Annotated in this window: 42 protein-coding genes; 26 read left to right on the forward strand and 16 right to left on the reverse strand. The window is 66.5% G+C overall.

Features of this window, described 5'->3' with window-relative positions; genetic code table 11:
• Positions 1-284 precede the first annotated feature (284 nt).
• The 4 genes from ACH0AE_RS16720 to ACH0AE_RS16735 all read left to right on the forward strand — a co-directional run bounded on the left by ACH0AE_RS16720 (position 285) and on the right by ACH0AE_RS16735 (position 5,518).
• Positions 285-1,226, forward strand: coding sequence for a cation diffusion facilitator family transporter (locus tag ACH0AE_RS16720; protein ID WP_294443525.1), 942 nt, complete (start codon positions 285-287; stop codon positions 1,224-1,226).
• A gap of 77 nt (positions 1,227-1,303) precedes the next feature.
• On the forward strand, positions 1,304-3,466 hold the full coding sequence (locus ACH0AE_RS16725) for a TonB-dependent siderophore receptor (RefSeq protein ID WP_406876024.1): 2,163 nt from the start codon (positions 1,304-1,306) through the stop codon (positions 3,464-3,466).
• 1 nt (position 3,467) lies between these two features.
• On the forward strand, positions 3,468-4,010 hold the full coding sequence (locus tag ACH0AE_RS16730; RefSeq protein WP_294443527.1) for a hypothetical protein: 543 nt from the start codon (positions 3,468-3,470) through the stop codon (positions 4,008-4,010).
• The gene (locus ACH0AE_RS16735; RefSeq protein ID WP_294443528.1) at positions 4,007-5,518 is read left to right on the forward strand and encodes a PepSY domain-containing protein; all 1,512 of its coding nucleotides are present in this window, start codon (positions 4,007-4,009) and stop codon (positions 5,516-5,518) included. Before ACH0AE_RS16730 ends, ACH0AE_RS16735 begins: the two co-directional genes overlap by 4 nt.
• 7 nt (positions 5,519-5,525) lie before the next feature.
• Here ACH0AE_RS16735 and ACH0AE_RS16740 read toward each other — a convergent pair whose 3' ends face one another.
• Entirely contained in the window at positions 5,526-6,173 is a 648-nt protein-coding gene (locus ACH0AE_RS16740) for a Crp/Fnr family transcriptional regulator (RefSeq protein ID WP_294443529.1), read from the reverse strand.
• An 80-nt stretch (positions 6,174-6,253) separates the two neighbouring features.
• Here ACH0AE_RS16740 and ACH0AE_RS16745 point away from each other — a divergent pair, with 80 nt between their 5' ends.
• Positions 6,254-7,087, forward strand: coding sequence for a TauD/TfdA family dioxygenase (locus ACH0AE_RS16745; protein WP_294443530.1), 834 nt, complete (start codon positions 6,254-6,256; stop codon positions 7,085-7,087).
• A 104-nt stretch (positions 7,088-7,191) separates the two neighbouring features.
• Complete coding sequence (locus ACH0AE_RS16750) at positions 7,192-9,294, forward strand: amidohydrolase family protein (protein WP_294443531.1); 2,103 nt, start codon at positions 7,192-7,194, stop codon at positions 9,292-9,294.
• A 44-nt stretch (positions 9,295-9,338) separates the two neighbouring features.
• Here ACH0AE_RS16750 and ACH0AE_RS16755 read toward each other — a convergent pair whose 3' ends face one another.
• The 4 genes from ACH0AE_RS16755 to ACH0AE_RS16770 form a co-directional block, all read right to left on the reverse strand.
• On the reverse strand, positions 9,339-10,385 hold the full coding sequence (locus tag ACH0AE_RS16755; protein ID WP_294443532.1) for an amidohydrolase: 1,047 nt from the start codon (positions 10,383-10,385) through the stop codon (positions 9,339-9,341).
• 96 nt (positions 10,386-10,481) lie between these two features.
• Positions 10,482-13,175 carry an EAL domain-containing protein gene (locus ACH0AE_RS16760; protein ID WP_294443534.1) on the reverse strand — a complete coding sequence of 898 codons (2,694 nt, stop codon included), beginning with the start codon at positions 13,173-13,175 and terminating at the stop codon, positions 10,482-10,484.
• Positions 13,176-13,397: 222 nt separating this feature from the next.
• Entirely contained in the window at positions 13,398-14,834 is a 1,437-nt protein-coding gene (locus ACH0AE_RS16765) for an aldehyde dehydrogenase family protein (protein WP_294443535.1), read from the reverse strand.
• Positions 14,835-14,876: 42 nt separating this feature from the next.
• A complete protein-coding gene (locus ACH0AE_RS16770; RefSeq protein WP_294443536.1) occupies positions 14,877-15,980 on the reverse strand; it encodes an NAD(P)-dependent alcohol dehydrogenase in 1,104 nt (367 codons plus the stop codon).
• A gap of 181 nt (positions 15,981-16,161) precedes the next feature.
• Between ACH0AE_RS16770 and ACH0AE_RS16775 the strand changes: the two genes are divergently transcribed.
• Positions 16,162-17,502, forward strand: a complete 1,341-nt coding sequence (locus tag ACH0AE_RS16775; protein ID WP_294443537.1) for a M24 family metallopeptidase — start codon at positions 16,162-16,164, stop codon at positions 17,500-17,502.
• A 98-nt stretch (positions 17,503-17,600) separates the two neighbouring features.
• Here ACH0AE_RS16775 and ACH0AE_RS16780 read toward each other — a convergent pair whose 3' ends face one another.
• The 5 genes from ACH0AE_RS16780 to ACH0AE_RS16800 form a co-directional block, all read right to left on the reverse strand.
• Complete coding sequence (locus tag ACH0AE_RS16780; RefSeq protein WP_294443538.1) at positions 17,601-18,953, reverse strand: M24 family metallopeptidase; 1,353 nt, start codon at positions 18,951-18,953, stop codon at positions 17,601-17,603.
• Positions 18,954-18,970: 17 nt separating this feature from the next.
• Positions 18,971-20,224 (reverse strand): Xaa-Pro peptidase family protein, encoded by a 1,254-nt coding sequence (locus ACH0AE_RS16785; protein ID WP_227772711.1) that lies wholly within the window; start codon positions 20,222-20,224, stop codon positions 18,971-18,973.
• The gene (locus ACH0AE_RS16790; RefSeq protein WP_294443539.1) at positions 20,221-21,633 is read right to left on the reverse strand and encodes a M20/M25/M40 family metallo-hydrolase; all 1,413 of its coding nucleotides are present in this window, start codon (positions 21,631-21,633) and stop codon (positions 20,221-20,223) included. The genes ACH0AE_RS16785 and ACH0AE_RS16790 overlap by 4 nt, the downstream gene beginning before the upstream one ends.
• 66 nt (positions 21,634-21,699) lie before the next feature.
• Positions 21,700-24,702, reverse strand: a complete 3,003-nt coding sequence (locus tag ACH0AE_RS16795) for a TonB-dependent receptor domain-containing protein (protein ID WP_406876025.1) — start codon at positions 24,700-24,702, stop codon at positions 21,700-21,702.
• 122 nt (positions 24,703-24,824) lie between these two features.
• Positions 24,825-26,552: a hypothetical protein gene (locus ACH0AE_RS16800; RefSeq protein ID WP_294444994.1), complete on the reverse strand. Its 1,728-nt coding sequence runs from the start codon at positions 26,550-26,552 to the stop codon at positions 24,825-24,827.
• Between the two features lie 229 nt (positions 26,553-26,781).
• On the opposite strand from ACH0AE_RS16800, the gene ACH0AE_RS16805 reads away from it, so the two are divergent.
• Positions 26,782-27,633, forward strand: a complete 852-nt coding sequence (locus ACH0AE_RS16805) for an IclR family transcriptional regulator C-terminal domain-containing protein (RefSeq protein WP_294444995.1) — start codon at positions 26,782-26,784, stop codon at positions 27,631-27,633.
• A gap of 38 nt (positions 27,634-27,671) precedes the next feature.
• Here the strand turns inward: ACH0AE_RS16805 and ACH0AE_RS16810 are convergent, their stop codons facing one another.
• Positions 27,672-28,772, reverse strand: a complete 1,101-nt coding sequence (locus tag ACH0AE_RS16810) for an NADH:flavin oxidoreductase (protein ID WP_406876026.1) — start codon at positions 28,770-28,772, stop codon at positions 27,672-27,674.
• Positions 28,773-29,009: 237 nt separating this feature from the next.
• Here ACH0AE_RS16810 and ACH0AE_RS16815 point away from each other — a divergent pair, with 237 nt between their 5' ends.
• The 3 genes from ACH0AE_RS16815 (at position 29,010) to ACH0AE_RS16825 (ending at position 32,734) form a co-directional block, all read left to right on the forward strand.
• Positions 29,010-29,996, forward strand: a complete 987-nt coding sequence (locus ACH0AE_RS16815; RefSeq protein WP_294444997.1) for a bile acid:sodium symporter family protein — start codon at positions 29,010-29,012, stop codon at positions 29,994-29,996.
• A gap of 217 nt (positions 29,997-30,213) precedes the next feature.
• Complete coding sequence (locus ACH0AE_RS16820; protein ID WP_294444998.1) at positions 30,214-31,455, forward strand: LLM class flavin-dependent oxidoreductase; 1,242 nt, start codon at positions 30,214-30,216, stop codon at positions 31,453-31,455.
• A 43-nt stretch (positions 31,456-31,498) separates the two neighbouring features.
• Positions 31,499-32,734 (forward strand): acyl-CoA dehydrogenase family protein, encoded by a 1,236-nt coding sequence (locus tag ACH0AE_RS16825; protein WP_406876027.1) that lies wholly within the window; start codon positions 31,499-31,501, stop codon positions 32,732-32,734.
• 69 nt (positions 32,735-32,803) lie between these two features.
• Here ACH0AE_RS16825 and ACH0AE_RS16830 read toward each other — a convergent pair whose 3' ends face one another.
• Both ACH0AE_RS16830 and ACH0AE_RS16835 read right to left on the reverse strand, forming a co-directional pair.
• Positions 32,804-34,243 carry an NAD-dependent succinate-semialdehyde dehydrogenase gene (locus ACH0AE_RS16830; protein WP_294444079.1) on the reverse strand — a complete coding sequence of 480 codons (1,440 nt, stop codon included), beginning with the start codon at positions 34,241-34,243 and terminating at the stop codon, positions 32,804-32,806.
• Positions 34,244-34,338: 95 nt separating this feature from the next.
• The gene (locus tag ACH0AE_RS16835) at positions 34,339-35,511 is read right to left on the reverse strand and encodes a CaiB/BaiF CoA-transferase family protein (RefSeq protein ID WP_294444080.1); all 1,173 of its coding nucleotides are present in this window, start codon (positions 35,509-35,511) and stop codon (positions 34,339-34,341) included.
• A gap of 265 nt (positions 35,512-35,776) precedes the next feature.
• Between ACH0AE_RS16835 and ACH0AE_RS16840 the strand changes: the two genes are divergently transcribed.
• Positions 35,777-38,149: a TonB-dependent receptor gene (locus tag ACH0AE_RS16840; RefSeq protein ID WP_294444081.1), complete on the forward strand. Its 2,373-nt coding sequence runs from the start codon at positions 35,777-35,779 to the stop codon at positions 38,147-38,149.
• Positions 38,150-38,218: 69 nt separating this feature from the next.
• Here ACH0AE_RS16840 and ACH0AE_RS16845 read toward each other — a convergent pair whose 3' ends face one another.
• Entirely contained in the window at positions 38,219-38,710 is a 492-nt protein-coding gene (locus ACH0AE_RS16845) for a MarR family winged helix-turn-helix transcriptional regulator (RefSeq protein WP_406876029.1), read from the reverse strand.
• 165 nt (positions 38,711-38,875) lie between these two features.
• Between ACH0AE_RS16845 and ACH0AE_RS16850 the strand changes: the two genes are divergently transcribed.
• The 10 genes from ACH0AE_RS16850 to ACH0AE_RS16895 all read left to right on the forward strand — a co-directional run bounded on the left by ACH0AE_RS16850 (position 38,876) and on the right by ACH0AE_RS16895 (position 50,834).
• Entirely contained in the window at positions 38,876-40,879 is a 2,004-nt protein-coding gene (locus tag ACH0AE_RS16850; protein WP_294444082.1) for a S9 family peptidase, read from the forward strand.
• A 285-nt stretch (positions 40,880-41,164) separates the two neighbouring features.
• Entirely contained in the window at positions 41,165-44,062 is a 2,898-nt protein-coding gene (locus ACH0AE_RS16855; RefSeq protein WP_294444083.1) for a monovalent cation/H+ antiporter subunit A, read from the forward strand.
• The gene (locus tag ACH0AE_RS16860) at positions 44,062-44,400 is read left to right on the forward strand and encodes a Na+/H+ antiporter subunit C (protein WP_294444084.1); all 339 of its coding nucleotides are present in this window, start codon (positions 44,062-44,064) and stop codon (positions 44,398-44,400) included. The genes ACH0AE_RS16855 and ACH0AE_RS16860 overlap by 1 nt, the downstream gene beginning before the upstream one ends.
• A complete protein-coding gene (locus tag ACH0AE_RS16865) occupies positions 44,397-46,010 on the forward strand; it encodes a monovalent cation/H+ antiporter subunit D (protein WP_294444085.1) in 1,614 nt (537 codons plus the stop codon). The genes ACH0AE_RS16860 and ACH0AE_RS16865 overlap by 4 nt, the downstream gene beginning before the upstream one ends.
• Positions 46,007-46,495, forward strand: coding sequence for a Na+/H+ antiporter subunit E (locus ACH0AE_RS16870; protein ID WP_294444086.1), 489 nt, complete (start codon positions 46,007-46,009; stop codon positions 46,493-46,495). The genes ACH0AE_RS16865 and ACH0AE_RS16870 overlap by 4 nt, the downstream gene beginning before the upstream one ends.
• Positions 46,492-46,773 (forward strand): K+/H+ antiporter subunit F, encoded by a 282-nt coding sequence (locus tag ACH0AE_RS16875; RefSeq protein ID WP_294444087.1) that lies wholly within the window; start codon positions 46,492-46,494, stop codon positions 46,771-46,773. Before ACH0AE_RS16870 ends, ACH0AE_RS16875 begins: the two co-directional genes overlap by 4 nt.
• Positions 46,770-47,162 carry a monovalent cation/H(+) antiporter subunit G gene (gene mnhG, locus ACH0AE_RS16880; protein WP_294444089.1) on the forward strand — a complete coding sequence of 131 codons (393 nt, stop codon included), beginning with the start codon at positions 46,770-46,772 and terminating at the stop codon, positions 47,160-47,162. Before ACH0AE_RS16875 ends, mnhG begins: the two co-directional genes overlap by 4 nt.
• A gap of 106 nt (positions 47,163-47,268) precedes the next feature.
• Entirely contained in the window at positions 47,269-48,030 is a 762-nt protein-coding gene (locus ACH0AE_RS16885; RefSeq protein WP_406876028.1) for an alpha/beta fold hydrolase, read from the forward strand.
• A gap of 72 nt (positions 48,031-48,102) precedes the next feature.
• Positions 48,103-49,311 carry an NAD(P)/FAD-dependent oxidoreductase gene (locus ACH0AE_RS16890; protein ID WP_294444092.1) on the forward strand — a complete coding sequence of 403 codons (1,209 nt, stop codon included), beginning with the start codon at positions 48,103-48,105 and terminating at the stop codon, positions 49,309-49,311.
• Positions 49,308-50,834 carry a sodium:proton antiporter gene (locus ACH0AE_RS16895; RefSeq protein WP_294444093.1) on the forward strand — a complete coding sequence of 509 codons (1,527 nt, stop codon included), beginning with the start codon at positions 49,308-49,310 and terminating at the stop codon, positions 50,832-50,834. Before ACH0AE_RS16890 ends, ACH0AE_RS16895 begins: the two co-directional genes overlap by 4 nt.
• A gap of 58 nt (positions 50,835-50,892) precedes the next feature.
• On the opposite strand, the gene ACH0AE_RS16900 is transcribed toward ACH0AE_RS16895, so the two are convergent.
• A complete protein-coding gene (locus tag ACH0AE_RS16900) occupies positions 50,893-52,482 on the reverse strand; it encodes a peptidase dimerization domain-containing protein (RefSeq protein WP_294444094.1) in 1,590 nt (529 codons plus the stop codon).
• 232 nt (positions 52,483-52,714) lie between these two features.
• On the opposite strand from ACH0AE_RS16900, the gene cls reads away from it, so the two are divergent.
• Positions 52,715-54,145, forward strand: a complete 1,431-nt coding sequence (gene cls, locus ACH0AE_RS16905; protein WP_294444095.1) for a cardiolipin synthase — start codon at positions 52,715-52,717, stop codon at positions 54,143-54,145.
• A 270-nt stretch (positions 54,146-54,415) separates the two neighbouring features.
• On the opposite strand, the gene ACH0AE_RS16910 is transcribed toward cls, so the two are convergent.
• Positions 54,416-55,453, reverse strand: coding sequence for a zinc-dependent alcohol dehydrogenase family protein (locus ACH0AE_RS16910; protein ID WP_294444096.1), 1,038 nt, complete (start codon positions 55,451-55,453; stop codon positions 54,416-54,418).
• Between the two features lie 210 nt (positions 55,454-55,663).
• Here ACH0AE_RS16910 and ACH0AE_RS16915 point away from each other — a divergent pair, with 210 nt between their 5' ends.
• The 3 genes from ACH0AE_RS16915 to ACH0AE_RS16925 all read left to right on the forward strand — a co-directional run bounded on the left by ACH0AE_RS16915 (position 55,664) and on the right by ACH0AE_RS16925 (position 57,605).
• On the forward strand, positions 55,664-56,311 hold the full coding sequence (locus ACH0AE_RS16915) for an NAD(P)H-binding protein (RefSeq protein ID WP_294444097.1): 648 nt from the start codon (positions 55,664-55,666) through the stop codon (positions 56,309-56,311).
• Between the two features lie 68 nt (positions 56,312-56,379).
• Positions 56,380-56,682, forward strand: a complete 303-nt coding sequence (locus ACH0AE_RS16920) for an alkylphosphonate utilization protein (RefSeq protein ID WP_294444098.1) — start codon at positions 56,380-56,382, stop codon at positions 56,680-56,682.
• Positions 56,683-56,813: 131 nt separating this feature from the next.
• The gene (locus ACH0AE_RS16925; protein ID WP_294444099.1) at positions 56,814-57,605 is read left to right on the forward strand and encodes a DUF1206 domain-containing protein; all 792 of its coding nucleotides are present in this window, start codon (positions 56,814-56,816) and stop codon (positions 57,603-57,605) included.
• Positions 57,606-57,671: the final 66 nt, after the last annotated feature.

A 57,671-nucleotide genomic window follows, 5' to 3' on the forward strand; every position in this document is an offset into this window, starting at 1 on the left:
GCCGTCAACGCCATGATTTATATGCGAAATATCACGATTACGACAGCGAAATCAGCGACTTACTTGGAGAATGTGGGGTCAAATGGGATAGGGCGCGGCGGAACGCTTGGCGAAAACTGACACGAACGGGCCAAACCGACAGCACCGCGATCATGCTATCATCGCGGCGGCCCGGAGTCCCGCCGCCCCGGCGAGACTAATGCTCCCTCGATGCGCGACGCGGCGGAACCGCAACCCGGCCGGCGCGTCCCTCCCGCTTGGGCGGCCCGCCCCGGGGACAATCAATGAGCAACGCGCAGGCGAAGGGAGACGGCGGCTGGCGCGAGAACATCGTCCTGTTCGGCGCGCTGGCGGCGAACCTCGGCATCGCAGTGGCGAAATTCGTCGCCGCCGCGATCACCGGTTCCTCCTCCATGTTGACCGAGGGCGTCCATTCACTGGTCGACAGCGGCAACCAGTTGCTGCTGCTTTACGGCCAGAAGCGCGCCAAGCGCCCGCCGGATGCAAAGCGCCCGTTCGGCTACGGGCGGGAGCTGTATTTCTGGGCGTTCGTCGTTGCGATCCTGATCTTCGCCGGCGGATCGGGCGTGTCGATCTACGAAGGCTATCTCCACTTCCGATCGCCGGAGCCGCTGCGCGATCCGCTGATCAACTACATCGTCCTTGGCGTTGCGGCGCTGCTCGAGGGTACGTCCTGGGCGATCGCCGTGCGCGAGTTCAACAAGGCGCGCGGCGACATGGGCTGGTGGGAGGCCGTACACGAGTCGAAGGACCCCGCCGCGTTCATCGTCCTGTTCGAGGATTCGGCGGCACTGATCGGCCTGGGGATCGCGGCTGCTGGCGTGTGGGCCAGCCACTGGTTCGGGAATCCGCGGATCGACGGTATCGCCTCGATCGCGATCGGCCTTCTCCTCGGCCTCGTCGCGGTGGTGCTGGCCCGCGAGTCGATGGGCCTCCTGATCGGCGAGCGCGCCGACCCCCGCGTGATTGCCCGCGTACGCACGATCGTCGGTGCACGCCCGGAGATCACCGCCGTCAACCATGTGCGCACCATCCACACCGGACCGCACGCCGTCTTCGTCGCGATCAGCGCCGACTTCGACGACGCGCTCACCATGGGTGAGGGCGAGACGCTGATCGAATCGATCGAGGAAGAGCTGAAGGCGGAATTGCCGGACATCAGCTCGGTCTACATCCGTCCGGAAAAGCGCGAGCAGGCGGTCTGAACGTGCCTCCTAACATTGATAACGACTTGCAATAGCGCACTACATGATTACAGCGGTCGTCATCAGGGAGATTGACGTTGACGACCATTTTCTCGCTGCTGGCATCTGCCGCGGCGATCACGACCGCACCCGCCAGCGCACCGGCCGATGCAGCCGACACGCAGCAGACCGGCGACATCGTCGTCACCGGCCAGCGTACGGAAGGTAGCGACGATTATACGATCAGCGGCCAGAGCACCGCGACTCGCCTGAACCTCACGCAGCGCGAAACGCCGCAGTCGATCAGCGTCGTCACCCGCGCTCAGATCGAGGATTTCCAGCTCAACGACGTCAATTCCCTGCTCACCACCGTGCCGGGCGTTAACGTGCAGGCGAACGAGACCGACCGGGTCTATTTCTCGGCGCGCGGCTTCGACATCCAGACCTTCCAGGTGGACGGCATCGGCGTTCCCTTCGCCTTCGGCATCCAGACGGGCTCGATCGACACCGCCTTCTACGATCATATCGAAGTGCTGCGCGGCGCCCCTGGGCTGCTGTCCTCCACCGGCAACCCTTCCGCGGTGGTCAACTTCATCCGCAAGCGCCCGACGCGGGATTTGCGCGCCAGCGCCAGCGCGCAATATGGCTCGTACGATAATCTGCGGCTGGAAGGCGACATCAGCGTCCCCCTCACCAGCGACGGCAGCGTGCGGGCGAGGGCCGTCGGCGCCTTCACCGATACCGACAGCCATCTCGATCGCTACGGCCTGCGCCGCTGGGTCGGCTATGGCATCATCGAGGCGGATCTTGGGCCCAACACCGTCATCAGCGGCGGCTACGGCCACCAGGATCACCACAGCCGCGGCGCCATGTGGGGCGCCCTGCCGCTCAGCTACACCGACGGCACGCGGATCGACTATGATCGCTCCGCCAACGTCGCGCCCGACTGGTCCAACTGGCACATCATCGACCGCCAGATCTTCGGCGACGTGACTCACCAGCTGGGCAACGATTGGGTCGCCCGGTTCAGCGCGATCCGCCGCGCGACCAGCGAGGCGGACGAATTGTTCTACGTCTTCGGCTCGCCGGTGCGCGGCGATCCCGACGGCATTGCGCCCAGCCCGACGGACCCGAACGTGCTGCTCGGCATCCAGAGCTATCCCGGCGCCTTTCGCGCGGAAACCCGCAACCTGACGATGGAAGCCTATGTCACCGGCCCCGTCACGCTGTTCGGCCGCGAGCATGACGTGAACATCGGCGTCAATCGCAGCGCACAGGATTACAAGCAGCGCTCGAGCTACGACGTTCCGACGATCAACGTCTATCTGCCCTTCCCGGATCTTCTCGCCGGCAACTTCCCGCGGCCGAACTTCCCGACCGATTTCTCGACCGCCTATGCCTCCAGCCAGAACACGCAGACGCGGCGCGAGACGCTTTACGGCCTCGTCCGGCTCAACCTCGCCGATCCGCTGAAGGTGATGGTCGGCGGCAACGTCACCCATGCCGTCAGCCGCGGCTTTTCCTACGGCGTCGACACCAACTTCGACAACACCCGCTTCCTGCCGTTCGCTGGCGCGACGCTGGACGTGACGCCCAGCCTCAGCTTCTACGCGAGCTACGCGACGATCTTCAATCCGCAGACCGCGATCGGCGCGGACTTCCGCGTGCTTGATCCGATCCGCGGCAATAATCTGGAAGCGGGCGTGAAGGGCGAATGGTTCGGCGGGCGGCTCAACGCCACCGTCGCGCTGTTCCGCACCCGGCAGCAGAATACGGCCGAAGCAGTCGACTTCGTCGACGGCCGCACCATTTCGCGCGGCGTCGACGCCCGCTCCGAAGGGATCGAGATCGAGGTCGGCGGGCGCATTGCCGAGGGGCTGCAAGCGACCGGCGGCTACACGCTGATGCGCATCGAGGACGAAACCGGTGCTGCCGCGCGCCTGTTCGTGCCGCGCAACACCGCCCGCCTCAACCTCAGCTACTCGCCGCCCGCCTTGCCGCAGCTGAAGCTCGGGGCGTCGGGCCAGTATCAAAGCCGCATTTTCACGCCGGCTCGCACAGTAAAGCAGGGCGGCTATGCCCTGCTCGATCTGCTCGCCCGCTACGAGTTGACGCCCAACGTCGCGGCCAGCGTGAACGTGCGCAACGTGACGGACGCCAAGTATCTGACCGCGCTCAACTTCGACGGCGGCTATTATGGCGCGCCGCGCACGGTGCTGGGCACGATCAGCGTTCGCTTCGGGCCGGGCGCGGGGCTCTGACGTGAACGCCGCCGCCCTCCTCGCAATCGTCCTGGCGATGATCCTGGTGCGGATCGGCTGGGACGGGCGGCGCAGCATCTCGGTGGCTGGCTGGATGCTGGGAATCGCCGCGCTCTGGGTGCTAACCGCCAAAGACGGCGCGTGGGGCCTCGCCATGGGCGGGGTGGTCGGCATGGTCGCCGCCCTTCTTGCGGTGCTCTACGCCGGCTGGACCGAACCCGCGCGCGCCGGGCGTCCGCCGCGCGAGCCGCCTTCGATCAGCCTGCCGCGCCGCTCGGGAGACCTTGCCCGCCGCATCGCCGTGTTCGTCCTCGTCGTGCCGGTCGCCTTCGCCGCCGCGCAGTGGCTGGCCTTCGGCGCCCAAGCGCTCGCCCGCCGCAACGGCAGCGGCGATACCGACGCGGTCGTCCTCACCTTCCTTCTTCAACCCCTGCTGTGGAGCGCCCTCATGACGTGGCAGATGACACGTAGCGGACCGGCGCAGATGATCGCGCCGCCAGCGATCGCCGCTCTCCTCGGCACCTTGTTGTGGGGTCTTGCATGAACGCGCCCGTCGAAACGACTGCCCGGACCAGCAAGCAGCAGACGCTCGTCCAGCGCGCGCTCGGCGGCCATGCGGCGCTTGGCCTCCTAGCCGGCGCGCTGATCTATATCATCGCGCTAACCGGCGCGATCGTCGTGATCCACGATCGCTGGCAGCGCTGGGAGCAGCCTGGCGTCGCGGAAACCGCCACCCTCTCGCCCGCCGCCGCCCAGGCCGCAATGGAGGCGGTCGTCGCCAGCGAGGCGGGAAAGCCGCGCACCACGCACCTCTATATCCGCATGCCAACGGAGGATCTGCCACGTGCCGTCGTCACCACCGACAATGGCGCTTGGTATGTCGACGGCACGGGCAAGGTCGTCGCGCCCGAGGCGCATAGCTGGACCGAATTCGTCATCGGGATGCACGAGTATCTGAATCTGCCGATGATCGTCGGGATGATCATCGTCGGCGCACTCGGCGTCGCACTGGCGGCACTGGCGATCACCGGTGTCCTCGCCCATCCGCGCATCGTTCGCGACGCCTTCCGCCTGCGCACCCGCCACGATCCGCAAATCGCGCGCGCGGACTGGCACAACCGGCTCGGCGTCTGGACGCTGCCGTTCGTGCTGGCGGTGACGCTGACCGGCGCGTTCATCGGCCTCAGCACAGTTGGCGCCAGCGTTCTGGCAAAGGCCTATGCCAATGGCGACACGGACGCTGTCTATTCGCGCATCTTCGGCGACGAGCCAGCGGAGGATCCCGCACCGGCCCCGCTGCCCAACATCGCGGCTGCGCTGAGCGCAGTGCAGACGCGCGTGCCCGGCACCTTTCCCACCTATATCATCGCGCATGATCCCGGCACGCGCGGCCAGCACGTTCAGGTGATCGCGGAGCATCCGCGCCGGCTGATCTACGGCGAGACCTACACCTTCGACGCCGCGGGCAACTGGCACGGGCCGGTCGGCCTGTCGGACGGCCCGATCGGCAAGCAGCTCGCCGCCTCCACCTACAATCTCCATTTCGGCAACTTCGGTGGCCTGCCGGTCGAGATCGCCTACATGCTACTCGGCCTCGCGCTCTGCGTCATCACCGCGACGGGGACGACGCTCTGGCTCACCAAGCGTCGCCGCCGCGGGATGGGCAGCGACCGGCTGGAGGCGTGCTGGCACGTCGTGATCTGGGCCACGCCGCTTGGCCTCATCCTCACTGCCTGGCTGCGTGGCGTGGCCGGGCCGCAGGCGCCGCTCGTTGCCGGCTTCTGGCTGTTCCTTGCCGCGCTCCTCGCGCTTGGCGCCTTCTCTCCGCGCTGGATCACCCAACTGCGGCTGCGCAGTGCGACATTTGCCGCGCTGATCGTGACCGCACTCGGCCATGCGGCGATTTCGTTCCCGGCGGCCGGCGGTATGCTCGCGATCGATGTCGCCCTGCTGGTGATCGGTGCCGGCGGCCTTACGCTGCTCCACCGCCCCGCCGCCCGTACCGCTGCGCCAACGGTGACGCGGCGCGCACCGACCGCCCAGCCCTCCTGATCGCCGCTCAGCCCGCGAGGTGCGCCAGCGCCGCGCGGTCGAGCAGCCTGATGCTGCCATAACCCCGCGCGATCACGCCGGCCGCTTCCATCGCGGAAAGGTGTGCATTCGCGGTCTTGCGTGAAAGGCCGCACAGTTCGTCGAGATCCGACTGGCTCAACGGCACCTCGCCATCGTCCGCGAACAGCATCAGCCGCGCGGCGACCCGCGCGGCGGGCGGCAGCGCCAGCATCTGCGCCAGGCCATGGACGCTGGCGTCCAGCTGGCCGTAAACCAGCTCACTGACCCCCTGCCACAGCACCGGCAGCTCGGCGCCGATCCGCTCCAAGGCCGCATCGCTCACCGTCACGATCCGGCTTACCGGGCCTGCGCGCGCGGTGACGATCCGCGGCCCGCCGCCGCGCCGCTTCGACTGGCCGAAGACGCCACCGGCACGCGCGACACCGACCAGCACCATGCGCTCACCCACGGCCGCCTCCAGCCGCAGCATCCCGGAGACCACCATCACCAGCCCGGTCGTCTCGTCTCCCTCGCCAAAGACCCATTGGCCGGGCGCCAGCGCCGCCGCCCGCGCCTCTGCAGCGATGCGCATCCGCACGTTCACGGGCTGGCGCGCGAACCAGCGGATGCCGAGCAAGTCGTCGCGATCAGTCATCGCAAGAAATGTAACGAAGGTGACATTACACCGCCACCTCGGCCTCTATCCTCCCTGCAACGCAGATGAGGAGAGGAACGATGTCATCAGTTGAGATGCGCCCGCTGTCTGACCACGTCGGGATCGAAGCGCAAGGCGTTGACCTGAACCAGCTTGACGAGGCGACCTTCGCCACCCTGCGCGATGCGGTGGCGAGCCATGGCGTGCTGTTCGTGCGCGATCAGTCGCTCACCCCCGAGCAGCATATCGCCTTCGCCCGCCGCTGGGGGCCGATCGGCGTCAACAAGTATTTCCCGGCGAACGGCGGCCATCCGGAAATCGCCGAAGTGCGCAAGGCGGAGAACCAGCAGACCAATATCGGCGGCGGCTGGCACACCGATCACAGCTATGATCAGGTGCCCGCAATGGGATCGATCCTGCTCGCGCGCGAGACGCCGCCGACCGGCGGCGACACGTTGTTCGCCAGCCCGGGCGCTGCGTTCGATTCCCTATCCGAGGGGCTGAAGGCGACGCTGCGCACGCTGCGCGCCGTTCATTCGGCTGATCATATCTACAGCGCCGACGGCATCTATTCGAAGACCGATCAAGGCGCGGACCTGAAGGGGCATGACGAGCGCACCCGCGCCGTCCACCCGGTGGTGATCCGCCATCCGCAAACCGGCCGGGAGATCCTCTACGTGAACCCCGCCTTCACGCTCCATTTCGAAGGCTGGACGCGGGAGGAAAGCGTGCCGCTCCTCACCTATCTCTACCAGGTGGCAATGCAGGATCGCTTCCACTGCCGCGTCTCCTGGGCGCCGGGCTCGATCGCGATCTGGGACAATCGCTCCACCTGGCATTATGCGATGAACGATTATCACGGCCATCGCCGGCTGATGCATCGCATCACCATTTCGGGTGAGCCGCTGCACTGATAGCCTGGGCGGGGCGGCATGCGATGCCGCCCAGCCCCGTTGCCTAAACCCCGCCGCCCCGGCACACTCGCGACCACAATCGATCGGGGGGGGATCTTCACACCATGCGTCGTTCCATGCTCGCGTCGCTGCTCGCTGCAGCCGCGCTCGTCGTGCCGTTCACTGCCAGCGCGCACCAGACCGCCGCGCCCGCCGCAGCCGCGGCTGCCAAGCCTGCGTCGACGCAGATCACCAAGGATCAGCTGCTGAAGCCGCCGGCGGACGCGCGGCACTATACGATCAGCTCGACGGCAGGGAAGCACGGGGACGTCTGGTCGTGGACGATGCCGGATTCGCGCGTGGCCTATCGCATGTCGATGTCGCTGCGCGGCTGGGTGACGGAGACGGACAAGGTGGTGACGCTTGGCGCCGATCGTCGCCCCACCGGCATGGCGATCCGCGGCTTCACCGACAGCGGCGATGCGACGGAGGAGTTCCGCGTTGACGACCAGGGCATCGCGCACTGGAAGACGGCGGTGGACTCTGGCTCCGCACCCTTCGCCGGCAAGCGCTACAGCAGCTATGGCGGCCCCTGGCTCGCCAGCGAGCACGACGTCGACGCGCTGGTGGCCGCCGGCCCCAAGGGCGTCGATCTGCTCCCGGGCGGCCATGCCACGCTGACGATCGATCGTTCGGTGCCGATTGACGGGCCGAGCGGGCCGAAGACGGTGAAGCTCGCCTTCATCCAGGGCTGGGGCTTCTCCCCATCGCCGGTCTGGCTGGACGAGCAGAACCGCTTCTTCGGCATGGCCGGCGTCATTTCGCTGCTGCCGGCGGGCTATGAGGCCGCCGGGCCGAAGCTGAAGGATATCCAGGACGAGGCCACCGCCGCGATGGTGCGCGACGTCGCGCGCGGCTTCCTCAGCTCGGCGAACCGCACCGCGACGCTGATCGACCATGTGCTGATGTTCGATTCCGAGGCCGGCCGCTACGTGCCCGATCGCGCGGTGCTGATTGCCGACGGCAAGGTCGCCAAGGTCGGCGCGGGCGGCTCGATCAAGGCACCCGCCGGCGCCACTGTGATCGACGGCCGGGGCAAGACGCTGACGCCGGGCCTGTGGGACGCGCATCGCCACGTCGGCGGCGACGACTGGAACCTGCTGCAGAACCTTGCCACCGGCATGACCAATTACCGCAGCCCCGGCTCAATGATCGACGAAACGGTAAGCCTGCAGAAGCGCCGCGCAGCCGGCGATCTTCTGGCGCCGGACGGCGTCGTGTCGATCATCATCGATCGCAAGGATCCGCTTGCCGCGCAGGGCGCGCTCACGGTCAGCTCGGAAGCCGAGGCGATCGCCGCGGTGCGCAAGGTAAAGGACGCCGGCATGTGGGGCGTCAAATTCTACACCTCGATGAACCCGGCGTGGATCGCGCCCGCCGCGGCGGAGGCGCACAAGCTGGGCCTCCACGTCCACGGCCATATCCCGGCGGGCATGCGCCCGCTCGATGCGGTGCGTGCGGGCTACGACGAGATCACCCACATCAACTTCATCATCATGCAGGCGCTGCCGCAGGCGGTGGTCGACAAGGCGAACACTGCCGCAAGGCTCGAAGGGCCAGCGAAATACGGCAAGGAGATCGATCTCGACTCGCCCGAGATGAAGGCGTTCTACGCCGAACTCGCCAAGCGCAAGACGGTCATCGATCCGACGCTCACCGTGTGGGAGCCATTGATGACGTCGGACGGCTCGGCCGTCGCACCTGAATATGCGCCCTTCGTCCATGTCTCACCGCCGGCGGTGGCACGCGGCTGGAAGATCCCCGGCTATCCGCTGTTCGACGGCCTGACGCGGGAAGATTTCCGCGCCAGCTTCGCCAAGATGGTGGGCGTCGTCGGGCGGCTCCACAAGGCGGGCGTGCCGATCGTCGCGGGCACCGACGGCTGGGGCGTCGAACTGGTGCGCGAGCTCGAACTCTACGAGGACGCGGGCCTCACCAATGCCGAGGCGCTGCAGACCGCGACGATCATCCCGGCACGCCTAACCGGCATGGCGGATCGCACCGGATCGATCGCGCCGGGCAAGAAGGCGGACATCATCCTTGTCGATGGCGACGTGTCGCAGGATCTCGGCAATCTGCGCCACGTGCGCACCGTGTTCCTGGATGGTTATCGCCTCGATGGTGACGCGCTGCGCAAGGCCAGCGGCATGAGCGGCATGCCGAAGTAAGCGCGCAGGCGGGGCGGCGTATCGGCCGCCCCGCCCGCTTCCATTCAGCCCGGCAGACCTTCCAGCCGGTAGAAGCGCGCCGCCGCGCCGGCGAACAATTCCCGCTTCTCGTCCGCGCTCGCGCCGCGCGCGATCAGCTTGAAGGCATTCCACAGCGTCGCATAGTCGGCGCCCCAGCGATCGACCGGGAAATTGCTTTCGAACATCGCACGCTGCGGCCCGAAGGCGGCGATGCACGCCTCGACATAGGGGCGGAACAGCGCGGCCAGCGTCGCTGCATCGGTGCGCGTGTCGGGGCCAAGCTCGCCCAGCGCGCAGAAGGGCATGGCAAGGCCGCCCAGCTTTACCGTCACGTTGGGGCAGGTCGCCAGTTCGTCGATCGCGGCCTTCCACGCGGCGAAGCGTTCCTCCTGCCGGCCGGTGTAGCTGCCAAGGCCGAGCGGCGTGCCGACATGATCCAGCACGATCGGCTGCTCCGGGAAGGCGCGGGCGAGATCGGTCACGTCTCCGATCTGCGGCTCCAGCACCCACGCGTCGAAGGTGAGCCCGCGCTTGCCGAGCTCCGCAAACCCCTTCCGGAAGCGCGGATCGGCGTAGAGCCCGGCGGGCGCATGGCCGAGCGGCCCCAGAACCTCGGGATCCGGATCATGCGCGCCGATGTGGCGGATGCCGCGAAAGCGACCATTTCCTGCCGCGATCTCCGCATCCAGCACCGCGCCGACGCTTGCGCCCAGCATCAGGTCCGCCTGCCCGACGATCCCGGCACATGCACGGAAGGGGCCATAGATGCCGGTCGCCGATTGCGCCGCCACGCCGTTGACGAACTCCACCTCGCCCACCGGCTTCATCTCGTCCGGCCCGTCGGCACGGTAGAAGGCGCCGCATTGCAGGAAGACGGTGCCGATCACATTGTGGCCGCCCCCACGGCAATCGGCGTGCAGCTCCTCGAACAAATAGCGCGGGCTCTGCCGCGTGATCCGGCCGAACGGGTGCGCGATCTCGGGCATCCTCGGCAGCAGCGGCTGGAAATCCCACAGGTGATGATGCGGGTCGATAATCGGCAGATCGGGTTCGAGTATCTCGGCGTCCATCTTTATCCTCTCCTCACCCGTTGCCCGGGCCTGCCGCACGGTAACCCGCCGGCGGAGAGAGGCCAGCCCCTTTGCGGAAGCGGGGGCGGCGGACGATCAGCCCACCGCCGCCGCGTCGTGCGTCGCTAGAAGCTCGGCGCGGAACATGCGCGCCGGCATCGGCCGGGCATAGCGATAGCCCTGCGCTTCCTCGCACCCGCGCGCCCGCAGGTATTCCTCCTGCTGGAACGTCTCCACGCCCTCGGCAATCACCTCCAGCCCCAGCGTCCGCGCCAGCGCCAGCACCGCCTCGACGATCCCCTTGTCATGCTCGTCCGAGGGCAATTGCGCGACGAAGCCGCGATCGATCTTCAGCCGGTGCACGGGAATGTTCTTCAGCGTCGTCAGAGAGGCGAAACCGGTGCCGAAATCATCGAACGCCAGCCGCACCCCCATGGTGCGCAGCGCAAGCAGCTTGCCGGAAATATCGTCTTCGTAGCTGAGGGCGATATTCTCGGTCAGCTCCAGTTCCAGCGCCTGCGCCGGCAGGCCATGGCGGCTGAGGCTCGCCTCCACCGTTGCCAGCAGATTGCTCGATCGGATCTGCTCGGCGAACAGGTTCACGCCGATGCGCAGGCGATGCCCGCGGCGCCACCAGGCGGCCGCTTCGCGGCACGCCTCGTCCAGCACCCATTCCCCCACTGCCGTCGCATGGCGGCTGCGTTCCAGGATCTCGACGAACGATGCAGGCCCGATCAGGCCACGCTCCGGATGGCGCCAGCGCAGCAATGCCTCGGCGCCGACCCAGGCACCGTCTGACAGGCGCACCTGCGGCTGGAAATATAGCTCGAACTCACCCGCCGCGACGGCGCGGGACACTTCGTCCTCCAGCACCCGGCGGGCCTCGTATTCGGCGCGGTCGGCCGCGGAATAGACGCGGCACGCGCCGCCGCCCGCGTCCTTGGCGCGATACAGCGCGAGGTCAGCGCCCACGAGCAGGTCGGCGACATCCTCGTGCGCCGCATCGCGGACCAGCGCGACGCCGCAGCTCGCCGTCACATAATATAGCTGGCCGTCGACCAGGAACGGCTCGCCCCCGATCCGCTCGATGATCCCCTGCCCAAACGCGATGCAGGCTTCGCGCGTCGTCTGGCTCAGCAGCGCGACGAACTCGTCGCCGCCCAGCCGCGCAACCATCGCGCAGCCATTGCCCGCCTCCTCCGCCGCGCACTGCTCCAGCCGAGCCGCCATTTCGCGCAGCATCGCGTCGCCGACTGCATGGCCATAGCGATCGTTGATGTGCTTGAACCCGTCGAGATCGATCAGGATCAGGGCTGAAAGCGCGCCTTCCGCCAGCCGCTCCGCCGCCATGCTCATCGCGTGGCTGCGATTGGGCAGGCCAGTGAGGGAATCGTGCAGCGCCTGATACCGCAGTTCTTCCCGGGCGCGGTGCTGCTCGCTGATGTCGCGGATGAACATGGCAAGGCCGCCGTCGCGCGTCGGATAGGCGTTGGCCTCGAACCGGGCCTTGAGCGGCGGATAGTCGAAGTCGATCACCATCGGCCGGCGCTCGTCCATCGCAACGCGGAATGCCTCCGCCGCTTCGTCGCTGTGGGCGCCGGAGAATACCTCGAAAACGGTTCGGCCGACCAGTTCGTCGCCGCCCAGACGGAGCCGCCCGCGTTCGTTGACGAAGGTCACTTTCCACTTCGGGTCGAAGGTGATCACCGTATCGGTCGTGCTTTCGAGCACCGCGCGCAGCAGCCGCTGCCGCTCGTCCACCCGTTCGGCCATGGCGTCGAACGCCTGGCCAAGATCGTCGAACTCCGATCCCCGTCCCATGGGGCCGACGCGGGCGCGGGTGTCCCCTTCCCGCCAGGCGCGCACCGCGGAGGCGAGGTGGCGGACCGGCTCGCGCACGAAGCGCGTGGCCACCCACCAGGCGATCAGCAGCGCCGCGACCAACGTGCCAAGCAGCGTTCCGGCCTCCAGCCAGGCGCGGCGCGCCAACGCAGTGTACACGTAATCGCGATCGATCCCGGCGGCGATCAGGAACGGCCCACCAGGCTCGGCACGCGGCGGCACGAAGCCTACCAGCCGCGCACTGCCATCGATCCAGTTGAGGTCCGCGACGCCGCTGCGCTGCGCATCGAAGGCAGCGCTAAGCGAGGCGGGCAGGATCGCGCCGACATTCCTGTTGCCCGGCAGGTCCATCAGCACCCGCCGGTCGGGCCCCGCCACCACCAGCCGCCCCGTTGCCGGCAGCTGGATCTTGCCGAGATCGCGCGCCAGCGCGTCGAGGTCCAGCCCCGCGACCAGCACCCCGCCAAGTGCGCCCGACGGGTGCATGAACGGCAGGCTGAAATTGAGGCTTCGCTGGCCAGAAATGCGCCCGATGACATAGCCGCCGCTCGTGAAGCGACGCGTCGCCACCGCCTGTTTGAAGTAAAGCCGATCGGCGACCACCGTCCCGGGGCGGATGCTGCTGCACCACACCTCGCCCTTCGGGTTGCTGACCCCGATGCCGAGATAGATCGGGAATTGTGCCTTCAGCCGGCGCAGGATGACGCCGCAGGCCTCCGCATCTCCCTCGCGCACCGCCGGCAACTGGGCCAGCGCCGCCAATAGCTGATGCGCGCCATCGACGATCCGCCCCTGTTCGGCCGCCGCGCGGTTCGCCGTCTGGAGTGCGATGCGGGCGAACTCCTCATGCTCGTGGCGGTATTGCTGGCGCAGGTTGATGCTTTGCAGAATCCCCACCGGGATCGCTGCAAGCAATACGATCAGGACAAGCCGCTGGACGATCCGCATCAGGCTCGTCGCAGGGAAGGTTCAAGCTCGCGCCCCAATGCCGTCCGCCCTTGTCTGTTCGGCATTACGCCGCAGACGGCAATGGCATGGAAACCCTACCAAATATTTGCGCTCCGCCACTGCGGCTCGAAAAAGGGCGCGGGCGGACGTGGACAAAAACAAGGGGCGGGGCAGCGTGCCGCCCGGCCCCGATGCTCAGCTATGGCTGGCAGGTGATTCGGCTCAGGCCGCGACCGCTTCCTTGCGCTTCTTGCGCACGATGGTCTGCGCGTTGGTATATTCCAACAGCCCCTCGACCCCGCCTTCGACGCCGACGCCCGATTGCTTCATGCCGCCGAACGCCGCCATCGGCGACAGATGCTGCGTCTCGTTGACCCACACCGTACCGCTGGCGATGCGCTGCGCGATCTCGAACGCCTTGTCCTCGTCATTGCCCCACACCGAGCCGCCGAGGCCATAGTCGGTCGCATTGGCGCGCGCGACCACATCGTCCACGTCGTCGAACTTCAGGAGCGGCAGCACCGGGCCGAACTGTTCCTCCTGCACGATCCGCGCGTCCTCGGGCGGATTGTCGAGGATCGTCACCGGCACGAAATAACCCGGCACATCGGCCTTCTCGCCGCCGATCAGGAACTTGTAGCCCTTATCCTTGGCGTCCTGGATCAGCTCCAGCACCCGGGCATATTGCTGCTTGTTGTTGATCGGGCCGATCTGCGTACCCTGTTCGGATCCGTCGCCGACCTTCACCGTCTTGGCATAAGCAACCAGCGCGTCGCGCAACTGGTCGTAGATATCCTTGTGGACGTACATCCGCTTGGTCGCGATGCAGATCTGGCCGTTGTTGCGGAACGCCGCCCAGAACAATTCCTCCGCGACCTTTTCCACATCCACATCGGGCATAACGATCGCCGCATCGTTGCCACCCAGCTCCAGCGTCACGCGCTTCAGCGTCGGCGCGGCCGACTGCATCACGCGCTTGCCGGTAGCGGTCGATCCGGTGAAGCTTATCTTGTCGAAGCCGGGGTGGCTCGTCATCCACGGGCCCAGATCGTCGCCGCCGGTGACGATGTTGAGCACGCCCGGCGGCAGCAGCTGGGCTGCCAGCTCACCGAATTTCAGCGTCGACAACGGCGTGAAGGGCGACGGCTTCAGCACCATCGTATTGCCCGCGAGCAACGCCGGGCCGACCTTGAACATCGCCAGGATCATCGGGAAATTCCACGGCGCGATCGCGCCCACCACGCCCAGCGGCACGTGGCGGGTCTCGCTGTAGCGCTCCTCGGAATCCTCGTTGACGGTGACGGGCAGGTCGAGCTGCGAGGCGGCCATCAGCCAATAGCCTGCGCCCATCACCTCGCCCTGCGATTCGGCGTGCGGCTTGCCCTGTTCCTTGGTCAGGAGGCGCATCAGCGGATCGGCATTGGCCATGATCGCCTGGCCCAGCGCGGCAAGCTTCGCCTTGCGCTCTGCGATCGGGGTCGCGGCCCAGCCGGGGAATGCCTTGCGCGCGGCCGCGATTGCCTTGTCGAGATCCTCCGGCGTGGCGTCGGGTACGCTGGCGATCACTTCCTCGTTGGCGGGATTGACCACGTCGAGCGTCGCCGAGCCGGTCACCAGCTCGCCGCCGATCAGCATGCGATAGTCACTGTCAAAGTTCATCGCGTCTCTCTCCTGATTCTATTGCGCCCCGCATAACAGAAGTTACGGGATCAGCACCACCTTGATGCATTCGCCGCGCGCCTGCGAAGCGACCGCTTCGTTGATCTGGTCCAGGCGGTAGGTCTTGATCAGCGTGTCGAACGGGAAACGCCCCGCGGCATGGTGGCTCAGCAATTCGGGGATGAACGTCTGCGGATCGCTGTCGCCCTCGATGATGCCGATGATGCGGTGGCCGGGCGTCATCAGCGCGGAAATGTTGACGCTGATCGCCGCATCCGCGCGCTTGGGCACGCCGACCAGCCCGATCGCGCCATGGCTGCCGAGCGACGCCAGCCCCGCCTCGATCGCGCCCACGTTGCCGCTGGTATCGAACACATAGTCCAGCCCCTCGGGAACGATCTCGCGCAGCGCCGCCGCCAGGTCGGCCCCCGCCGGATCGACCACATGGGTCGCGCCCAGCCGCATCGCGATCTCGCGCCGCGCGGCGATCGGCTCGACCAGCACGATCGTTTCGCAGCGCTGGATCACCGCGCCCATCACCCCGGCTAGACCAACCGGCCCGCCGCCGATGATCGCGATCGAGGATCCCGGCATCGCGCTAAGCGATCGCATCACCCCGCCCGCGCCGGTCTGGAAGCCGCAGCCGAGCGGCCCCAGCAGCTCCACTGGCGCGTCGGTCTCCACCTTCACCACGTTGCGCGCGCGCGTCACCGTCAGCGCCGCGAACGAGGATTGGCCGAAGAAGTGCGACGAGATCGCCTCATCGCCCCGGGAGAAGGCCTTTGACCCATCCTCCAGCCGCATCCCGGCATAATTGAGCGGCGGAAAGGTGCGGCAATAGCTCGGCAGCCCCTCCTCGCAGCGCGGGCAGTGGCCGCAGCTCGAAAAGCCGAGCACCACCTTGTCGCCCACCGCCAGGCCCTCGACGCCCTCCCCCAGGGCCTTGATCGTGCCCGCGCCCTCATGGCCCAGCACCGCCGGCAGCGGATAAGGCGCAAACTGATCGCGGAAGATGAGGTCGGTGTGGCATACGCCGACGCCCGCGATCCGCACCAGCACCTCCCCCGCGCGCGGCGCCGCCACCTCCACCGGCTCGATCGAAAAATCCCCCTCGGGAACACGGGCGACGGCGGCGATGGTCTGCATTGGCCTCTCTTCCTGTTGGCTTCCGGTCGAATGCCGGGCCCGCGAACTATGCCGCGCGCACCTGCGCATCGCACCCCGAAAAGTGCGACGGATCGTTGCGCACCCGCTCTTCCCAATGTCACTTGCAGCCGATACCACAGCGCAGCGAACAAAAGTTCGAAATGCGAACAAGGGGGATAGAGTGATTTCATTGGTTCTGGCCGCGGCGCTCGGCGCGGCTCCCGTCGCCGCGGGCACCGGCCCGGTCCCGGCGATGCCGGCGATCCTGCCGCTCGAACGGCGCGCCGAAACCGAGGACCGCTGGCTGAAGCTGCGCTTCGAACAGGTTCTCCCCACGCTGATGCGTCGTGACAAGGTGCAGATGTGGGTGCTCGTCGCCGGCGAGTATAACGAAGATCCGGTGATGGCGACGATGCTGCCTGCCACCTGGCTCCACGCGCGCCGCCGCACCATCCTCGTCTTCTTCGATCCGGGCGAAGGCAAGCCGATCGAGAAGCTCGCCCTTGCACGCTATCCGGTCGGTGATTTCCAGCCCGCCTGGAACCCGGACGAGCAGCCCGATCAATGGGCCGAGCTCGCCAAGATCATTGCTGAGCGCAACCCCGCGACGATTGCGCTGAACCGCTCGGAAGGCTTCCCGCTCGCGGATGGGCTCAGCTCCACTCACTATGAAGCGATCGTCCGCGCGCTGGGGCCGGACATGTCGAAGCGCCTCGTCGCGCACGAACGGCTGGCGCTCGGCTGGCTCGAAACGCGCATCCCGGAGGAAATGGCGACCTATCCGATCGTCTCGCGCATCTCGCACTCGATCATCGAGGAAGGCTTCTCCGAACGCGTCATCACCCCCGGCGTCACCACCTCGGACGATGTCGTCTGGTGGTTCCGCAACCGCATCAATTCGCTCGGGCTCGACACCTGGTTCCAGCCGAGCGTCGCGATCCAGCGCGCCGACGGCGGCAAGTTCAGCGTGCAGGAGATGGGCCATCGCGGCGATACGATCATCATGCCGGGTGACATGCTGCACGTCGATTTCGGCATCACCTATCTCGGGCTCAACACCGACATCCAGCGCCTCGCCTACGTGCTGAAGCCCGGCGAGACCGATGCGCCCAAGGGCCTGAAGGACGGTCTTGCCGCGATGAACCGCGTGCGCGCCGCCACGGTCGCGGCGCTGAAGCCGGGCCGCACCGGCAACGAGGTGCTGGCAGCGGCACGCCGGCAGGTAGAGGCGGAGAAGATCGACGGCACGATCTATTCGCATCCGATCGGCTATCACGGCCATGGCGCGGGCACCTGGATCGGCGCCTGGGAAAGCCAGAAGCCGGCGCCCGGCCGCGGCGATTATCGCATCGATCCGAACACCGCCTGGTCGATCGAGTTGAATGCACAGCACAACGTGCCCGAATGGGGTAACCAGAAGGTCCGCTTCATGCACGAGGAGGACGGTTTCCTCGCGGCGGACGGCACCTTCCGCTTCCTGGACGGTGCGCAGGACGAATTCATCCTCCTGCCGCGCCCCTGACGCACCGATAAAAAGTGGGTCTCATCGAGGATGATGAGACCCACCAAGTGTGGAAACACGCAACGGCCCGCCGCGGGGGCGGCAGGTAAAAGGGATCGTCAGCGTGCTCCGATCAGGTGAAACTTGGTCTGGCGCCCGTCGATGTAGCGAACGGTCTTGCCGTCGAAGAAGGCGTCTTCCTCGCTCTTGAAATCGACCATTTGGCCGCCCCATTCGGGCACCGCCCTGGTCGCCATCAGCTCGATCGACCAAGCGATGTTCGGCCGCAGCTTGTATTCGCCGGTCGGCACGAACTTCTGCTCTTCCGACAGGCCGATCGAGCTGCCCGCGCCATGGCCGTGATAGCCGATCGGGTGCGAATAGATCGTCGGCTTCAGCCCCGCCGCGATCGCCTTCGCCCGCGCGCGGTTCAGCACCTCGTTGCCGGTCGCGCCGACACGGAACTCGCTCGTCACGGCATCCTGCACGCGGTTGTTGTCGCGCAAGCCAGCCTTCAGCCCAGCCGGCGCATCGGTCTCGCCATCGCGCAGCACGTAAGCGACATGCTGTGTATCGGTGCTGAAGTTCAGATAATGGATGCCGAAGTCGACGCGCAGCATGTCGCCCTTCTGGATCACGCTCGCCTGTTCGCGCAGCACGCCCGGCGTGCCCTTGCGGGTGACTTCGACCGAGGGGTGGAACCACGATGCAAGGCCGAGGTCCGCAACGCGCTGGCGATACCACCAGACGAGATCCTCGTTGGTCGTCACGCCCGGCTTCACCACCGCGGGCGAGAAGCCTTCGCCGATGATCGCATGCGCGACGCGCACGATCTCTGGATAGACCTTCATTTCCTCCGGCGTGCGGGTCTCCAGCCAGCCGATCGCCAGCGGATAGCCGGAGACGATGCGGCTCTGCTGCTCCGGCGTCAGCGCCTTCATCAGATCGGTGTACTGGCTGTGCGTCAGGCCATCGCCGAACGCCGTCAGCGACGAGATGTTGAGCGCGATCTTCTTCGGGTTCCGCTCGGCGATCAGCTCTCGCACGCGCGCGAACTGATCGGGCTGCTTCTCCATGTCCCATACCGGCTGGTAGAGATTGCCCATACCGTGCTTGCTGACGACCAGCCGCTCGATCGGCTTGCCCTCGCCCGGATCGAAATAAATGAGGATCGTCCGCCGCCGCGCGCGCAAATTCGTCGCGTTCAGCATCGTCGAGACGACCGGGTCTTCCAGATATTCGCGCGCGATCAGCACCCACATGTCGATGCCGTTCTCGCGCATCAGCTGCGGCAGCACGGTCTCGAAACGGCGCTCCAGCCACGCATCGCGAAGCTGCGCCTGATCGCGCAGGCTCATGATCTTCGGCAGCGCCGGCGACATGGACTGTTCTTCCTGCGCCATTGCCGCGGGCGCGAGCGCCACCATGGCGAACGCCGCAGCGCCGCCCAACAAGCTCTTCAATCGTGGCATTTCAGCCCCCTCCTCTTTTATCCGAACGGCTTGTCGAGCGACGAGGGCGGCTGCGTGAAGAAGCGCGGCCCCTGCTCGGTCATGGTGAAGCAATCCTCGATGCGGATGCCGAACTTGCCCGGCAGGTAGATGCCCGGCTCGTTCGAGAAGCACATGCCCGGCGCGAGCGGCGTGGTTTCGCCATGCACCAGGTTCACCGGCTCGTGCACGTCGAGGCCGATGCCGTGGCCGGTGCGATGCGACAGCCCCGGCAGCGCGTAGCGCGGCCCGTAGCCAAGCTTCTCGTAATAGCTGCGCACCGCGTCATCGACGCTGCCCGCCGGGGCGCCGACCTTGGCCGCGTCCATCGCCACATTCATGCCCTGGCGCATATGGCCGAACACGCGGCGCTGCTCCGCGGTCGGCTCCCCGAACACGAAGGTGCGCGAGACGTCAGAGACATAGCCGTGCATGCTGCAGGTGCAGTCCATCAGCACCACGGTGCCTTCGGTCAGCTTCAGCCGTTCCTTGGAGCCGTGCGGCAGTGCGCTGCCCGGTCCCACCTGCGCGCTGCTCGACGCGCGCTGCCCGCCGAAGCGCTTCAGCTCGCCTTCCATGATCGCGTTGATGTCGTTGCCGGTCATCCCGGCCTGCACCTGGCCGTGGGTGGCGCGATAAGCCGCGATCATGATGTCGTTGGCGCGCTGCAACAGCGCGATCTCGGCCGGGCTCTTGATCATGCGCAGTGCATTGACGGCGCTGGCGCCCGAGACAGTCTTCAGGCCCGGCAGCAGCCGGCGAACACCATCGACGATGAAGAAGCGCACCGTCTCCTCCACCGCCAGCGTGCCGGCGCCCAGCTTCTTCTCCTTCAGCCAGCCGGCAATCAGCGCGAAGGGGCTTTCGTCCTCCTGCCACACGCGCACTTCGCCGGGCACGTCGAGCATCTCGCGGATCGACGGCTCCTCGAAGAAGGGCGTGACGATCAGCACCGGGCCGTCAGCGGGGATCACCGCCGCCGTGGTACGCTCGCTGCGCCACCAGTCGACACCGGTGAAATAGACGAGGCTCGATCCTGCCTCGACCAGCAGGGCCCCGATGTTCTGGCGGCGAAGCTCCGCCTGCATCCGGGCCAGCCGCGCCTCGCGCTCGGCGCGGGAAATCGGCGCGATCGGCGGGAAGGAAAGCGCTGACGCCGCCTGCCCCCCGAACACTGCCGCGGGCAGCGCGGCGAGCGCCCCGCCCACGGCCGCCCCGCGCAGCACATCGCGCCGCGCGAGAGCGCCGATCACTTGCGCCCCCCGAGGTCGCGCAGCAGGAAGTCCCAATAATCGAGCTGCTTCAGATAGCCTGCGATCGGCACGCGCTCATCGGTGCCATGCGCGCGGCTGTCGTCCGCGCCCAGCGCCAGCGCACCCGCGCCGTAGGTCGGGATGCCCGCGCTGCGGAACTCACGGCCGTCGGTGCCGCCCGACGACATGCTCGGCTTCAGCGTCACGCCCGGATAGGTCGCGTCCATCGCTTTCTGCAGCCGTGCGAACAGCGCGGGGTTCACCGGCGACACGGGGCTCGCGACGCCTTCGCCGACCAGCGTGACGGTCAGCTTGTCGTTGCCGATGGCCTGCGCGATCGTCTTCTGCACATCCGCCACCGACGTGCCCGGGAAGATGCGGCAGTTGACGTTGGCGGTCGCATTCTGCGGCAGCGCGTTCGGCGCATTGCCCGCCTGCAGCATCGTCGCGACACAGGTCGTCCACAGGATGTTCGCCTGGTGCGGATATTTCTCCGCCACGGCGCGCGCCGCGGCATCGTTCGGGTTCGCCAGCAGCGTGGTCAGCGCGGTGCCGAGCTCGCCGCCCTTCTCCTTCGCCATGTCGGCGACCATGATGCGGGTGATCTCGTTGAACTCGACCGGGAAGCGAAGCGCCTCCAGCTTGGTCAGCGCGCGGGCGAGATCATAGATCGCATTGTCGGCGCGCGGCGCGGAGCTGTGCCCGCCCGAATTCTTCGCGGCGATTGCGAAATTCGCGTAGGTCTTCTCCGCCGCCTGGATGTTGAAGCGGTACTTGCCGTCCTCCCCCATCGCACCCGAACCGGCGTCGGAATTGAGCGCGAACTCGGCACGCGAGACGAGCGGGTGCTTGGTCAGCGCACGCGTCGTCATCATGCCGCTTTCCTCGTCGCCCGAGAAGGCGAGCAGCAGGTCACGCTCCGGCACGAAGCCCGATTTCTTGAGGCGGATGAAACTGGCGACCAGCGCCGTCACGCCGGCCTTGTTGTCGGTCGACCCGCGACCGTAGATGTAGCCGTCCTTCTCGGTTGGGACATACGGATCGGTCGACCAGTTTTCCTTCAATGCGTCGACCACGTCCATGTGGCCCAGGAACGCGATCGGCTTCGCCTTCGCATTGCGCCCGGCGTAGCGCACGACGAGCCCGGCGGTCTTCTCGCCCTCAATCTCGACCGGCACGGTCATGATCTCGTCGGCGGTGAAGCCGGCCTCGCGCAGCCGCGCGGAATATTTCTCGATCAGCGTCGGCACCTGCCCGCGGCCCTTGGCCGTCGGGGTCGCAATCGCCTCTTCCAGCATCTGGCGCGCCATCGCCCGATCGGCGTCCGTCACGGGCGCGGCCGAAGCCGTCACGGCGGCAGACGACAGGACGAGCGCCATCGCGGCACCGGCACACCAACGCAATTTCATAACAATTCCCCACCCACAAAAGATGCCGGAGGCGCTACCGCGCGCCTCCGGCCATTGGCAATGTTCTTAGAAGCCGACCGTGGCGCTGAGGAACAGGTAGCGCCCCGTTGCATCGTAGAACTGCGGATAGGTATTGCCGTTGCCGCCGTCCTCGATCGCCGCGGTGGTGGTCAGCGGCGGATCCTTGTCGAACAGGTTGTTGATGCCGAGGCGGAAGGTGAAGTCCTTGCGCACTTCGTAGGACGCGGCGAGGTCGAAGTAGCTGCGCGACCCAAGCTCGCGGTTCACGCCCGAGAAGCTGCCCGTCAGCGCCGGCTGGCTGCTGGTCTGGGCAATCTTCACCGACGAAACGTAGCGCCACGTACCCGTCAGGCTGAACCGGTCCGCCGGTGCCCAGGTGGTCATGAACTTGTGGCGCCATTCCGGCCGCGGCCGGCCGCACAGGCCCGCATAGAGACCGACGCATTCATACACGTCCGCCTGCGGCGAGTTGGGCAGCGGCACCGTCTTGTACGAGTCGAGGTAGGTGCCGACGAGGTTGAAGTTCAGGCGGCCAGCGTTGATCCCCAGGTCATCGAGGTTCAGGCGATAATCGACCACCACGTCGACACCCTTGGTCTGCAGCGAGCCGGTGTTGACGTTGAAGCGCCGGAAGTAGCCGTTCTCGCCCTGCCACAGCGAACCCGACGGGCTGCGCTGGATCAGGCTGCAGAAGTACGGATCGCCGTTGCTGATGCAGTTCGCCATCGACAGGTTCGGGTTCACGCTGCCGACCAGGTCCTCGACCTTGATGTCGAAATAGTCGAGCGAGATGGTGAGGCCCGGGATGAAGCGCGGCTCGAACACCGCACCCAGCGCCAGCGTCTTGGCGGTTTCCGGCTGCAGGTTCTCGTTGCCGCCGATCAGCGAGTTGAACTGGCCCGCGGGGTTGTCGACGATGTTGCCGTACTGCGCCGCCGTCACGCCGGTGCGGGCGCACTGCGCCGCGGTCGCGATCGGGGTCGGGCCCGAGCACGGATCGAACGAGCCGTTGGCGTTCTCGGTCAGTTCGACCTCGAACAGCTGCTGGCTGGAGAACAGCTCGATCACGTTCGGCGCACGCACCGCCCGCTGGTACGAACCGCGCAGGCGGAAATCGCGCACCGGCGACCAGTTCAGGCCCAGCTTGTACGTGTCGGTCTTGAACCCGCTGTCATAGTCCGAGTAGCGATACGCGCCCTCGAACGACAGGCTGTGGAAGAACGGCTGCTGCTCGGCCAGCGGCACGATCAACTCGCCGAAGAACTCCTTCACCGCGACCGATCCCTTGATCGGCAGTTCCGGGCTGGCCGCCGCCTGATAGATTTCGTCCGGCTGGTAATCGACCGAATTCTTACGGAATTCATAGCCGAAGGCGACCGCGACACCGCTGTTCGCCAGCGGCGAGCGGATGCCCCATTCGCCAAGGTCACCGTTCACCGCGGCGACGACGTTCACCAGGTTCGTGTCACCGGTGATGGTCTTCACCTCTGAGACGTAATCCACCGCGTCCGCGCTTGCTGCCGCGCCGAAGTAATCGAGCGGCGAGCAGTTCGGATCATTGTTGTTCGGGTTGGCGTCGGCGTTGATCGCGCAGACGATCTGGCCGGCCGAATTGCGCACCGCATAGAAGGCGTTGGCCGTCCGCTGGCGGTTCGCATCGCCGGAGAAGCGGCTGCGGTAATTCACCTTCGAATAGATGCCGTACACGTCATACTTGAACGGCCCGGCGATGTCGCCGCGCGCGCCCAGCACGATGCGATAGCTCTGGTGCTGGATGTCGTCCTGACGATTGCCGCCCTCGACGTTGCGACGCGCGACGAGAACGCCGTTCGCGATCGACTGCGGGCCGACGTAATTGCCTGCCGCGTCATAGATGCTGCCGGTCGAAAGGCCGCGGCTGGTGCACAGATAATCGGCCTGCTGCGCGCTCAGGAACGGATTGTCGCAGTTGATGCCGCTGATGCCGCCGGCGTTGATCGCGATGCCGGCGCTGTTGGTGCCCGGCGCGATCTGCGCGATCGAGCGGTCCTCCATGAACGATGCTTCGATGTACGGGATGAAGTTCTCGTTCACCTCGTAATGCGCCATCGCACCCAGCGCGTAACGCTCGTCGGGGCGCTGGTAGTAATTGTAGGGCGCGAAATTGTACGTCGCCGAACCCGGAACGAAGCGGCCGTCGGACGCGCGGAACGACGTCGGCAGGCCCGGGACGCCGCCGGTGTTGGTGAAATTCGCCGGCGCGTTGGTGGCCGAGCCGCTGCACGAGAAGTCGTTGCCGCCGACGCCCGTCGCGCCCAGCGCGCAGGCGCTGTAATCGTAATCGGCCTGCAGGATCGGGTTCACCTTGCGGTACGTGGCATAGGCCGTCACGTTGCCGCGATCATCGTCGATGTTGCCGCCGACGACCGCCGACAATTCGGTGGTGAAGCCATTCCAGATGGTCTTCTCGGGCTTCTCATAGGCACCCGGCACGATCGCATTGTTGCGGTCGAGCAGGTCACGCAGCCCGTCGCGGTCGTTAGTGTGCTGGAAGCCGGAAACACTGCCGGAGAAGCGGATGCCGCTAAAATTGTCCATCAGCTTGAAGTTGACGACGCCCGCGATCGCGTCCGAACCGTAAACGGCGGATGCGCCGCCGGTCAGCACTTCGACCGACTGGATCAGCGGGGTCGGCACCTGGTTCAAGTCCGACGGGATGTTCTTGGGCGAGCCGTATGGCAGGCGGCGGCCGTTGACGAGCACCAGGGTGCGCGACGGGCTGAGGCCGCGAAGGTCGACCTGCGCGGTGCCGGTCGCCTCGTTCGAGTTGGCCGCGCCCTGCGCCGCGAACACCTGCGGCAGCTGGTTGACGAGGTCTTCGGTGCGTACCGTGCCGCGAACCGCGAACTCCTCTGCGCCCACGGTCGTGACCGGGCTCACGCTCTCGAGGTTCGGCGAGCGGATGCGCGAACCGGTGACGACGATGTCGCCCGGATCCTGCGCGGCGGCGGGCGCATCGGCGATGCTGTCCTGCGCCAGCGCGGGGCTAGCCGCGCCGGCAACCGCCACCGCGGAGCACAATAAGAAGGTACGCAGTCTCGACCTGGCAATCATTGTCAGTCTCCCCGTTCAATAATGTTGTGAAGGCGCCCGGCCGGTGTCCCTCGCCGGCCGGGGCCTGATCTTGCGCGTTACTTGTAGCGCCAGCTCGTCAGGTCAGCGCCCTTGGGTGCCGCCGCCTCGATCCGCTGCAGGATCTTGGGCACGTACATCCAGTTGTAGCGCAGGCGGCCGACCGAATTGGGCTGGGTCTTGTCGCCGTTCCAGCAATGCTCGTCGCGATCGCCGTACAGCACTTCCCCGCCGTACGCCGGCTGCGCCTTCTTCAGGAAATCCTCCATCAGATAGACGGCGTTGTTCAGGTAGAAGTTGTCCATGTCGCCGACATAGATGTGCACCTTGCCCTGAAGCTTGGGGCCAAGCGTCGCCCAGTCGCGCTCCATGATGTGGCGCAGGTCGTAATTGTCGCGCCAGTGCGCCGCGACGCTGGGGTCGATCTCGCCGGTCGCCTTGTTCCAGATGCGCTTGGGATAACCGTCCTCGCCCATCGGCGAATACACTGCTTCCCACACGTCCCACTGGCCGCCCGAGCGTGTCTTGTCGCCCAGCACCAGCTCCAGCCGGTTCTCGTCCTCGATCGTGTGCGACAGATGGCCCAGGTAATCGCGCTTGCCGGGCTTCGCGACCTTCCCGAACGGCCCGGTCCAGAAATAGGCGTTCTTGTCCTTGTAGATGTCCGTCACCATCGTCTGACGGAAATCGATCGGATCCGGGCAAGCGGCGAATGCGCCGTTATATTCGTCCGGATAGAATACCTGCGCGGCCAGCGCTTCCCAGCCGCCGGTCGACCCGCCGTACAGGAACCGCGCCCAGCCCTGGCCGATCCCCCGGAACTTCTTCTCCAGTGCGGGGATGAAGTCATAGGTGATGGCATCGCCATAGGGGCCGATGTTGGCGGAATTCACCGCATAGCTGTCGTCATAATACGGGTTCGAATGGTCGATCTCGACGATCAGCATCCGCGGGAAGTCGGGCGAGATCCACTTCTGGTAGAAGTCATACGCTTCCTGCTGCTCCGTCCGGGCATAGCAGGTCTCGTTCTTGAAGCGCTTGTTCGGCTCGCACTTGATGTCCGCATCGGGCGGCGTCGTGCGGAAACCGCCGAAATCGTCCGGGAAATGCCCGTGGAAGATGGCGATCGGATATTTCGCCTCGGGGTGCTTGTCGAAGTCCTTCGGGACGAGCACGTGCCCGCGGATATAGACGTCACGCCCCCAGAACTTGGACAGCCGGTCCGACTTGAACTTGAAGCGGCGGACGAATTCGGTGTCCTTGGGCTCCTCGATCGGGCCGAGCACCTCGGTCAACGCCACCTTGATCTCGCCGGGGCGCTTCGGATCGAAGTTCACCTTCATCGGCTTGCTGATGATGTTGCCCGGCTCCTTGCGCCAGTTCTGCCCCGCGCCGCGTGCGGCAGGCAGCTTCACGACCTTGCCGTTGCCCAGCTTGAACGTGTCGTACTTATGCAGGACCGCCTGCACCGTGTACGTGCCGGCCGGCACATCCGCGAGGCTGCGGCCGGGATAGCCCAGCACGTCCTTGCCCACGACGCGGGCCTGGCCGTTGCGGAAACCTTCGACCGGGATGCCGAACACCTGCGCGGCGTCATGGCTCGCATCGACCTGGAAGCGCGGCTCCTTCGTGTCGTCGGCCGCCAGCACCAGGATCACGCGGCCCTCATAGGGCGCTTCCTTGGCCGCCGGCGCCGCCAGCTCGACGCGGAATTCCTCTGCATGCAGCGCATGCGTCCCCGTTGTCAGCGCCGCGATTGCAGCGCCGACTGCGAATGTCTTTCGCATCGCAAATCCCCCAATGTCGGCGAGCCTCCCCGCTCAGCCGACGCTTGGAATTGTCCGCAAAGCAGACGTTGTCAATGAATTTTTGATCGCATAGCGAACGACAGTTGCAATAGCGAACGTTCTTGACGGCGGATGCGGACACCCGCACGGCGGCGGAAAGCTCAAAATTGTTCGTATTCGGACAGTGACCGGCCTAATGCCGCACCGACGGGTCAGGAGATCGTGCGAAATGCCGCGCAGTACACAGGATATTGATCATGCCGGGGAGGAAGAGGAGGTCTTTCCCGGCGAACAGGAAGATGGGCGCCATGAACAGGAAGATGGCGACCGGGATTATGTCGCATCTCTTGCCCGCGGTCTCGAAGTGATCTGCGCCTTCACCCGAGACAAGCCGACCATGACGCTCAGCGATGTGGCGAAGGCCACGGGCATGTCGCGGGCCACAACTCGTCGATTGCTGCTGACGCTGGTGCGGGAAGGTTACGCGGACAAGCGTGATCGGATCTTTTCGCTTCGTCCCAAGGTCCTTCAGCTCGGCTATTCGGCATTGTCCTCGGTCGGCATCCTCGATGTCGTCCAGCCGGTGATGAATGCTCTGTCGCAGCGGACGCAGGAATCGATCTACACCGCGGTCCTGACCGGCGATGATGTGACATATCTTGCCCGCTCGACGCCCGACCGTGTCATTTCGGTCAGCATCACCATCGGCAATCGTCTGCCTGCTTATGCGGTATCCACCGGCCGGGTGCTGCTGGCGGGCGAATCGGACGAATCGCTCGCCCGCTACCTCGATCGCGTCGAACTGGAAAAGCACACCTCGAACACGGTGCGCTCCAAGAAGCAGCTGCGCGCGATCATCGAGGAGACGCGCGCGCTCGGCTATTCACTGGTCGACGAAGAGCTCGAGGTCGGCGTGCGTTCGCTATCGGTGCCAATCTACGACGCGGGCGGCCATGTCGTCGCGGCGCTGAACGCCTGCTGCCCCTCGATGCGCTTCGCCGTCGACGAAATGCGCGAGAAACTGGTGCCGGAGCTTCGCGCCGCCGCCGCCAGCATCAACGAACGCTTTCAGGGCAAGTAGGCGCGGGGGGCGTCACCCCCCCCGCCCCGCCTGAGGGTTCAGGCAGCCAGCTCGTCCGCGACGAAGCCCGGCCAGTTGCGCATATAGGTGACGAACTGCGGGCTCAGCCCCTCGTCGAGCAGGTGCTGAGCGGTCACCGGCAGCGCCGGCGACTGGTACGCCGCCTCGCGCGCCACGCGCTTCGGGAAATCGTGCCGCAGGATCGCGGCGCGCCCGATCACCGCAAAGTCGCAGCCCGCCGCGATCACCGCCGCGGCATCCGCCCCGGTCATGATCTTGCCTGCTGCGCCCAGCCGCACGTCGCCGCGCGGCAGATCGGTGAAATAGCTCAGCAGCGAGCGGCCCTGATGCTCTTCTTCATACGGCTCCTTCGTCACGTCCCACAGCGACATATCGAGATAGTCGATGTCGCCCTTGGCCAGCAGCTGCGCCGCGACCTCGCGGATCTCGGCCAGCTTCAGCCCGAACCGCTCCGGCGACAGCCGCACGCCAAGCTGGAAATCGGTGCCGCAGCTGGCGCGGATGCCATCGACGATCTCGAAGATCAGCCGCGCGCGATTCTCCAGGCTCCCGCCATAGTGGTCCTCGCGATGGTTGATCTCGGCGGAGAGGAACTGCGCCAGGATATAGCCATGCGCGCCATGCACCTCGACGCCGTCGAAGCCCGCCCGTTCGGCGCGCACCGCGGCGGCGATGAAATCGTCGCGCAGCTGCTCCACCTCGTCCAGCGTCAGTCCGCGCGCGCCGCTCGCCGGGTCGTCCGACGGGCAGACCGGCGTGCCGACCAGGTCCTTGGGCGAGCGGTTGCCGGCATGGTGCAGCTGCACCGAGGAGACGGAACCGGCCTCCCGGATCTTCGTCGCCAGCCGCGTCAGGCCTTCCAGATGCTCGTCGCCGAACACGCCCAGCTGACCGGCAAAGCCCTGCCCCGCCTTCTGCACATGCGCCGCCGCGGTCATCGTCAGTCCGAAGCCGCCGGTCGCACGCATCGTCAGCCAGTGGAATTCCTCGTCCGAAAGCCGGCCGTCCTCATGGCTCTGCTGATTGGTGAGAGGCGCCAGCATGAAACGGTTCTTCAGCGCCGGGCCGCGCGTCAGCGTCAACGGTTCATGAAGCAAGGCGGCCGCATCGTTGGTCATCGGGCTCTCCTGGAAAACAGTGTCGCGCATCGCCGCCACGCATTCCGCGGCGCGCGCATGATGGTGATGGCACCGGCAGGTACACGCCAATGCGCTTGGCGCCGGGATGTCGCGATGAACGGGCGTTTTGGCAACCACCCCTTGGTTTTGCTTCCTCTGCTCCCTTCGCGCGTTTAGGCCGCTTCCTTCGCCCGTCCGGCGCCACCACGCGCCATTCCATGCCAAGGTCAGCCGCGCTTGTTCCGTCTCATCGATCGCTTCAGCCTGATCCTGCTAGCCACCGTCGTCGTCGCGACATTGCTGCCGTGCGAAGGGGACGTCGCACGCGTGTTCGACGTGGTCACGATCGGCGCGATCGCCGCGCTGTTCTTCCTCCACGGCGCGAAGCTGTCGCGCGAAGCGATCGTCCAGGGCATCACCAACTGGCGGCTCCACTTGCTGGTGCTGGCGATCACGTTCATCCTCTTCCCGCTGCTCGGCCTTGGCGCGCGCGAAGTGGCGCTGGGCGTGCTGACGCCCTCGCTCGCCGCTGGCATCCTGTTCCTGACGCTTCTCCCCTCGACGGTGCAGTCCTCGATCGCCTTCACCTCGATCGCCGGCGGCAACGTCCCCGCGGCGGTGTGCAGCGCATCCGCGTCGAACCTCATCGGCATCGGCCTCACCCCGATCCTCGTCGCTGCCTTCATGGGCGGCGAGGCGCATGTTTCGGGCGACCAGATCTGGGCGATCATCTTCCAGCTGCTCGTTCCGTTCGTCGCCGGCCACCTGTCACGCCCGCTCACCCGCGCCTTCGTGGAGCGCAACCGCGCGATGCTGTCGGTGGTCGATCGCGGCTCGATCCTGCTCGTCGTCTACACCGCCTTCAGCGCCGCCGTCGTCGAGGGGCTGTGGACCCGTCTTCCGATCTGGCAGCTGCTGCTCGTCGGCCTGTTCAGCGTCGTCCTCCTCGCGCTGGTGATGGTGATCACCGTCTTCCTCGCCGCCCGTCTCGGCTTCGATCGGGCGGATCGCATCGCGATCCTCTTTTGCGGCTCGAAGAAGAGCCTCGCCTCGGGCGTGCCGATCGCCGGCGTGCTGTTCCCGGCGGCGCAGGTCGGCCCGATCATCCTGCCGCTGATGATCTTCCACCAGCTCCAGCTGCTCGTCTGCGCCAGCATCGCGCAGCACTATGCCCGCCGCGCCGCCAGCGAGGCGGAGGCCGAAGAGGCCGTGGTCGCCGGCTGACGCCCGCCAGCCGCTTCCCGCGGGCGATCGGGCCCGCGAACGATTGACAAAGCCCGCCGTTCCACGGATCAGTCGCAAATAAGCGAAGCGACTTAATTCTAGCGGAGCGCCGTCCGGCGCTTCCGGGAGAGGGTGACGAGACAGTACGGTTCGCGGGGCACGCTGCCCCGTGCCCGCCAGTGACGTCGCCGTAGATCCACTCGGTCCGGAGATTGTCATGGCTCGGTTGAAGTTCGGTGCATTCCTCGCCCCCCACCACCCGATCGGCGAGCATCCGATGCTCCAGATGCGCGAGGATATCCGCCTCGCGAAGCACCTAGACGAGCTCGGCTATGACGAATTCTGGGTCGGCGAGCATCACTCAACCGGCTGGGAAGTGATCGCCTCGCCCGAGATGTTCCTGGCCGCTGTCGGCGAACATACCCAGCGCATCCGCCTCGGCACTGGCGTGGTCTCGCTGCCGTACCACCATCCGTTCAACGTCGCGCAGCGCATCGTCCAGCTCGATCACATGACGCGCGGCCGCGTGATCTTCGGCACTGGCCCCGGCGCGCTGCCGTCCGACGCATACATGCTCGGCATCGATCCGATGACTCAGCGCGATCGGCAGGACGAGGCGATCGGCGTCATCCGGCGCCTCTTCGCGGGCGAACGCGTGACGCATGAGAGCGACTGGTTCACGCTGAAGGACGCACGGCTTCAGCTATTCCCGCTGCAGGAGGAGATGCCCTTCGTCGTCGCCTCGTCGATCAGCCCTTCCGGCATGACGCTCGCCGGCAAATACGGGATAGGCGCACTCTCGATCGGCTCCAACTCGGACGCCGGCCTTGCCGCGCTGCCGACGCAATGGGGCTTCGCCGAACAGGCCGCCGCCAAGTCCGGCAAGACGGTGAGCCGCGACAATTGGCGCGTGCTGATGAGCTGGCACATCGCCGAAACGCGCGAGGAGGCACGCGCCCAGGCCGGCGCCGGCCTCATGAAATGGCATAATGAATATACCGTCGGCACGCTGATGCGCCCGGGCGCCAAGCCCTTTGCCTCGCCCGACGAGGCGGTGGACCTGACCGCCTTCGTCGACGGCGCCGCCGCCGTCATCGGCACACCCGACGATCTCGTCGCCGCGATCCGCAAGCTTCACGCCTCGGCCGGCGGCTTCGGCACCGTGCTCGGCTTCGTCCACGACTGGGCGAACCGCGAGAATACCGCCAAGAGCTGGGATCTCGTCGCGCGCTACGTCATCCCCGAGATCCACGGCCTGCTCGAAGGCTATCGCACCTCGCGCCAATATGTCGTCGACCATCGCGACGCGTTCGAGCGCGCCGGGCAGGCTGTGCTGTCGAAGATCATGTCGCACGAAGGCGCCGCCGCCGCGCTCAAGGCCGGCATGGAAGGGAATGTCGCGATGCGCTCGCCCAACGCGCCCGATCTCAACAAGGCCGCTGCGGCGATGAAGGAATAAGCACCGGCAACAAGCCCGGGCACCCCATCAGGAGAGTGATACCATGTCGATCGATTTCGAGATTCCGGCGGAGGCCAAGGCGATCCGCGCCAAGGTCCGCCAATGGGTGCAGGACGAATGCAAGCCCGCCGAAAAGCGGCTGACGAATGGCGAGGATTACAAGACGGTTCTCAATGAACTGCGCACCAAGGCCCGCGCGCAGGGCTTGTGGTGCCCGTTCATTCCCAAGGAATATGGCGGCATGGGCCTTGGCCCGCTCGCCAATGCGCTGGTCCAGATGGAGCTCGGCGAAAGCCACCTCGGCGCGCTGTCGATGAACACGCAAGGCCCCGATGACGCGACGATGATGACGCTGCTGGCGCACGGCACCGATCATCAGAAGGAAAAGTATCTGAAGCCGCTGCTCAACGGCGAAAAGCGCATCTGCTATTCGATGACCGAGAAGGCGGCCGGCGCCGACGCGACGGGCATGCAGACCCGCGCGGTAAAGGACGGCAACGAGAATTACGTGCTGAACGGGGAGAAATGGTTCTCGTCCGCCGCCAGCGTCGCCGACATCGCGCTCGTCATGGCGATGACCGATCCCGATGCGCCGCGCCATCAGCGCTATTCCACCTTCATCGTCGAGCTGCCCAACCCCGGTTATCGCATCGTCCGCGATATCGAGACGATGGCGGTGCATGGCCCCCTGACCGAGATCCTCGGCGGCGGTCATTCGGAGGTCGAGATCAAGGATCTCGTCGTCCCGGCGGAGGATCTGCTCGGCGGCGAAGGCAATGGCTTCAACATGGGCCAGCATCGCCTCGCCTACGGCCGCCTGCGCCATGGCATGCACAATGTCTCGATGGCGCAACGCGCGCTCGATCTCGCCACCGCGCACGTCATCCAGCGCGAGACGTTCGGCAAGCTTCTGAAGGAGCGGCAGGGTGTCCAGTGGATGCTCGCCGATTGCGCGGCGGAGATCTACAAGGCGCGGCTGATGCTGCTCCACATCGCCTACAAGGCGGAGCGCGGCGACGACATCCGTCAGGAGAATTCGATCGCCAAGATCTTCCTCGCTAACATGGTGCATCAGGTGGTCGACACCGCCATCCAGCTGCACGGCGCGCTTGGCTTCAGCCTCGATACCCCGCTCGCCGCCTGGTACACGCACATCCGCTCGCAGCGGCTGGTGGACGGCCCGGACGAGGTCCATCGCTGGACGGTCGGCCGCAACGTCATCAAGGCCTATGAGCGCACCGGCACCACCGCCTCGGCCTGCGGCGGCGACCTGCTCTAAACCGAAGCGCTCGCAGCGACATTGCAGCCGCACCGGTCGTCACCGGCGCGGCTGCATCGCTTAGTGCCGTCAGACGTTCGCGACCACCACCGCGCGCACGTTCAGATACGCTTCCAGCGCCTCCGGCCCGCCTTCGGTGCCGTAGCCGGAATCCTTGATCCCGCCGAACGGCAGCTCGGCCGATCCCGCCGCGGGCGTATTCACCCACAGCATGCCCGCCTCCACGCGCCGCGCCAGCAGGTCCGCATTGGCGAGCGAGCGGGTGAAGGCATAGGCTGCCAGCCCGAACGACAGGCGGTTCGCCTCCGCGATCGCTTCGTTCAGATCGTCGAAGCCGCGGATGCCCGCGACTGGCCCGAACGGCTCGTCGTTGAACAGCCGTGCGTCGAGCGGCACGTCCGCCAGCACCGTCGGCGCCCAGAAATTGCCCGCCTCGCCGATCCGGCTGCCGCCGGTAAGCACCGTCGCGCCCTTGGCCACCGCATCGGCCTGGAACTCGGCCATCGCAGCGAGGCGCCGCGGGTTGGCGAGCGGCCCCATCTGGGTGCCTTCCGCCGTGCCCTCGCCCACCTTGATGCCCTGCGCGAGCGCGGCGAATGCCTCGCCGAACTGCCGCTTCACGCTGTTGTGGACGAGGAAGCGGGTGGGCGAGATGCACACCTGCCCCGCATTGCGGAACTTCGCGCTACCGACGCTCTTCACCGCCAGGTCCACGTCGGCATCCTCGCACACGATCACCGGTGCGTGGCCGCCAAGCTCCATCGACACGCGCTTCATATGCTTGCCGGCGAGGCTTGCGAGCAGCTTGCCGACCGGCGTCGAGCCGGTGAAGGTGATCTTGCGGATGATCGGGCTTGCGATCAGATATTCCGAGATCTCGGACGGCGTGCCGAAGACGAGGTTCAGCACGCCTTCCGGCAGCCCCGCATCCTCGAACGCGCGGATCAGCGCCGCCGGGCTCGCAGGCGTTTCCTCCGGCGCCTTCACGATCATCGAGCAGCCCGCAGCAAGCCCGGCGCCGATCTTGCGCACGATCTGGTTGATCGGGAAGTTCCACGGCGTGAACGCCGCCACCGGCCCTACCGGGTCCTTCACCACCATCTGCCGGATGGCGAGGTTCGACCGATGCGGCACCAGCCGGCCATAGACGCGGAAGCCCTCTTCGGCGAACCATTCGATGATGTCCGCCGCGGCCATCGCCTCGCCCTTGGCCTCGGCCAGCGGCTTGCCTTGTTCCTGCGTCAGCAGCAGCGCGATGTCCCCGGCGCGCTCGCGCATCAGGCCCGCGGCCTTGCGCATGATCCGGCTGCGCGCCGCGGGCGTATAGTCACGCCACGTCTCGAACCCGCGCTGCACGGCATCGAGCGCCAGGTCGAGGTCCGCCTTGGTCGCATGGGCGACGCGGCCGATCTCCTTGCCCGTCGCGGGATTTTCCACCCCCAGCGTCCGGCCGTCGCCCGCATCGCGCCACGTGCCGCCGATGAAAAGCTGGGTATCGGGATAAGCCATTATATCGTCGCTCCGTCATGATCGGGGTCCGTCGCCCCGCTGCATCGCCAACGTTCCGGCCGCCGCTCCGTCCCGCAGGGAGCCGGCGCGAAGGATCAGCCGGACGCTGCGGTCTTTGCGGGCTCAAGCCCCAGTTCGGCGCGGATCGCCGCGCCGTCGGCATCCAGCGCCGGCGCAAGGCGCGATGTGGGTCGGTGCGCCTCAAAGTCAATCGGCGTGGCCGGCAGCCGGATCGTCCGTCCGTCCGGCGCCTCGAGGTCGACATAGCATCCCGCGGCGATCGCCTGCGGGTCGCGCGTCGCCTGCCCCACCGTCTGCACCGGGCCGTAGATCAGCTTCTCCGCCTCCAGCGCCGCCTGCACCTCGGCCCAGCTCATCGCGCCGAACGCCTCGTCCAGCACGGCGAGCAGCGCCGCGCCATTCGCCCGCCGGTCACGCACCCCGCGGAAGCGTGGATCCTCGACCAGCTCGGGCCGGCCGATCGCGCGCGCCAGCTTCGGCCAGTCGCCCGATCCCTGCCGCGGCACGGTGACGAACCACTGGCCGTCCGCGGTGCGGAAGAAATTGTTGAGCACGTTCACCACCTCGGGCCGCGCCTTGGTGGAGGCGAGCTTGTTGAGCTGCAGCTGCACGGCATGTTCCGACGAGGCGGCATAGACGCCCATGCGCAGCAGCGACGTCTCCAGCTTCTGCCCCTCGCCCGTCCGCTCGCGGTGGAACAGCGCCGCCATGATCCCGCTGACGAGGCCCATCGCCGCCATGTGATCGCCGATCCCCGTGCGCAGCGGCGCCGGATCGGCATCCTTGACGCTGGTCAGCGAGCACAGCCCCGATCGCGCCCAGAAAGCCGTGATGTCGAAACCGGGCTTGTCCGCCTCCGGCCCGGCAGCGCCATAGCCGGTGAAGTTCGCGAAGATGAGGTCCGGCTTGATCGCCTTCAGTTGCTCCCAGCCGATCCCCAGTCGCTCCAGGCTCGCGGGCCGCGTGTTGGTCACGAACACGTCGGCTGTCGCGATCAGCCGCCGCAGCACCTCCGCGTCCTCGCTGTCGGTCAGGTCGAGCGCGATCGATCTCTTGCCGCGATTGTCGGTGTCGAACACGCGGTTCTCGGTGTCGTCGCGCCCCAGCGAGGTGAAGAACTGGCGGAACGGATCGCCCTCGCGCGGTTCCACCTTGATCACTTCGGCGCCCCAGTCGGACAGGATCCCGCACGCCCCCGGCCCGGCGACGTAACTCGCCAGTTCCACCACGCGAATGCCGTTCAACATCGTGCTCTCTCCCGCTTGTGCCGGCGGTGCGCCCTCGTTGGCATCACACCCCGCTCTTGCCCCGGGTCAAACCGGCCAGCCGGCGACAGGTCAAGCCATGCCTTGGCCAAGCTCGACGCACAGCGGCGCAAAGCGGACCTGTTTTGCAAAGCCGTCGGATCGCGGATAGGGTTGTGACACCGGTGTCAAATTGATAATCCACTTATTGGGTAGGTTTTGGAGAGAAACAGAAGTGTCAAAGGGGATTTGGGCGGCTGGCGTCGCCTTGACCGCGTTCGCAGTGCCCGCAGCGGCGCAGGACGCGGGAACCACGGCCGCCGCGCCGGGCAGCGACGTACAGGCCTCGGCAGAGGCGAGCAGCGACGAGACCGGGCTTGGCGATATCGTCGTCACCGCGCAGAAGCGGTCGGAACGGCTGCAGGACGTGCCGCTCGCCGTCTCGGTCGTGTCGGGTGATGCGATCGCGCAGCTTGGCGGCGTCAACCTCGAGAACGCGCAGTATCTCGTGCCAACGATGAACTTCCGCAAATCGGGCACGACGATCAACCAGTCGCTGTTCCTGCGCGGCGTCGGCACCTCCACCTTCTCGATCGCGGGCGAACCGTCGATCTCCACCGTCGTCGACGGCGTCGTCTATTCGCGCGCCGGCGAGGCGTTCAGCGATCTCGTCGATATCGACCGGATGGAAGTGCTGCGCGGCCCGCAGGGCACCCTCTTCGGCAAGAACGCCTCGGCCGGCGTCATCAACATCGTCACCCGCCGCCCGGGCGACGAGTTCGGCGGCTATGTCGAGGGCAGCTATTACACCGGCGGTGACGAATATCGCGTAAGAGGCGCGGTCGATCTGCCGCTGGCGGAAGGCATCAAGAGCCGCTTCACCGGCTTCTACGGCTCGTGGGATGGCAACATCCGCAACATCGCGCACGGCGGCCGCCGCGTGAACGGATACGAGCATTGGGGCGTGCGCGGCATGATCGTCGCCGATCCGACGCCCGATCTGCAGTTCACCCTGATCGGCGACTATCGCGAGGCGAAGGACGATTGCTGCGCCGAAGTGATCGGCACGCCTGCCACGGGCCTTGCCGCGCAGCTGCTGCCGGACGTGCGCGGTGACAAGTCGCGCACCATCAACCAGGATCTCATCACCCGCACCAACGAGAAGAGCTGGGGCGTCTCCCTCCAGGCGGATTGGACGCTGGGGACGCAGACGATCACGTCGATCACCGCCTATCGCGATTACCGCAACGAAGAGATCCGCGATGGTGACTGGCTGCCGGCCGCTTATGTCGGCCTCAACCAGCTGCACGATTTCGGCCCGCAGACCGGCGATACGTTCAGCCAGGAAATCCGGCTGACCTCGCCGTCCAACCAGTTCCTCGAATATGTCGTCGGCGCCTTCTATTCACGCGCCTATTCGGAACGCTCGTTCCGGCGTGACGATATCGTGTGCAACACGGTGCCGGCCTCCACGCCCACGTCGCTGATCCCGTGCACCACGCCGGGACTCAGCGTCACCCGGCCGACCGGTACGGCGGTGTTCGGCTCGACGTTCAAGAACCTCGCCTTCTTCGGCCAGGCGACGCTGAACCTCACCGATCGCTTCCGCGTCATCGGCGGCATCCGCTACACCGCCGATCAGCTGGACGTGTTCCACAGCCGCGTCACGGCGCTCGCCGGCCCGGGCATCAACCCCAATTTCGACCAGGGCGTCTTCGATCGCTACCAGCAGCTCGTCGCCTCGGGCGTGTCCCCCACGGCGGCGCAGACCCAAGCGGTGGCAGCGTCGAACGGCATTCCCTGGCGCGGCAAGACGACCAACGACAATTGGTCCGGCAAGGCCGGCGTGCAGTTCGATATCGTGCGTGAATCGACCGCCTATGCCACCTATTCGCGCGGCTATAAGGGTCCGGCGTTCAACATCTTCTACAACCTGTCCGCCACCGGCACGAACGTGATCGAGCCGGAAACCGCGGACAGCTACGAAATCGGCGTCAAGAACACCCTGTTCGACGGCCGGCTGGTGCTGAACCTCGCCGCCTTCTACGCCAAGTACAACAATTACCAGGCGAACAACCCGGATGAAGTGGCGGGCGTCCTCGTCACGCGCTTCACCAACGCGGGCACCATCTCCACCCGCGGCGTGGAGCTGGACGTGCTGGTCCAGCCGGTGCGCGATCTCAGCATCTCGGGCGGCGTCGCCTACACCGATGCGCATGTCGATCAGTTCAAGCTGCCGACCAACGGCACCGTCGGTTCGGTGATCCCCTCGGGCACGCAGCTTGGCGCCGCGGTGAAGTGGAAGGGCTCGGTCGCGGCCGATTATCGCATCCGCACCGGCGGCGCGGTCGATTTCGGCCTCGGCACGCAGATCAGCGCGCAGACGAAGCAGACCGGCCAGTTCGATGCCAATCCGGTGATCCGCGAGCTGACGCAGATCCCCGGCTACACGCTGGTCAATCTCAGCGCTTCGGTGATGGATGCGGACGATCGCTTCCGCCTGACCGCGCAGGTCAAGAACCTGTTCGATCAGAGCTTCCCGGCTGCGATCACCAGCGGCGGCCCGGGCGGTGCCTATCGCTACATCATCCCGCGTGAGGCGGATCGCTATTACGGCATCACCGGCCGCATCAACTTCTGATCCGCTCCTGTCCGCGCCACGCACCGGCGCGGGCAGGTCACCTTCGGGGGCGGCGTCAGCCGCTCCCCCCTATTTGCCCTTCGCTAGATCGGGCATGGCGGCGAGGTTCGTCACCAGCTTGCGCGCGATCGTGCGCAGCGTCTCGCCTTCCTGAACCGTCAGCGCAGGGTTGCTCACCATCTTCGCCGGCGCCTTCGCGGCTGCCTTGCGCAACGCGTCGCCCGCCCTGGTCAGCGACACCACCACGCGCCGCTCGTCCGCGCTGTCGCGCTGGCGGGACAGGATCCCGTTTGCCTCCATCCGCTTCAGCAGCGGCGTCAGCGTCCCGCTATCGAGGTACAGCCGCCGCCCGATCTCGCTCACGCTCTGGCCGTCCTTCTCCCACAGCACCAGCATCACCAGATATTGCGGATAGGTCAGCCCGATCTCGTCCAGCGCCGGGCGGTACAGCCGCGTCAGCAGGTTCGACGCGGCATAGAGCGGGAAGCACAATTGATTTTCCAGCTTCAGCGCCTCGGCGGCACCGTCGACCTTGGCTTCGTCTACCTTGATTGCGTCCATCATCTGGCTTTCCGGTCGGCGGCTCACGCCCGTTGCTGCGCTAAGGATGCACGTTCCGGGTCGTTTCAGCTACTCATCTTGATCCTGCGGCGCGGCAGCAACGCGGCGATCGGCGCGCGCCGGCGAATTAACGCCCTATCATTGCTCGATCGTTGCGCATCCGGCTTGACGCTGCGCCCCCCGCTGTTCGATCAGGACCCTATGTTCAAGCACTTCGCCGCTTCGCTCACCCTCGTCGCGCTCGCCGCCGGCGCCTCCGCCCAGACCATCGCTCAGCAGACCGCCGGCTCTCCCGCGGTCGCCCAGCGCCAGGTCGGCAGCGCCACCCTGTCCGGCGTGCCGGAGATCCCGGCCGATGTGCGCGAGGCGGTGCAGCGCTACCAGAACAGCCGCGCGGCGCAGTTCGAGGACTGGCTGCCCGATGGCTCGATGCTGATCGCCACGCGCTTCGGCGCGACGCAGCAGCTGCATCATGTGGCGAAGCCCGGCGCCACCCGCACCCAGGTCACCTTCGGCGCGGAGCCGATCGCCAGCGCCACCGTCATCCCCGGCACCGATCGCTTCGTGATGACGCGCGACACCGGCGGCGACGAATGGTTCCAGCTCTACACCCGTGGCCTCACCGGCACCGCGCAGCAGCTGACGCAGGCGGGCACGCGCAACGGGTCGCCGGTGTTCAGCAAGGACGGCAGCCTCCTCGCCTGGGCACGCGCCACCAAGGGCAGCGCCGCCTACACGATCCTCGGCGTCGACCCGAAGGCCGGCGGCACGCCGCGCACCTTGTATCAGGCGGACGGCGCCGTCGCCCCGGCGGACATTGCGCCCGACAAGTCCCGGCTGATCTTCGTGCGCAGCCTGTCGAACCGCGAGGACCAGCTGTTCGAACTCGATCTCGCCACCGGCAAGGCACGGCGCATCGCGCCCAAGGCAGAAGTCGCCGTCTACCAGTCCCCGCGCTACCTGCCGGGCGGCAAGAAGCTGATCGCCATCTCCGATCGCGGCAACGACACCCGCCAGCTGGTCGAGATCGACCTCGCCACCGGCGCGCAAGCCGTGCTGACGCCGGGGCTGAAGTGGGATGTCGAAAGCTATGACCTGACCGACGATGGCCGCGTGCTGGCTTATGCGGTGAACGAGGACGGCTTCTCGCGCGTGGTGGTGCAGGATCGCATCACCCGCCGCGCGCTGCCGCAGCCGACGTTGCCCAAGGGCGTGCTGACGGCGCTCAAGTTCTCGCCCGACGGCAAGCAGCTCGCGATCGGCCTCACCTCCGCCACGTCGGCCGGGGACGTGTGGAGCTGGGACGTCGATGGCGGCGAACTGACGCGCTGGACGACGTCGGAGCTCGGCGATCTCGATCCCGCGCAGCTCGCCGAGCCGGAGCTCATCCGCTTCAAGTCGTTCGACGGCCTGTCCGTGCCTGCATTCGTCTATCGTCCCAAGGGCGTGCCGGCGGGCACGCGCACGCCGGTGATCATCGACATCCACGGCGGGCCGGAGGCACAGACGCGACCGATCTGGAATTATGGCGCGCAATATTTCGCCGACGTGCTGAAGGCGACGGTGATCCTGCCCAACGTTCGCGGCAGCGACGGCTATGGCAAGCGCTACCTCAACCTCGACAATGCCGAAAAGCGCGAGGATTCGGTGAAGGACATCGGCGCGCTGCTCGACTGGATCGGCCAGCAGCCGAACCTCGATGCCAGCCGCGTCGCCGTCTATGGCCAATCCTATGGCGGCTATATGAGCCTTGCCGTGATGACGCATTATTCCGATCGCCTGGTCGGCGGCGTCGAGCGTTATGGCATCAGCAACTGGATCACCTTCCTCGAGAATACCGAGGCCTATCGCCGCGACAATCGCCGCGCCGAATATGGCGATGAGCGTGATCCCAAGATGCGCGCCGTGCTGGAGCGTGTCTCGCCGATCACGAACGTCGATCGCATCAAGAAGCCGATGCTGGTGATGCAGGGTGCTAACGACCCGCGCGTGCCGCAGCTTGAATCCGATCAGGTGGTCGAGAAGCTGCGCGCGAACGGCAACGAGACCTGGTACGTGCTGTTCGCCGACGAGGGTCACGGCTTCCTGAAGAAGCCGAATAATGATCTTCGCCGCGAGGTGGAGACGGTGTTCCTGCGCCGCCTGTTCGAGCAGCAGCCGGCGCGCTGATTTCGACCACGCGCAGGGCGCGGCTGGGCATTGCGCTTCCAGCCGTGCTCAACCGTGCTCATCTTTGCACATGCCGCGGCCATGCACGCCCAATGCTGGCCGTCAGCGCACCATCGGCAGCCGAATTCTCACCGCTTTTTCCGGTGAATTCGGCGAGAAACGAAACCGGGGTGGCCCCGTTGGGCTTTTCGCGATAACCCTTGTTTCTCGCAGCGACCGCCACCTCGTGGATAACGTTTCCAATCAACCGGGAGACGATGAATAACGACGCCTAGTGCAAGCCTGTTGTGGCTGATCCTGCTGCTGCCGTTCACCGGCAGCCTCGTCGCTGCCCATCTGGCGACAAGCGCACGTAACGCTGCGGGTCTGCTGGCGGGCGCGACTGCCCTGGCCGCAACGGTGATCGTAATCTTCCTCTATCCGGCGCTGGCGGCCGGTGCGGTGCTGGAAAGCCGGGTCGAATGGCTGCCCTCCCTCGGCCTGAACCTCGTGCTCCGGCTCGACGGGCTGTCGTGGATCTTTGCGCTGCTGGTGACGGCGATCGGCTTCCTCGTCGTCATCTACGCGCGCTATTACATGTCGCCCGAAGATCCCGTCCCGCGCTTCTTCTCCTTCCTGCTCGCCTTCATGGGGGCGATGCTCGGCCTCGTCATGTCCGGCAATCTGGTGCAGCTCGCCTTCTTCTGGGAAGTGACCAGCCTCACCTCGTTCCTCCTGATCGGCTATTGGCACCAGAACGAAAGCGCGCGCATTTCCGCGCGAATGGCGCTGATCGTCACGGTCGCGGGCGGCCTCTGCCTGTTGCTCGGCGTCGTCCTCATCGGCAAGATCGTCGGCAGCTACGATCTCTCGGTGGTCCTCGCCGCGGCGCCCCAGATCCAGGCCCACCCGCTATACCTGCCGGCGCTGATCCTGGTGCTGGTTGGGGCCTTCACCAAGAGCGCCCAGTTCCCGTTTCACTTCTGGCTCCCGCACGCGATGGCCGCGCCGACGCCGGTATCCGCCTATCTGCACTCCGCAACGATGGTGAAGGCCGGCATCTTCGTCATGATGCGGCTCTGGCCGGTGCTCGCCGGGACGGACGAATGGTATCTGATCGTCACCTGCACTGGTCTCATCACCCTGACGGTGGGCGCCTGGGCGGCGATCTTCCAGCAGGACCTGAAGGGGATGCTGGCCTATTCGACGATCAGCCACCTCGGCATCATCACGCTGCTGCTCGGCCTGGGCAGCCCGCTCGCCTTCGTCGCCGCGATTTTCCACACGCTGAACCACGCCACGTTCAAGGCATCATTGTTCATGGCCGTCGGCATCATCGACCATGAAACCGGCACGCGCGATCTGCGCAAGCTGAGCGGCCTCTATCGCTTCATGCCGATCACCGCGACGCTGGCGATGGTTGCCGCCGCCGCCATGGCAGGCGTGCCGCTACTCAACGGCTTCCTGTCGAAGGAGATGCTGCTGGCGGAGGCGCTGCATGATTACAACGACACCTGGCTCGACAAGACGCTGCCCTGGGTCGTCACGATCGCGCTGATCTTCAGCGTCCTCTACTCGCTGCGCTTCATCCTCCAGACATTCTTCGGCCCGCCCGCGACGCTCGATCGCATGCCGCATGAGGCGCCGCACTGGATGCGCGTGCCGATCGAGGTCCTGGTGCTGCTCTGCCTGCTGATCGGCATCCTTCCCGCGGTCACCATCGGCCCGGTGCTGAAGCTCGCGGCACATGCCGTGCTCGGCGATCGCACGCCCGAATACAGCCTCGCGATATGGCACGGCTTCACACGACCGCTGTTCCTCAGCGTCGCGGCGCTGGTGCTGGGGGCGATCGGTTATATGCTGTTCGCCAAGCGGCTGAACACGATCAGCGCGCCGCCGCTCGTCAGCCTGCTGAAGGGCCGCCGCGTGTTCGATGCCGCGCTCTATGCCATCGTCGCCTTTGCCCGGCGCCTGCTGCTGCGGCTCGGCACCAACCGGCTTCAGCCGCAACTCCGGCTGCTGGTGATGATCGCGATCCTGGCCGGCGTCCTCCCGTTCCTCCGCTACGGCTATTCGCTGGGCAACCGGCTCGGCACGGTGCTCGATCCGGGCTTCGGCATCCTGTGGGTGATCGGCGGCGTGCTGGCGATCGCCGGCGCCTGGCAGGCGAAATATCACCGGCTGGCCGCCGTCGTGCTGATCTCCGGTGTCGGCATGGTCAGCTGCATCAGCTTCGTCTGGCTGTCCGCGCCCGATCTCGCGCTCACCCAGCTCCTGGTGGAGACCGTCACCACCGTGCTTCTCCTCCTCGGGCTGCGCTGGCTCCCCAAGCGGCTGCCGGATGTATGGCCGGGTTCCGGCTCCCCGGCCAAGGTGCGCATCCGGCGCGGGCGCGATCTGCTGATCGCGATCGTCGCCGGCGCAGGCATGGCGCTCGTCTCCTACGCCGTCATGACGCGGCCGCTGCCGGACACGATCTCCCGCTTCTTCATCGAACGTTCGTACCCGGACGCGGGCGGGCGCAATGTCGTGAACGTCATCCTGGTCGATTTTCGCGCCTTCGATACGCTCGGCGAAATCACCGTCCTCGCCGTCGTCGCGCTGACCGTGTTCTCGCTGCTGCGCCGCTTCCGGCCGGCGGGCGAAAGCCTCCGCAACCCGCTGCAGCAGCGCCAGCAGGATGCCTATGACGAGGCGGGCGAGGGCCGCGAGCCGGGCGATACGCTGTCCGATTACATGCTCGCGCCGCGCGTCATCATCGAATGGCTGTTCCCGGTGATCATCGTTTTTGCCTTGTACCTGCTGATCCGGGGCCATGATCTGCCCGGCGGCGGCTTTGCGGCCGGGGTCACGATGTCGATCGCGCTGATCCTGCAATATATTGCCACCGGCACACGCAGCGTGGAAGCGCGCCTGCGGGTCCAGCCGATCAACTGGATGGCCACCGGCCTGCTCGGCGCGGCGGCCACCGGCGCGGCGGCGCTGCTGTTCGACCGGCCGTTCCTCACCTCATGGTTCCGCTACGTGGACGTGCCGCTGATCGGCAAGGTGCCGGTCGCCACCGCGCTGCTCTTCGATCTCGGCGTGTTCCTGCTCGTCGTCGGCGCGACGGCGGTGATCCTTATCGCGATCGCCCACCAGTCGATCCGCACGCCCGTCCGGCAAAAGGACGTGTCCCCTGAACCGGCGCCGGAGCGGATCTGATGGAACTCGTTCTCGCCCTCGGCATCGGCATCCTGACTGCGTCAGGCGTATGGCTGATCCTTCGCCCGCGTACCTTTCAGGTGATCCTCGGTCTGTCACTGCTGTCCTATGCCGTGAACCTGTTCATCTACGCGATGGGCCGGCTGAAGGTGGATGCCCCGCCAGTGGTCGGCGCGGTCGCCGGCGATCCGGGGCTTTATGATGATCCCCTTCCCCAGGCGCTCGTGCTTACCGCGATCGTCATCTCCTTCGCGATGACGGCCTTGCTGCTCGTCGTACTGCTTGCGTCGCGCGGCGCCACCGGCACCGACCATGTCGACGGGGACGACGGCGAATGACGGGTGATTTCATGCGCCACCTGATCATCGCGCCGGTGCTGCTGCCGCTGGTGGCGGGCGCCGTCATCCTGTTGATCAAGGATCGCCGCGTGCTGGCGAAGCGCGTCATCGCGCTCGGCACGGCGTTGGCGATGCTGGGCATCTCGATCGTCCTGCTCGGGGATCTCGCCAGCACCGGCTTTGCCGGCCAACGCGCGACGACTGCCTATCTGGTCGGCGACTGGCCGGCACCGGTCGGCATCGTGCTGGTGCTCGACTGGCTATCCGCGATGATGCTGGTGCTGACGTCGATCCTCGGCGTTACCTCGCTCATCTACGCCACGGCGCGCTGGGACAAGGCCAGCCCCCGCTTCCATGCCTTGTTCCTGTTCCAGTTGATGGGGCTGAACGGCGCATTCCTGACGGGCGATCTGTTCAACCTCTTCGTCTTCTTCGAGGTGCTGCTCGCGGCCTCGTTCGGGCTACTGCTGCACGGATCGGGCAAGGCGCGGATCAAGGCCGCGCTTCATTACGTCGCGATCAATGTCGCCACCTCGCTCGTGTTCCTGATCGGCGCGGCGACCGTCTACGGCGTCACGGGCACGCTCAACATGGCCGATCTCGTCATCCGCATCCCGGCGGCGAGCGCGGACGATCTGTCGATCCTGCAAAGCGGGATGGGCATCCTTGGCATCGCCTTCCTGGTGAAAGCCGGCATGTACCCGCTCGGCTTCTGGCTGCCGCGCACCTATGCCGCCGCCGCGCCGCCGGTGGCCGCCTTGTTCACGATCCTCAGCAAGGTCGGCATCTACGCCTTGCTGCGCGTCTACCTCCTCCTGTTCGGCATCAACGCCGGGCAGGCGAGCTTCGGCGCGGAGTGGCTGCTCTACGGCGGCATGGCGACGCTCGGCTTCGGCATGATCGGCGTCCTGGCGGCGCGCACGCTGACCGGGATCGCGGGCTATTCGCTGATCGTCTCGGCCGGCACGCTTCTCGCCGCGATCGGCGCCGGGCGCGGTGACGTCCTCGCGGGCGCACTGTTCTACCTCGTCAGTTCGACGCTCGGCCTCAGCGCCTTCTACCTCCTGATCGAGATGATCGACCGTCGTGAAACCGCGCCGCTCACCGGCGGTGAGCCGGTGTTCGACGATGAGTATGTCGGCCCGGCTGACACGCGCGAAACGGAGATCGGCGTGGTGATCCCCGCGACATTGGCGATCATCGGCGGCGGCTTCGCCTTCTGCGCCTTGCTTATCGCCGGTCTGCCGCCGCTCTCCGGCTTTGTCGCCAAGTTCGCGATGATCGATGGCCTCCTCAATCTCGGCGAATCCATCGCGCCGGAAACGTGGCTGCTGATCGCGCTCCTCATCGGGTCGGGCATGGCGATGCTGATCTCCAGCAGCCGCGCCGGCATTGACCTCATCTGGGATTCCGAGCCCGGCTCCCAGCCCTCGCTCCGTATCAGCGAGGCGTTGCCGGTGGGCATGCTCCTGGCCGTGTGCCTCGGCCTGATGGTGTTCGCAGGGCCGGTGATGCGCTACATGGAACGCACCAGCCAGTCGCTGGCTGATCGCCACGGCTATATCGAGGCGGTGCTCGGCGCGCGCACGGAAGGGGCGAATCGGCCATGACGCGCCTGATCCCGCACCCCCTGCTCGCGGTCGCGCTGCTGATCCTGTGGCTGCTGCTCACCCAGTCGCTGTCGCCCGGTCAGATCCTGCTCGGCGCGCTCGCGTCGCTGATCGCCACCCATGGCTTTGCCGCGCTTCGCCCGGATCCGGCGCCGCGCATCCGCTTGCGCCCGATGCTGAAGCTGGCCGGGCTCGTCTTCGTCGACATCATGCGATCGAACATCGCCGTTGCCGCGATCGTTGTGTCGCGCCGCAAGGACCGGGTTGCCGACTTCATCCGCGTGCCGATCGCGCTCAAGAACCGCCAGGCACTGGCGATGCTCGCGCTCATCATCACCGCGACACCGGGCACGCTCTGGGTCAATTTCGATCGCCGCCGCGGCATCCTGCTGCTCCACGTGCTCGATCTCGTCGACGAGGAGCAGTGGGTGCGCCTGATCAAGGATCGCTACGAATCCTTGCTCATGGAGATCTTCGAGCAATGACCGCGCTTGTCCTCGCCTTCGCCATCACGGGCGCACAGGTCATGCTCGGCCTTGCCATGATGTGCGCTGCCTATCGCATGGTCGCCGGCCCGCGCGCGCAGGATCGCGTGCTTGGGCTCGACACCTTCTTCACCAACTCGATGCTCCTCCTGTTGACCTTCGGGATTCAGACCGGCCGCACTTTGTATTTCGAATCCGCAATCACCGTCGCGCTGCTCGGCTTCGTCGGCACGGTGGCGCTGTCCAAGTTCCTGATGCGCGGCGAGGTGATCGAATGATCCAGGCACCCGATCTTCCGCTCTGGGCCGCGCTGATCGTCGGCCTGCTGGTGCTTGCGGGTGCCGGGATCACGCTGGTTGGCTCGATCGGCCTTCTGCGGCTTAACTCCTTCTTCGATCGGGTTCACGCGCCGACGCTCGGCAGCAGCATGGGGGCGATGCTGATCGTCCTCGCGTCGATCGTCTGCTTCTCGGTGCTGCGCTCGCGGCTGTCGATCCACGAGATCCTGGTGCTGGTGTTCATCACCTGCACCGCGCCGGTCGCCTTCATGCTCCTCGCCCGCTCCGCCTTGTACCGCAACCGCGTCGAGGAAGGTCCGCTCGGCGCACCTTCCCCGGTGGAGCCGGGGGACATCGGCAAGCGCAACCCTCACGAGCTTGAGCAATAAAGGCATCCATCCGGCTGGTGGGGACGAGGCGACCCCAAACCTATTGCTGATGGGCACTGGCTGACGCGCGACTATGCTGGGGCTTCCAGAAGCTCGGAGCCTCACGATGATCATCGATCGCCGCACCTTTGCCGCCGCGCTTGCGACGACGCTTCTCGTACCCGGCGCGGTCGGCGCGACGACCAGCGTGCCGCGCGCGGAGAATGTCGTCCTCGTCCATGGCCTCTTTGCCGATGGATCCTCCTGGGCCGGCGTCATCCCGCACCTGCAGGCCGCCGGTCTCAACGTGACGTCCGTGCAGAACCCGCTCGACGATTTCGACAATGCCGTCGCCTCGGTGAGACGCGTGCTCGATCGACAGCGCGGGCCGACCGTGCTGGCGGGCCACAGCTTCGCCGGCATGCTGATCAGCGAAAGCGGCGTTCATCCCGCCGTCTCGTCGCTCGTCTATGTCGCCGCCCGCGCGCCCGACGCTGGCGAGGATTATGCCGCGCTCGCCGCGCGCTATCCCACCCCGCCCGCCCCCGCCGGCATCCAGTTCGATGGCGATTGGGGTGCCCTCACCGAGCGCGCTTTCCTTGAAGATTTCGCCAATGGTGTGCCCACGCCGGACGCCAGAGTGCTCTACGCTGTCCAGGCGCCGTTCAACCGTGCCCTGACGAGCGCACGCACTACGCAGGCTGCGTGGCGGTCGAAGCCCAGCTTCTATGCCGTCTCCAAGCAGGATCGCACCATCAACCCAGATCTTCAGCGTTTCATGGCGCAGCGGATGAAGGCCGAGACGGTGGAGATCGAGGCCGGCCACCTGTCGCTTGTGTCGCATCCGCAGGACGTTGCCCGCCTCATCCTGAAGGCCGCCGGCAGCTGATCGGGATGGCAATTCCCGCAATGGATCGGTCTGGCATCTCGGTCGTTTCGGCGACGATATGGCCCCTTCTTCATGATCGACGCGGAACTCGATGTCGCGATCGTCGGCGCGGGTGCGGCCGGCATCGCCGCCGGGCGATGGCTCACCGCCGCCGGCCGCTCGGTCCGCATTCTCGAAGCACTGCCGCGCCTCGGCGGCCGGGCCCATACCATCACGATCGCCGGCATGCCGCTCGATCTCGGCTGCGGCTGGCTCCATTCCGCCGAGCGCAACCCGCTGGCTGCGCTGGCGAAGGAACAGGGCGTCAAGATCGACCATGACAAGGCCGCCTGGGGCGACCAGCTGGGCGATCTGGGCTTTCCCCGCGCCGCGCAGGATGCGGCTTGGTCCGCCTATGACGCCTTTGTCGATCGCCTCGCCAGCGACCCGCCGGCAAGCGACCGCGCCAGCGACGCGCTGACAGAAGCCGCGCCCTACATCGACGCGCTCAGCAGCTTCATCAACGGAGTCGAGACCGAGTGGCTCTCCGCGCGCGATTTTACCGCATATGACAGCCACGCCAGCGACAACAACTGGCGCCTGTCGAGCGGCCTTGGCGCATTCATCGCCGGATTGGGCAAGTCTCTCCCGGTGTCGCTCGACACCCCCGTCAGCGCGATCCGTGATGGATATGTGCTGGAAACGCCGCGCGGGGACGTGCGCGCCCGTGCCGTGATCGTCACTGCCTCTACCGCGGTGCTGGCGAGCGGGAACATCCGCCTGCCGGCGGCGGCGGACGGGCATCTTCACGCCGCCGCCCAGGTGCCGCTCGGGCTCGCCGACAAGGTCTTCCTCGCACTTGCCGATCCCGGGGCAGTGCCGCCTGAGTCGCACCTTCTTGGCCGCTTCGACCGCACCGCGACGGGAAGCTATTACCTGCGCCCGTTCGGCCGCCCGATCATCGAATGCTTCCTTGGCGGGGCAAACGCGCAGGCACTGGAGGATGAATGTGCCGCTGCCGATTTCGCGATCGCCGAGCTGCGCGCGCTGCTCGGTTCCGAGTTCGCCAATGGCGTGACCTCCTTGCACGCCACGCAATGGCGGCGCGAACCGACGATCCTCGGCTCGTACAGCCACGCCCTCCCCGGTCACGCGGACGCGCGGGCGACATTGGCAAGGCCGATCCACGAGCGCCTGTGCCTCGCAGGGGAAGCGTGCTCGCCGCATGATTTCTCCACCGCGCACGGCGCCTGGCAAAGCGGCCTCGCCGCGGCCCGGCGCATACACGCCGGCCTGGCATGACGTTCTTCGAAAGCCTGCTCGCGCTCCTCGGCATCGCGATCGTCCTGCTCCAGTTCGCGCGGCGCACGACCATTCCGTATCCCGCGCTGCTCGCCGGTGCGGGGGTCGCGCTTGCCTGGGTGCCCGGCGCGCCGGTGATCGCGCTCGATCCGCATACGGCGCTCGCACTCTTCATCGCGCCGATCCTGATCGATTCTGCCTATGATTTCCCCATCGGCACCGCGCGGCGATTGTGGCGGCCGCTGTTCGCGCTGGCCGTCGTCGCGGTCCTGCTCAGCGCCGGCGTGGTGACGTGGCTGGGCATGGCCTGGGCCGGCCTTCCCTTCTACGCCGCGCTCGCGCTGGGCGCGATCGTCGCGCCGCCCGATGCCGCCGCGGCAACCGCCATTTCTGGCAGCGTGCAGATGCCGCGCCGCACGGTATCGGTGTTGAAGGGCGAAAGCCTCCTCAACGATGCCGCCGCGCTGCTGCTGTTCTCCACCGCCCTCATGCTGGAAAGCCACGGCCGGGTGGATGGAGACCTTCTCCTCACCGTCAGCATCGCCGCGCCGGGCGGGATCCTGCTCGGCTTCGTCCTCGCGCGGATCACCCGCTTCATTCAGCCGTACGTCTGGGGCACGCTAAGCGGCAACATCCTCCAGTTCGTCACCGGCTTTGGCGCATGGCTGCTGGCGGAGCGGTTGCACCTGTCGGCGGTGCTTTGCCTCGTCACCTTCGCAATGGTGATCGCGCGCTCGGCCAGCCTCTCCACCCCGCCGCGGGCCCGCATCCATGATTTCGCGGTGTGGGAAACCGCGGTCTTCCTGCTCAACGTCTTCGCCTTCCTCCTCATGGGCTTCCAGGCAAAGACGATCGTCGGCAGCATGGATGCCGACCGGCTACGCCAAGCGGCCAGCTTCGCCGCCGTCGTGGTGGCAAGCCTGATCGTCGTGCGCATGGCCTGGGTCATGCTCTACAACCGCCTCGCCGCCGTTTTTCCGCCCCTGCGTGGCGACTATCGCGTCGCCAGCATTGGCGAAGGCCTGATCGTCGGCTGGTGCGGCATGCGCGGTCTCGTCACGCTTGCCACCGCCTTCGCGCTGCCGCTCCACTTCCCGCAGCGCGACCTCATCGTGCTCACCGCCTTCGCGGTCGTGCTCGCTACCCTGGTGATCCAGGGGCTGACGCTCACCCCGATCGTCCGGCGCCTCGGGCTGGACGGCGACGACGGGCTCGCCGATGAACTGGCGGACGCCCGCCGTGCGCTCGCCGAAGCCGCGCTAGCCACGTTGGAGGGAAAGGAAGGCGCGGTGTCCGATCACTGGCGCTGGGGCTATCAGCTGAAGCTGGCCGGCGACCAGCCATCGCTCGACGCGAAGCACGCTCTGGGCCTTGCCGTCCTCGCGCTTCAGCGCCAGCGCCTCGACGAATTGCGCGACGCCACCCGCATCGGGCCCGACGCCTTCCTCATCCTCCAGGAAGAACTCGATTTCGCCGAAGTGACCCTGCGTACCGAGGAGGAGCGCCGGATCGAGGAAAGCTGAGCGCCCGTTCTCGCGCGCGCCTCCTGCCGCAGGCGGCGGCGGGAGGCACGCCACCAGCTCACTGTGCCGGTGTAAGCGCCGGATAGCTCAGGCCGAGCTGGTCGAGGTAGCTCGGATGCTTCGCCGGATCATAATAATGCTTCTCCAGCTCTGGCCGCATGCGCTCCATAACATCCTTGTTGAGGTGAATGGCGGGCTGGTCCGCTGCGCTCAGCACCGGGTCATATTTCTGATCCTTGGTCTGCACGTCCCGAAAATAGGCCTTGGCATCCGCGATCAGCTTCGGCGTCGTCAGTGCGTCGAGCGCCGTCATTGCCACCGCCTTTGCCCCTGCCACCGCGCCCTTGTGCGCGACCGGCGTCGCCATCGCGATCGCCGATGTGACATTGTGGCCGATCATGTTCGGGATGTTCGACGGGAAACGGATGGTAATCGTCGGCACCGTCCACATGATGTCGCCGATATCATCGGAGCCACCGCCCATTGACCGCCCGCGGCTCTCCGGGGTCGACAGCTTTTCGACCGTCGTCTTCAGCGGCTCGACCTTGAATTTAAGCCCTTCCTGCACCGCCTTGGTGAACGCCTGATCCTCGGCGCTCCATTTCGGCATGCCGACAAGCTCGATGTTGGCCTGCGCAGCCTCGGCGAGCGGTCGGTTCGCGTGGTTCGGCGCGGCATAGCCCAGCAAGCGGCGGGTGACGGTCGTGCCGGTTGCCTTGGCGGCGGCTTCCGATATCTCGTTCCCCGTTTCATACAGCTTGCGGATCGTATCGAAGGTCTGATCGCGGAAGTAATACCACACCGCCGCTTCGCCCGGCACGATATTGGGCTGCCCGCCGCCGTTGGTGATCACGTAATGCGACCGCTGCGTCAGCGGCAGGTGCTCGCGGCGCATGTTCCACGCCGTGTTCATCAGCTCGACACCGTCGAGCGCGCTCAGTCCGGCCCAGGGCGCGCCCGCGGCATGGCTGGTGCGGCCCTTGAAGGTGTATTCGACCGAGACGAGGCCATTGTTGCCGGTATCGCCCCAGGCGGTTCCAAAGCTTGAAGCGACATGGGTGAAGATGGAGACGTCGACATCCTTGAACATACCGGCGCGCACATAAAAGGCCTTCGTGCCCAGCAGTTCCTCGGCAACACCCGGCCACAGCATCAGCTTGCCCTTGATGTTGTGCTTGGTCATCACGTCCTTCAACGCAAGCGCTGACGCGATGATCAGCGGCATGCCGGCATTGTGCCCCTCGCCATGGCCGGGCGCACCGGCCACCAGCGGCTTGATCTCAGGGACCCCGGGCGTCTGCGACAGGCCGAGCAGGCCGTCGACGTCCGATCCAAGCGCAACCGTCGGGCCATCGCCGTTGCTCCAGGTGGCGGTCCAGGCGGTCGGAACACCTGCGACACCCTTCTCGATCGCAAAGCCGTTCTTGGCCAGGATCGCGGTCAGATATTCCATCGTCTGGAATTCCTGGAAGCCCGGCTCCTGGAAGCTGAACACGGAATCGACCATTTCCTGTACCAGCTTCGCCCGGCCGTCGACGCCCGCGGCCACTTCCTTCTTGAGCGCGCCTGATGCCTTGGCATGCGCGGTCCCAAGCGGCGTCGTGACCAATAGCGCCGCGACCAGCGACTTCATGACGAACTTGGACATGTGCTTCCCCCCGGATCGATGATGATCTCGGATCGATCATGGTGGGAAGGCCGTCGCAGACGCAAGGCGCGCCGCGTGCGAAAAGAGGATCCGATCGCCCGATCCATCAAGGAGCGCCGCGCTTCACCGGATTGCATCCAGCCTCACTGCTTCATACCCATCGGAAAACGGCGCGACGAGATCATCACTAGCGAAGCGGTGATATGTCTGCCCAAGCGCTGCGAGGTGCCGGATGGTCGATCTGCAGAAGGCGACATGGCTGACGCTCGGCGCCGTCTATGTGGCCGTGATCATACGTGCCATTCTGCTCGAGCGGCGCGAGCCCTATGCACGTGCGGCATGGCTGCTCCTGCTCGTCGCGATGCCGGGGATCGGCACCGTGCTCTATCTCTTGTTCGGCGAGCCCTGGGTTTCTCCCACGTTCCGCAGGCGTCGGCGGGAGGCTTTCGAGCTGCTGCTGCCTTACGCGCCGCCCCCCGGGCGCGAGCAGCCGTCGATTGCAGCCCGAAACGCTGTTCGTACGTGCGAGGCGGCAAGCCGCTGGCCTGCGTCCGGCGGCAATATCGGGCACGTCGCTCCCGGAGCGGACGAAGCGATCGCCGCGATCGTGGCCGATATCGATGGCGCGGCCCGGACGGTTCACCTGTCCTTCTACATCTGGCTGACGGATCACAACGGCACCAGAGTCGTCGAGGCGGTGTGTCGCGCCGCTCGGCGCGGGATCGCATGTCGCATCGTCGCCGATGCGATCGGGTCGCGCGCCCTGATCCGCTCCTCCGCGTGGAAGCAGATGGCTGATGCGGGGGCGCAGCTATGCGCATCCTTGCCGGTGCCGTTCGGGCTCGGCTTCCTCAAGGGCCACCGCACCGATCTGCGCAACCATCGCAAGATCATCGTCGTCGATGGTGACATCACCTGGTGCGGCAGCCAGAATTGCGCCGATCCCGCGTTCCTGCCGAAGCGCCGGTACGCGCCCTGGGTCGATATTCTCATCCGCTATGAAGGGCCGGTCGCACGCCAGGCAGAGCTGATCTTCGCTTCGGCCTGGATGACGGAAACAGGCGAGGATCTGCGGCCCATCCTCGCGGCCGATCCGCCGGCGCCGAGACCGGGCGGCTTTCCCGCTATCGCCGTCGGCACCGGGCCCCTGTCACCGCACTCGACGATGACCAACATCTTCGCCGCCGTGCTCGCCGCCGCGCAGCACCGGGTGGTGATCACGACACCCTATTTCGCGCCCGATCCCCCGCTGCTTGACGCGATCATCGCCGCTGCGCGCCGCGGGGTTCAGCTCACCATCATCTTCCCGCGGCGGAACGATAGTCGGGTGACCGGCGCGATCAGCCGCGCTTATTATCCGGTGCTCGCAAACGCGGGGGCACGCATCTACGAGTTCCGCGGTGGGTTGCTCCATGCCAAGACGTTGGTGGCGGACGAGGCGTTGGCGCTAGTCGGCTCGGCCAACATGGATCGCCGCAGCCTCGATCTCAATTTCGAGAACAATGTGCTGTTCGAATCCCCTGCGCTCGCGTTGGAGGTGGGCAAGCACCAGCAACGATGGCTGGCGGACTCGACCGAGATCGCGCACGGGCACATCAGTGCGCGGTCGCTGCCGCGGCGGTTCGTCGACAACCTGCTTACCACGGCCGCGCCCTTGTTCTGATCGGGCGGGGGCGAGGGCGGCAGCGCCAGCGCTTGCGTATTATCCCCGATAGGGCCGGCCTTGCCCCCATGCGAGGCTGGCGCCATGAAACGGTGGAAGCGCCCCCAGCGAACGACCAGCAATGCCGCCGTATTTGCGCTCTACGTCTTCGCCATCGCGGCCCTCATCATCATCGGCAGCGAAATCATCCGCAGGTACCATTAGGCGATCTGCCCGTACCTCTCGGATGATCGGCGTGCCATGCGTGACGCATCGCGCCGACCCATGCCGCTAAGCCGCGATGATGACCTTCAGCGCCCCCGTCTTCGCCGCATTGCCGAAGGTTTCATACGCCTCCAGCATCTGATCGAAGCTGAAACGGTGCGTGATCAGCAGCGCAGGGTCGATCTTCTTCGAACCGACCACCTTCAGCAGCATCGGCGTGGTGGATGTGTCGACCAGTCTGGTAGTGATCGCGATGTTACGGTCCCACAAGGCTTCAAGGTGCAGCGAGACCGGCGCGCCGTGCACCCCGACATTGGCGATCACCCCGCCCGGGGCGACGAGATGCTCGCACAGCTCGAACGTGGGCGGCACGCCGACCGCTTCGATCGCCGTATCGACCCCCTTCCCGCCGGTTAGTGCCATCACGCGCTCAATCGCCTTGCCGTCGGAACTGTTGACGGTCTGCGTCGCCCCGAACCGCGTGGCGACCTCCAGCCGGTTGTCGTCGAGGTCGATCATGATGATCTCGGCCGGCGAGTAGAATTGCGCCGTCAGCAACGCTGCAAGGCCGATCGGGCCCGATCCGACAATCGCGACGGTCGCGCCCGGCTGCACCTTGCCGTTGAGCACCCCGCATTCGAACCCGGTCGGCAAGATATCGCTCAGCATCACCAGCGCTTCCTCATCCGCGCCTTCCGGGATGGGATAAAGGCTGGTGTCGGCATGCGGCGTGCGGACGAACTCTGCCTGGGTGCCGTCGATCGTATTGCCCAGGATCCAGCCGCCGGTCGTGCAATGCGAGAACATGCCCTGGCGGCAGTATTCGCACCTGGCGCACGCACTGACGCAGGAGATCAGCACGCGGTCCCCGGGCTTGTACGCCGTCACACCGGCACCGACCGCATCGACGACCCCTACGCCCTCATGACCCAGGATCCGGCCAGGCGTGCAGGTCGCGACATCGCCCTTCAGGATGTGCAGGTCCGTCCCGCAGATCGTCGTCTTGGTGATGCGGACGATGGCGTCGGTGGGATCGCGAAGCTCCGGCGTCGCATGCTCCTCGAAGGCCTTCTGGCCGGGACCCTTGTAGACAAGCGCTTTCATGCATGGCCCTTTCTCATCCGGGGGCGAGCGGCGTCGCAGCAACGCCGGACGTTGGATCACAGCACTCATCGACAGCGCCGGACCTCGGACGCAGGCTTTACCGGATGAGCCAGCGCATCGTCAGACTCGGAAACTACGCATATCCAGCTGAGAGCCATTTGCCACTGCAGCACGTCGACAGGCGAAAGGCCGGAGGGTAGCCTCCCGCTCATGGCGATACGCATCCTCATGGCAGGTGGCACCGGCCTCGTCGGCGGCCTGCTCACCCGCCGTCTGCTGAGCCGCAACGATGTCGCACTCGATAGCCTGGTGCGCTCCCCTAAGCTGCCAAGCGAGCGCATGGTGGATTTCGAAGCTCTGGCCGAGGAGCCGACCCAATTCTCCTGCGGGCCTGCCGACGTCGCGATCTCCTGCCTCGGCACCACGCTGCGCGCGGCTGGATCACCAGCGCGCTTCCGCCGCGTCGACCGTGATTTCGTCGTCGCCTTCGCCCAACTTGCCCGCCGTGCCGGGGCAAGCCGCTTCATCCTGATCAGCTCGGTCGGCGCGGGCGGCCGCGGCCTCTATCTGTCGGTCAAGGGAGACACCGAAGCCGCGATCCAGACATTCGGCTTCGACCGCGTCGACATCCTCCGCCCGAGCCTCCTTCTCGGCCCGCGCACCCAGCGCCGCCCGGCCGAAGCTCTGGCCCAACGCGCCGCCCCGCTCTTCAATCCGCTCCTGATCGGCGCACTCGCCCGTTACGCGGCGCTTGATGCGGACATTGTCGCTGCCGCGATCGAAACGCTCGCGTTCCGCACGGCACCTGGTGTGTACGTGCACCACGTGCCAGAAATACGGACGCTGGCGCGCGGCTGACCGCGGTCGGCATGACAAACGTCAAATGCGCGGCGTAGATGGCCCCAATCCAGCAATCAGGAGCCGATATGGCCGACGACGAATATGTCTATGATGACGATAGCGGGGATTGGGTGCCCGCCGCGGAGCTCGCCGCGAAACGTGAGCAGGCACAGCAGGTCGAGGTGCGCGACGCTGTCGGCAATCTCCTGTCGGACGGTGATCAGGTCACGCTGATCAAGGATCTTGACGTGAAGGGCGCCGGCCAGACGCTGAAGCGCGGCACGCTCATCAAGTCGATCCGGCTGACCGGCGATCCGCAGGAAATCGACTGCCGCTACGAAGGGATCAAGGGCCTCGTGCTCCGCGCGGAGTTCGTTCGCAAGCGGTGATTGGCCGCCCAACCACCCTTCACTGACATCCTCCTCTCGCGCCAGCGCGATCCGGATACCAAGACGAAGCAACCTGTTTCGTCGCGGGAACGATCGCCCTCGCGCCCGGTTTTCGCAGTGAAGGAGATGGTATGGACGCAAGCTCGCGCCTGACGGCTCTCACCCGGATCGGCTTCGCGACGCGCGGCCTGCTCTACATCGTCATCGCGATCCTCATCATCCGCACCGGCCGGGCTGAGGATCCGAGCGGCGCGCTCGAATATCTGGGCCAGGGTGGCGGGCAATTGCTGCTCGGCGTCATGGCCGCGGGGCTCGCCGCCTACGGGATCTGGCGCATGGCCGACGCCGCCTTCGACATTGAACGCCACGGCACGGATCGCAAGGGTACGCTCGAGCGTGTCGGCGCCGCGGTTAGCGGCATCGTCCACTTCTTCCTGGCGTGGCAGGCGATCCAGCTGATGCGCGGCGCGGCATCGTCGGGCGGCGACAGCACGCAGGAGAGCGCACAAACCGCCCTTCAGCTTCCCGGCGGCTCCGCGCTGGTCGTGATCGGCGCGCTCGTGCTTGTCGCCGTCGGCGGCGTGCAGCTGATGAAGGCCGTGAAGGGCACCTTCCTGCGCTATCTCGATCCATCGATCGCGCAGCAGCGCTGGGTGCAATGGGCCGGCCGCGCAGGCTATGCGGCGCGCGGCTTCGTCTTCCTCATCAGCGGCTATCTTCTCGGCCGGGCCGGGCTTGAAGAGCAGGCTGGCGAAGCCGGTGGCATGGCGCAGGCCCTCTCGTGGCTCACCAGCCCGTTCGACCTCATCATCGGTGCGGGCCTCCTCGGCTTTGGCCTGTTCAGCCTTGTCGAGGCGCGTTTCCGCCGGTTGCACGACGTTCCTGTCGACGCCGCGATCCGCCAGGCCACGAGCTGGCGCTGACGTCTCGGTGTCGCGGGCGCGCGCCGAGGCGTTATGAAATGAGCGCCTCTGATGTCAACTGGCCGG

The organism is Sphingomonas sp. 179-A 2A2 NHS (genome assembly GCF_045371305.1).
GTDB lineage: Bacteria > Pseudomonadota > Alphaproteobacteria > Sphingomonadales > Sphingomonadaceae > Sphingomonas.

What these genes read in the sequence shown, in the direction of transcription:
- cls (WP_294444095.1), top strand. Translation starts at nt 52,715, where the DNA reads ATGGTCGATCTGCAGAAGGCGACATGGCTGACGCTCGGCGCCGTCTAT.
- ACH0AE_RS16805 (WP_294444995.1), top strand. Translation starts at nt 26,782, where the DNA reads ATGCCGCGCAGTACACAGGATATTGATCATGCCGGGGAGGAAGAGGAG.
- ACH0AE_RS16790 (WP_294443539.1), bottom strand. Translation starts at nt 21,633, where the DNA reads ATGAAATTGCGTTGGTGTGCCGGTGCCGCGATGGCGCTCGTCCTGTCG.
- ACH0AE_RS16770 (WP_294443536.1), bottom strand. Translation starts at nt 15,980, where the DNA reads ATGCAGACCATCGCCGCCGTCGCCCGTGTTCCCGAGGGGGATTTTTCG.
- ACH0AE_RS16755 (WP_294443532.1), bottom strand. Translation starts at nt 10,385, where the DNA reads ATGGACGCCGAGATACTCGAACCCGATCTGCCGATTATCGACCCGCAT.
- ACH0AE_RS16835 (WP_294444080.1), bottom strand. Translation starts at nt 35,511, where the DNA reads ATGTTGAACGGCATTCGCGTGGTGGAACTGGCGAGTTACGTCGCCGGG.
- ACH0AE_RS16760 (WP_294443534.1), bottom strand. Translation starts at nt 13,175, where the DNA reads ATGCGGATCGTCCAGCGGCTTGTCCTGATCGTATTGCTTGCAGCGATC.
- ACH0AE_RS16860 (WP_294444084.1), top strand. Translation starts at nt 44,062, where the DNA reads ATGGAACTCGTTCTCGCCCTCGGCATCGGCATCCTGACTGCGTCAGGC.
- ACH0AE_RS16820 (WP_294444998.1), top strand. Translation starts at nt 30,214, where the DNA reads ATGGCTCGGTTGAAGTTCGGTGCATTCCTCGCCCCCCACCACCCGATC.
- ACH0AE_RS16915 (WP_294444097.1), top strand. Translation starts at nt 55,664, where the DNA reads ATGGCGATACGCATCCTCATGGCAGGTGGCACCGGCCTCGTCGGCGGC.
- ACH0AE_RS16920 (WP_294444098.1), top strand. Translation starts at nt 56,380, where the DNA reads ATGGCCGACGACGAATATGTCTATGATGACGATAGCGGGGATTGGGTG.
- ACH0AE_RS16900 (WP_294444094.1), bottom strand. Translation starts at nt 52,482, where the DNA reads ATGTCCAAGTTCGTCATGAAGTCGCTGGTCGCGGCGCTATTGGTCACG.
- ACH0AE_RS16750 (WP_294443531.1), top strand. Translation starts at nt 7,192, where the DNA reads ATGCGTCGTTCCATGCTCGCGTCGCTGCTCGCTGCAGCCGCGCTCGTC.
- ACH0AE_RS16720 (WP_294443525.1), top strand. Translation starts at nt 285, where the DNA reads ATGAGCAACGCGCAGGCGAAGGGAGACGGCGGCTGGCGCGAGAACATC.
- ACH0AE_RS16870 (WP_294444086.1), top strand. Translation starts at nt 46,007, where the DNA reads ATGACGCGCCTGATCCCGCACCCCCTGCTCGCGGTCGCGCTGCTGATC.
- ACH0AE_RS16745 (WP_294443530.1), top strand. Translation starts at nt 6,254, where the DNA reads ATGTCATCAGTTGAGATGCGCCCGCTGTCTGACCACGTCGGGATCGAA.
- ACH0AE_RS16910 (WP_294444096.1), bottom strand. Translation starts at nt 55,453, where the DNA reads ATGAAAGCGCTTGTCTACAAGGGTCCCGGCCAGAAGGCCTTCGAGGAG.
- ACH0AE_RS16845 (WP_406876029.1), bottom strand. Translation starts at nt 38,710, where the DNA reads ATGGACGCAATCAAGGTAGACGAAGCCAAGGTCGACGGTGCCGCCGAG.
- ACH0AE_RS16825 (WP_406876027.1), top strand. Translation starts at nt 31,499, where the DNA reads ATGTCGATCGATTTCGAGATTCCGGCGGAGGCCAAGGCGATCCGCGCC.
- ACH0AE_RS16735 (WP_294443528.1), top strand. Translation starts at nt 4,007, where the DNA reads ATGAACGCGCCCGTCGAAACGACTGCCCGGACCAGCAAGCAGCAGACG.
- ACH0AE_RS16740 (WP_294443529.1), bottom strand. Translation starts at nt 6,173, where the DNA reads ATGACTGATCGCGACGACTTGCTCGGCATCCGCTGGTTCGCGCGCCAG.
- ACH0AE_RS16925 (WP_294444099.1), top strand. Translation starts at nt 56,814, where the DNA reads ATGGACGCAAGCTCGCGCCTGACGGCTCTCACCCGGATCGGCTTCGCG.
- ACH0AE_RS16890 (WP_294444092.1), top strand. Translation starts at nt 48,103, where the DNA reads ATGATCGACGCGGAACTCGATGTCGCGATCGTCGGCGCGGGTGCGGCC.
- ACH0AE_RS16830 (WP_294444079.1), bottom strand. Translation starts at nt 34,243, where the DNA reads ATGGCTTATCCCGATACCCAGCTTTTCATCGGCGGCACGTGGCGCGAT.
- ACH0AE_RS16895 (WP_294444093.1), top strand. Translation starts at nt 49,308, where the DNA reads ATGACGTTCTTCGAAAGCCTGCTCGCGCTCCTCGGCATCGCGATCGTC.
- ACH0AE_RS16810 (WP_406876026.1), bottom strand. Translation starts at nt 28,772, where the DNA reads ATGACCAACGATGCGGCCGCCTTGCTTCATGAACCGTTGACGCTGACG.
- ACH0AE_RS16875 (WP_294444087.1), top strand. Translation starts at nt 46,492, where the DNA reads ATGACCGCGCTTGTCCTCGCCTTCGCCATCACGGGCGCACAGGTCATG.
- mnhG (WP_294444089.1), top strand. Translation starts at nt 46,770, where the DNA reads ATGATCCAGGCACCCGATCTTCCGCTCTGGGCCGCGCTGATCGTCGGC.
- ACH0AE_RS16780 (WP_294443538.1), bottom strand. Translation starts at nt 18,953, where the DNA reads ATGCCACGATTGAAGAGCTTGTTGGGCGGCGCTGCGGCGTTCGCCATG.
- ACH0AE_RS16865 (WP_294444085.1), top strand. Translation starts at nt 44,397, where the DNA reads ATGACGGGTGATTTCATGCGCCACCTGATCATCGCGCCGGTGCTGCTG.
- ACH0AE_RS16765 (WP_294443535.1), bottom strand. Translation starts at nt 14,834, where the DNA reads ATGAACTTTGACAGTGACTATCGCATGCTGATCGGCGGCGAGCTGGTG.
- ACH0AE_RS16885 (WP_406876028.1), top strand. Translation starts at nt 47,269, where the DNA reads ATGATCATCGATCGCCGCACCTTTGCCGCCGCGCTTGCGACGACGCTT.
- ACH0AE_RS16800 (WP_294444994.1), bottom strand. Translation starts at nt 26,552, where the DNA reads ATGCGAAAGACATTCGCAGTCGGCGCTGCAATCGCGGCGCTGACAACG.